A 57,671-nucleotide genomic window follows, 5' to 3' on the forward strand; every position below is an offset into this window, starting at 1 on the left:
GTCCGGCACCACCAGCGCCGCCGCGGCGCGCTCGATAAAGTGGGCCAGGTCGATGTCGCGCTGCGTGAGGCCGTTGGCGTCGTGGGTCGACAGCGTGATGTCGACGCGGTTGTAGACGTTGAACCACTCGGGATGGTGGTCGGCCTTGTCGGCCTGGATCGCCACGCGCGTCATGAAGCCGAAGGCGGCGTTGAAGTCGTGGAAGGTAAAGCGCTTGAAGATCGCGTCGCGGTCCTGGACGGTGGTCCAGCCGGGGAGTTCGGCGAGCAGCGTAGCTCGGGCTTGCGGGGACAGAGGGGTCATGGTGGGCTCGATCTGGGTCTTGGGAAATCGGCAGGCAGCGTCCGGGAACGCCGCCAAAGCGGACAGCCGGCCCGCCCGCGCCGTGGCGGCGGGCATGCCGGCATTGTTTCACAAAGCGGGAAGCGGGGCTGGCGCCCTCGGAATCAGATGTCGTCCGTGTCGGCCCAGCCTTCGCGGGTGCCGACGTTGATCACCTGGTCGCCCGGTGCCACGTCGCCCGCGCCCAGCGTGGGCTGCGCGCGCAGTTCCTGGTACAGCGGGGCGAAGTCCGGGCGGGTCGCGTCGAACAGCTGCTCGAAGCTGTCGATCACGAAGTAGGTCTTCTGGAAGGTGTCGATGCGGTAGCGCGTGCGCATGATGCGGCGCACGTCGAAGCCGATCCGGTTGGGGCTGGCCGAATCCAGGCTGTAGACCGATTCGCCCTGGCTCGACACGATGCCCGCGCCGTAGATGCGCAGCCCTTGCTCGGTGCGGATCAGGCCGAACTCCACCGTGTACCAGTACAGGCGTGACAGCATGTCGAGCGCGCCCATGCCGGCCGCCTTCAGGCCGCCCTTGCCGTAGGCCTCCATGTAGTCGGCGAACACCGGGTTGATCAGCAGTGGCACGTGGCCGAATACGTCGTGGAAGCAGTCCGGCTCCTGCAGGTAGTCCAGCTGCTCGGGCTTGCGCATCCACCAGCTGGCCGGGAAACGGCGGTTGGCCAGGTGCTCGAAGAACACCTCGTCCGGCACCAGGCCGGGCACGGCGACCACCTGCCAGCCGGTGGCGCGCATCAGGGTCTCGTTGAGCTGGCCGAAATCCGGCACGCGGTCCTTTTCCATGCCCAGCGTGGCCAGCCCTTGCAGGAATTCGTCGCTGACCCGCCCCTGCAACATCGACGCCTGGCGCTCGTACAGCTTGCGCCAGATGGCGTGGTCGGTGCTGGTGTAGCGGTGCACCGGCTGCTCGATGGTGAAGTCGGGGCGCAGCGACTGGCCGGACAGCAGGCCTGCGTCGAACTGTTCCCGCAGCTTGTCGGTGAGGGTGCCCTGGAAGGCGGCGGGGGCTTCAGTGGCGGCCATGGCGGGTGCGGACATGGGTTTGTGTCTCCTGTTATGCGTGGTCGCTGCGGCGCGGCAGCTCGGGATGCGGATTTACTGCGTAGTTTAGTGAGGGCATGCCGCATATACGCCGCAAAATCGGCTTGTCCTGGATTGATCGCGCATGTAACGTGCGTCATGCGATGACTCAATGCGGAATTTGTGTATGACTGCCCAAAGCGTCTCTCTCGATCCTTTCGACCTGGCCCTGCTGGCAGCGCTGCAGGCGGACGGCCGCTCCACCCATCAGCAACTGGCGGAACGCGTGCACCTGTCGCCCAGCCAGGTCGGGCGCCGCCTGGCGCGGCTGGAAGCCGACGGTGTCATCACCGGCTATCGCGTCAGCCTGTCGACCCAGGCCTTGGGGCTTGGCGTGCTGGTCTTTATCAGCGTCAAGCTGGCGCACCACGGCGACACCATCGTCGAGCGCTTCCGCGAGGAAATCCTGCTGCTGGAAGAGGTGCAGGAGTGCTATTCGGTGGCGGGCGAGGCCGATTACCTGATCCGCGTGGTCGTGCCGGACCTGCCCACGCTGGCGGAATTCACCATGAAGCGGCTGATGCGGGTGCCCGGCGTGGAGAGCGTGCGCTCCAATATCGTGCTGACCGCGATCAAGTGCGAGGGGGCGCTGCCGCTGTCGCACCTGCGCTGAGCCGGCATTCCGGGTCGGCACGGAATGCGGCATTGAATCCCCAGGGCGCCTTGCAGGACTGCGCGCCGGTCTTGCACTCCTGTGGCGTGCGTGTCACCCTCGCCGGGTGCCACAAAGTGGCGGAAAAGGGAGGATGGCAGGATGAAGGGAATCGTCGCCGGAGCCGATCGGGACCTTGGCAGGAAGCAGCCCGCGCGCGCGTCATGCGCCGCGGCATTGGCGCTGGGCGCCGCGCTCGCGCTGCTCGCCGGCGTCCAGCCCGCCGGGGCCGCCCAGGTCACCCGCTTTTCGCCGGAAGGCACGGTGGGGCAGGTCAGGCAGGTGGCGATCCGCTTCGACGAGGCCATGGTGCCGATGGGCGATGTGCAGGCCGCCGCGCCCGCCGCCGTGTCCTGCACCGGCGCCAGCACCAGCGGCCAGGCTCGCTGGGTGGATGCCAAAAACTGGGTCTACGATTTCACCAACGACCTGCCGCCCGGCGTGCGCTGCAGCGTGCGCATGCGCGCCGGGCTGAAAAGCGTCGCCGGCACCGCCTATGCCGGCAAGCCGGAATACCGCTTCGAGACCGGCGGCCCGACCGTGATCGCCAGCCGGCCGTCCGGCGGCGAGATCGGGGAAGACCAGGTCTTCGCGCTGCGCTTCAACGGCCCGGCCACGCCAGCATCGGTGCGCGAGCACGCCTGGTGCCAGGCGCAGGGGCTGGGCGAGCGTATCCCGGTGCGGCTGCTCGCCGGCAAGGAACGCGACGAACTGCTCGAAGCAATCCACTGGACCAAACTCGCCAAGCCGGTGCCAGACGCCGTGCATCTGCTTGCCTGCCAGCAGCGGCTGCCGGCCGCGGCGCGGGTGCAGCTGGTGCTGGGCGCGGGCATCGCCACGCCGTCGGGGATGGCCACGCGCGACGAGCGCCGCTTCGACTACACCGTGCGCGAACCCTTTACCGCCAGCTTCAGCTGCGAGCGCGAGCACGCGCAATCGCCGTGCACGCCGCTGCGGCCGATGTCGGTCACGTTCTCGGCCCCGGTGCCGCGCAAGCAGGCCGAGCAGGTGCTGCTGAAGACGCCGTCCGGCCGGCGCGCGCCGCAGTTCGATCCCGATATGGCGCCGGATGCCAGCGTCAGCGCGCTGACCTTTGCCGCGCCGTTCGCCGAGAAGGCAAGTTTCATCATCGAGGTACCAAAGGACCTGAAGGACGACAGCGGCCGCACGCTGTCCAATGCGGACCTGTTCCCGCTGAAGGTCGCTACCGCGTCCATGCCGCCGCTGGCCAAGTTCGCCGCCGCGCCGTTCGGCGTGGTGGAGCGTTTCGGCGAACTGCCGCGCGGCAAGTCGCCGGCCGACTACCCGCCGCTGTTGCCGGTGACGCTGCGCAACGTCGAGGCCGATCTCGCCGTGCGCGGCATCCAGGCGCGTGCGGGCACGGTGATGAAACTGCGCGTGGACGACGATGCCGCGGTGATGCAATGGCTGGGCCTGGTGCGCCGCATGCATGAGTCCAGCTATACCCGCGGCGAGCTCGACGCGGTGCTGGCGGGCCGCTCGCCTTACCGCGTCAACAACCCGCGCAATGCGGTGTCGATCGAAACGCGTTCGGTGTCGTTGCTCGAGCGCGCGCCCGGCGTGCAGAAGCTGGCCGTACCCAAACCATCGGGCGACGGCCCGCGGCCGTTCGAGGTGGTCGGCATCCCGCTGCCCGAGCCGGGCTTCCACGTGGTCGAGATCGCTTCGCCGATGCTGGGCGAGGCGCTGCTCGGCAAGCGCGCGCCGATGTACGTGCGCACCGCTGCGCTGGTGACCAACCTGGGCGTGCATTTCAAGCTGGGCCGCAGCCTGGGCAACGAGGACGACGGCAGCCGCAGCGGCCTGGCGTGGGTCACGGCGCTCGACGACGGCAAGCCGGTGGCCGACGCTGCCGTCGCGGTGCGCGACTGCGGCGGGCGCCTGCTGGGCGAGGGCCGCACCGACGCCAGCGGCGTGGTGCGCTTCGCCAGACTGGACGCCGTGCCGGAATCGAATTGCGACCAGAACGGCCTGTCCGGCTACTTCGTATCGGCGCGCATCGCCGCGGGACACCCGCAGGCGCGCGGCAAGGCCGACATGGCCTTCGTGATGTCGGACTGGAACCGCGGCATCGAGGCCTGGCGCTTCAATGTGCCCACCGACACCAGCACCGCGCCGACGGTGCGCGCGCATACCATCTTCGACCGTACCTTGCTGCGCGCCGGCGAGACCGTGTCGATGAAGCACCTGATCCGCGCCGAGACCGCGCAGGGCTTTGCCTTGCCGCCGGCCAGCCGCCCGCTGCCGACGCGCGTGGTGATCCGACACGACGGCAGCGGCCAGACCTACGAGCTGCCGCTGCAGTGGCGCCAGACCGCCACGGGCGGACGCAGCGCGGAAAGCACGTTCCAGGTGCCGCCCGCGGCCAAGCTTGGCGTCTATACCGTCGAGCTGGAAACACAACCATCGCAGCAGACGCAGCAGGGTGAGGGCGCGAATGGCCGCAACGAAGGCTCGCGTACCTATCCCAGCGGCAGCTTCCGCGTCGAAGCGTTCCGGCTGCCGGTGCTTGCCGGCACGCTGCAGCTGGCCGGCAAGGCCGGCGCCGCGATCGCGCCGGCCGAGCTGCCGGTCGGCGTGGAAATCCACTACCTGTCGGGCGGCGGCGCGGCCGGCCTGCCGGTGCGCGTATCGGCGCTGCTGCGCGACAAGAGCGTCAGCTTCCCCGGCTATGACGAGTTCTCGTTCGATCCCCCGCGCCCGCAGCGGGAAAGTGCCAGCGGCGATGAGGAGATGGACGACTCGGAGCAGCCTGATGACGGCCAGAAGCTGGTGGCCGACAAGCTGCCGCTGACACTCGACAAGAACGGCAACGGCACCGTCACGCTGCACAAGCTGCCCAAGACCGACGCGCCGCGCGACCTGGTGCTCGAAGCCGGCTTTGCCGACCCCAATGGCGAGATCCAGACGCTGCGCCAGACCGTGCCGCTGTGGCCGGCCGGCGTGGTGGTTGGCATCCGTTCCGAAGGCTGGGTCTCGGTGAAGCAGAAGCTGGCGGTGCACGGCGTGGTGCTGGACTTGGGTGGCAAGCCGGTCGCCGATGCCCCGGTCAAGCTCAATGCGCGCGCGCGGATCACCACCTCGGCGCGCAAGCGCGTGGTCGGCGGCTTCTATCGCTATGACAACCGTACCGAGACGCGCGAGCTCGGCACCGTTTGCGAGACCCGGACCGATGCGCACGGCCGCGCGCGCTGCGAGGTAGCGCTGGAGCATGCCGGCCAGGTCGAACTGGTGGCAAGCGCGCGCGACAAGGAGGGACGCACCGCGCAGGCCGCTTCGACGGTGTGGGTCACGCGCCAGGGCGAACTGTGGTTCGGCGGCGAAAACCATGACCGCATCGACCTGTTGCCGGAGAAGAAGTCCTACGCGCCGGGAGACACCGCGGTGTTCCAGGTGCGCATGCCGTTCCGCCACGCCACCGCGCTGGTGGCGCTGGAGCGCGAGGGCATCTACCAGACCCAGGTGGTCGAGCTGCATGGCAGCGATCCCACAGTGCGCGTGCAGGTCAGGCCGGAGTGGGGACCCAATGTCTACGTCTCGGTGCTGGCACTGCGCGGGCGATTGCATGAAGTGCCGTGGTATTCGTTTTTTACCTGGGGCTGGCGCCAGCCCGGCGAGTGGTGGCGCGCCTTCCGCAGCGAAGGCCGCGATTACGCCGCGCCCACGGCGCTGGTTGACCTGTCCAAGCCGGCGTTCCGGCTGGGGCTGGCCGAGATCAGGGTGGGCAATGCCGGACATCGGCTCGATGTGACGGTGACCCCCGACAAGACCACCTATCCCGTGCGCGGCAAGGCGCGCGTAGCGATCCAGGTCAGGTTGCCCGACGGCAAGCCGGCCGCCAATGGCGAAGTCGCGCTGGCCGCGGTCGACCAGGCACTGCTGGAGCTGATGCCCAACACCAGCTGGGACCTGCTTGATGCCATGCTGCAGCGGCGCGGCTATGGCGTGGAAACGTCGACCGCGCAGATGGAGATCATTGGCCGCCGGCACTACGGGCGCAAGGCGGTGCCCGCCGGCGGTGGCGGCGGCAAGAGCCCGACGCGCGAGCTGTTCGACACGCTGCTGCTGTGGAACCCGCGCGTGCAGCTCGATGCCGAAGGGCGCGCCAGCCTGGAAGTGCCGCTCAACGATTCGCTGACCAGCTTCCGCATCGTCGCCGTGGCAGACCTGGGCGTGGGCCGCTTCGGTACCGGCAGCGCCACCATTGCCGCTACGCAGGACCTGCAGGTGATCTCGGGCCTGCCGCTGCTGGTGCGCGAGGACGACCGCTACCGCGCCATGTTCACGCTGCGCAATACCACGAAGCGCGCCATGACGGTGCAGGCGAGCGCGCGCGCCACGCTGCTCGGTAACGATGGCACGCTGCCGGCGCAGACCGTGCAGATTCCGGCGGGTGAGGCGCGCGAGATCGGCTGGGACGTGACCGCGCCCACGCTGCTGGCGTATGCGCGCAGCGGCACCGTGATGTGGGAAGTGCAGGCGAGCGAGCAGGGCGGTGGCAATGCCGGCGACCGCATCAAGGTCTCGCAGCAGATCGTTCCCGCGGTGCCAGTGACGGTGCAGCAGGCCACGCTGGCGCAGGTGGCGCCGTCGCTGTCGGTGCCGGTCAAGGCGCCGCCGGGCGCGCTGGCGGATCCTGCCGGCAAGGTGCGCGGCGGGCTGCAGGTGAACTTCCAGTCGTCGCTGGCGGGCGGCATGCCGGGGGTGCGCGAATGGTTCCGCAACTATCCGTTCACGTGCCTGGAGCAGCGTGCGTCGAAGGCGATCGGCCTGAATGACACGGCCGCGTGGGAGGCGCTGATGGCGCAGTTGCCGTCGTACCTCGATGCCAACGGGCTGGTTGCGTATTTCCCTCTGGCTTCGGATAGCGACTACGGCAGCGAGGTGCTGACCGCCTACCTGCTGGCCGTGACCGACGAGGCCGCGCGCGCCGGGTTGGCGCTGCGCATTCCCGACGCGCAGCGCGCGCAGATGGAGCGCGGACTGACCGACTTCGTCGAAGGCCGCATCCGCCGCGACAGCTGGTCGCCCGCGGTCGGCACGCAGTACCTGGAGGTGCGCAAGCTGGCCGCGCTCGAAGCGCTGTCGCGCACCGGCCACGCACAGGCGCGCATGCTGGATGCGATCCAGATCCTGCCGGCGCAGTGGCCGACCTCGGCGCTGCTCGACTGGACGCTGCTGCTGACGCGCATGGCCGATATCCCGCAGCGCGAGCAGCGACTGGCCGAGGCGCAGCAACTGCTGCGCTCGCGCCTGACGGTGCAGGGCACGCGGCTGGCATTCTCCACCGAGCGCAACGACAACTGGTGGTGGATGATGGCCGGCGGCGATGCCAACGCCGCGCGGCTGCTGACGCTGGCCGCTGAACTGCCAGGCTGGAAAGAAGACGCGCCGCAGCTGGCCACCGGCCTGATCGGCCGGCAGGTCCGTGGCGCCTGGGGCACGACCACCGCCAACGCGTGGGGCATGCTGGCGGTGACGCGCTTTGCGCAGGTGTTCGAGAAGACGCCGGTGGCGGGCAGCACGCGCGTCTCCGTGAGCAACGCCGCCGATGCCACGCGCAGCTTCGACTGGGCGCGCGCGCAGCGCACCGACGGCGTGGCGCAGGGCAGTGTCGACCTGCCGTGGCCGGCAGGCGCGGACGGCGGCTCGCTGCAGGTCGAGCACACAGGCGCGGGCCATCCGTGGGCGACGGTACAGGCGCTCGCCGCAGTGCCGGTCACGGCGCCGCTGGCCGCGGGCTACCGCATCAAGCGCACCGTGACGCCGCAGGAGCAGGCGGTGCCCGGCAAGTGGTCGCGCGGCGACGTGTACCGCGTCAAGCTCGAGATCGATGCGCAGGCCGACATGACCTGGGTGGTGGTCAGCGACCCGGTGCCCGCCGGTGCCACCATCCTCGGCAGCGGCCTGGGCCGCGATTCGCAGATCGCCACGCGCGGCGAGCGGCGCAAGGGCGTGGCCTGGCCAGCCTACACCGAACGCACGCCGCAGGCGTATCGCGAGTACTTCGGCTACGTGCCCAAGGGCACGGTGTCGGTCGAGTACACGGTGCGCCTGAACAACGCCGGCGAGTTCTCGCTGCCGCCGTCGCGCGTCGAGGCGATGTACGCACCCGACGTGTTCGGCGTGGCGCCGAACGCGCGGCTGGTGGTCGGGGCGCGCCCATGAGCTGGATCGCGCTGACCATGCCGGCGCGGGTGCGCGAGTGGTGGCTCGCGGGCGCGCTGGCGGGCGTGATCTATGGCGCGTTGCTGGTGCAGGTGGCAATGGAGTTGCCCGAAGGCACGCCATTGACCGGGCAGATCGCCATGCAGCCGTTGTGGAAGACGGCGATGGCGCTGCTGCTGGCGCGTGCCGCGTGGTTCCACCGGCCGCTGCCGGAACGGCGCTGGCTGGTGACCGCGCTGGTATGTTCGGCCATCGGCGACTTTCTGCTGGCGGTGCCAGCGCTGTCGTATTCGTTCGTGGGCGGGCTGGGTGCCTTCCTGCTCGCGCACCTTGCGTACCTGCGGCTGCTGGTGCCGCTGGCCGGCGACCTGCGGCCGCACCGGCTGATCGCATGCGGCGCCATGCTCGGCGTGGCCGGGACCATGCTGGGCCGCTTCTGGCCCAATCTCGGCACGCTGGCGGTGCCGGTGTCGCTGTACGTGGGCGTGCTTGCGGCGATGGCGTGCAGCGCGCTGGTGGCGCGGCTGCCGACGCCGCTGGCGGCGCTGGGCGCGCTGTGCTTTGCCGCGTCGGACATGATGATCGGCATCGCGCGTTTCCTGGTGCCGTTCGAGACCTTCGCGCTGGGCATCTGGTGGACCTATGCCGCGGCGCAGGTGCTGCTGGTGGCGGGCATCGTGTCGGGACGGTCTGGGTCATGATACTCATGAAGCGGGGCGGCGCTCGACTGGCCCGGCTGGCGCTGTTGCCGCTGCTGCCGCTGCTGTGGAGCGGCCACGCCGCCGCGTTGCCGGCCTTCGCGCAGGTGCGCGACGACTGGCGCAGCGCAGACGTGGTCGTGCTGGACCGCCACGGCGAGGTGGTCGGTCGGGTACGCGACGACTTCCGCGCGCGCCGCGGCGACTGGGTCACGCTGGCGCAGACTTCGCCGGCATTGCGCACGGCCATCGTGCTGTCGGAAGACAGGCGCTTCTATGCGCATAGCGGCGTCGACTGGCAGGGTGTGGCCGCGGCGGCGTGGGCCAACCTGTGGAATACGCGCACGCGCGGTGCCTCGACGCTGACCATGCAGCTGGCCGGACTGCTGGACGACGACCTGCGCCGGCCCGGCGCCGCGGCGCAGGGGCGCAGCTTCACGCAGAAGGTCGGCCAGGCCGCGGGCGCGGCGATGCTGGAGCGCAGCTGGAGCAAGGATCAGATCCTCGAGGCGTACCTGAACCTGGTGCCGTTCCGCGGCGAACTGGTCGGGCTGTCGGCGATGTCCCAGGTGCTGTTCGGCAAGTACCCCGAAGGGCTCGATGCGCGCGAATCGGCGCTGGCGGTGGCGCTGGTGCGGGCGCCCAATGCGCCGGCCGTGCAGGTGGCGCGCCGGGCCTGCGGCATCCTGCGCGAAATGCGGCTGCCGCGCCAATGCGAAGGGCTGGAGGGCTACGCGCAACTGGCGCTGCTGCGCACCGGGCCGGTGGCGCAGCGTAACGCCACGGCGCTGGCGCCCGCGACGGCGCAGCCGCTTGCCTCGCTTCCAGCTCCGCACCTCGCGCGCCGGCTGGTCAGTGAGGCGCGCGCGCGGCTGGCGCCGGGTGCCCCCATGCCAGCGCGCATGGCATCCACGCTCGACGCACGCCTGCAGCGCGTGGCGGTGGCAAGCCTCGACCGGCACCTGCGCGAGCTGGCCGGGCGCCATGTCGAGGATGGCGCGGTGGTGGTGATCGACAACGCCAGCGGCGACGTGCTGGCCTATGTAGGATCGTCCGGCGCGCTGTCGTCGGCCGCGCAGGTCGACCACGCGGCCGCGCTGCGGCAGGCCGGCTCGACGCTCAAGCCCTTCCTGTACGCGCAGGCGCTGGAGGAACGGCGCTTGACCGCGGCGTCGCTGCTCGACGACCGGCCGGTGAACCTGCCGGTGGGCGGCGGACTTTATGTGCCGCAGAACTACGACCACCGCTACGCCGGCTGGGTCAGCACGCGGGCGGCGCTGGCGGCATCGCTGAACGTGCCGGCGGTGCGCACGCTGGTGATGGTGACTCCGCACCGCTTCCACAAGCGGCTGGTGGCGCTGGGCCTGCCGCTGACCGAGGCGGGCGACTACTATGGGTACAGCCTGGCGCTGGGCAGCGCCGACGTGTCGCTGCTGGCGTTGACCAATGCGTACCGTGCGCTCGCCAACGGCGGGCGCTATGCGCCGCCGCAACTGCGCGAAGGCGCACCTGTTGCTGCGCCCGTTGCGGTCATGCAGCCGGCTGCGAGCTACGTGATCGGCGATATCCTCGCCGACCGTCACGCCCGCGCCCGCACCTTCGGCCTGGACAGTCCGCTGACGACGCGCTTCTGGACAGCGGTCAAGACCGGCACCAGCAAGGACATGCGCGACAACTGGTGCATCGGCTGGTCGCAGCGCTATACCGTGGGTGTGTGGGTCGGCAACGCCAGCGGCGCGGCCATGCGCGACGTTTCCGGGGTTTCCGGCGCGGCGCCGGTGTGGCATGAAGTCATGGAAACGCTGCACCGCGCGCAAGGCAGCCGCGCGCCGGAGATGCCCGCGGGCGTGCAGCGCGTGGCCCTGAATTTCGATGATGGCCTCGAGCCCGCGCGGGAGGAGGTGTTTCTCGCCGGGACGGCCATCGCGCGCGTCAGCGTTGGCAAGCCCGCTGCGTCGGCCAGCGCCGCACCGGCGATCGCCAATCCGGCCAACGGCACCGTGTTCGCGCTTGATCCCGACATGCCGCCCGCGTCGCAGCGCGTGTGGTTCCAGGCCGAAGGCGTCGCCGGGCAATCCGCGCGTATGGTGAGCTGGCGCATGGATGGCAAGCCGCTCGGCCGTGGCGCCGAGGTGGCATGGCTGCCGTGGCCGGGGCGCCACCAGGTGGAATTGCTGGACGCCGCCGGCAAGGTGGTGGACCGCATCGGCATCGAAGTGCGCGGCGCAAGTGCGCGCGCGCCAGATGCCTCAGCGGGACGCCGACCCCGCTGACACAGGCCCATGCGCCTTGAGGAAATCGACGAACGCGCGCAGCTTGGGCGGCATCAGCGCGCGGCCCGGGTAGTACAGGTAGAAGCCGTCGAACGGCGCCAGCCAGTTGTCCAGTACGGTAACGAGCCGTCCGTCGTCGAGCGCGGCCTGGATGTGTTGCGGGAACTCATGGATCAGCCCCGCGCCGTCAAGCGCTGCCTGGTGCAGCAGCGTCTTGTCGTTGGCGATCAGCGCTGCGGGCGTGTCCACGGTGAAAGTGCGGCCGTCCTCCACGAATTCCCAGCGGTACACGCTGCCGTGCGGGCCAAAGCGGTATTTCAGGCAGGCATGCGCGTGCAGGTCTGACGGTGTCTGCGGCGTGCCGTGCTGCGCGAGATAGGCGGGCGCGGCGGCGACCACCATGCGCAGCGGGCCGGTGACCGGGATCGCCACCATGTCGCGCTGCAGGGCTTCGCCCAGGCGCAGCCCGGCGTCGAAGCCTTCGGCGACGAGGTCGGCAAAGCGGTCGTCGGTCACCACGTCGACGCAGATGCCCGGATACGCGCGCACGAAGGCCGCCAGCAGGGGCCGCAGCACGATGGCGCCGGCGGTGTTGGGCGTGGTCAGGCGCAGGGTGCCGACCGGGGTGTCGCGCTGTTGCCGGATGTCGTCGGTGGCCGCGCCGATTTCCTGCAGCGCTGGCTCGATGCGTGCCAGCAGTGCCGCGCCGGCTTCGGTCAGGCCGACGCTGCGCGTGGTGCGTTGCAGGAGGCCAGCCTGAAGCGGCTGGGCGTCGACCATATCGACCTGTACTACCAGCACCGCATCGATCCGCAGGTGCCTGTCGAAGAAACAGTCGGCGCCATGGCCGATCTGGTGAAGGCCGGCAAGGTGCGCTGGATCGGCCTGTCGGAGGCCGGTGCGCAGACCATCGAACGCGCGCACAAGGTGCATCCGGTCTCGGCGCTGCAGAGCGAATACTCGCTGTGGACGCGCGACGTGGATACCGACGGCATCCTTGCCACGTGCGAGCGGCTGGGTATCGGCCTGGTTCCGTACAGCCCGCTGGGGCGCGGTTTTCTGACTGGTGCTATCCGCAGCCCGGAGGATTTTGAGGCGGACGATTTCCGCCGCACCAACCCGCGTTTCATGGGCGAAAACTTCGCGCGCAATCTGGCGCTGGTCGACACGGTGCGCGCACTGGCCGCCGCCAGGGGCTGCACGCCGGCACAGCTTGCGCTGGCGTGGGTGCTGGCGCGCGGCCCGCAGGTGGTGCCGATTCCCGGGACCCGCCGCATTGAGAACCTCGACGAAAACCTTGGCGCGCTGGAGGTGCGGCTCGACGCAGCAGAACTCGCGGAAATCGATGCCATCTTCCCGGCTGGTGCAGCGTCGGGTACGCGCTACGCCGAGCATGTGATGCCGATGCTCGCGCGCTGAGGGGCACCGGCCGCCGCATAATGGCGGATCCTGAATTGCTTGCCGGAGTGCCCGCATGTCCCTGCTTCCCCTCGATGCCGCCAGCACGGCGGCCCGCCTGCCATATCCCGAACTGGCGCGCGCCATCGCCGACATGCTGGCCGAGCTGCGCGACGGCACGGCCATGGCGCCGCCGCGCATCGCGCTGCCGGTGGGCGATGCGGAACGCGGCGAGGGTACGTTGCTGGTGATGCCGGCGCGCAACCGCAACCTGGTGATGACCAAGAACATCACCGTGCACCCCGGCAATCCGGGGCGGGGGCTGCCCAGTATCCTTGGCGAAGTGGTGGTGGCCGACGCGCATACCGGCGCGCGTCTTGCCATGCTCGACGGACCCACGGTGACCGGCCGGCGCACCGCGGCGGTGTCGCTGCTGGCGGCGCAATGCTTCGCCGCGCGCACCGACGGCGAACTGCTGATCGTCGGCGCCGGCGTGCAGGCGCAGACGCACCTGGAGGCCTTCGTCGCCGGGCTGGGCGTGCGCAAAGTCTGGCTGCAGTCCCGCACGCGCGACAAGGCCGAGGCGCTGGCAGCGCAGGCGCGTGCGCTTGGGGTCGAGGCCGAAGTGGCCGACACCGTCGCCGCGGTGCTGCCGCGCGTGTCGATGGTGGTCACGGTCACGTCCAGCCGCAGCCCGGTGCTGCCGGACCTGGACAGTGGCCTCTGGCGCGACGACCACTTCATCGCCGCGGTCGGAGCCTTTCGCCCCGACATGTGCGAACTGCCGCCGCAGCTGTGCCATGCGGCCGCGGACCATCGGCGCCTGCTGGCCGATACGCTGTTCGGCATCGAGGACGAGGCGGGCGACCTGCTGCAGGCGGGTATCGACTGGACCGCCGTGCAGCCGTTCGAGACAGCGATCCTGCAGGCGGATGCCATCCGCGCACGCGGCGGCAGCCCGTTGGTGTTCAAGAGCGTGGGCTATGCGCTGTGGGACCTGGCGGCGTGTGTGCTGGCCAGCCGCGCCTGACTGGGTGGGCGCTGTTGCACAGCCAGCACCAGACCCTCGCACCATTCAGGGTTTTTTCCGGCGCGCGGCATAAAGCGTTGCGCCGACGCAGCGTTTACCCGGCATCGGCACGCTTGCAGTCGGGTTTTTTTAGTGGTTAACCCTTGCTTTAGGGGGCGTCCTCTACGAATCTGTATCGTCGGTGAAACAGTCCCGCCTCCACAGCCGGATAATGCATGTGGCGGTAAATGAATGTGGAGTAAGAGGACTATGAAATCGACCTACAAGAAGAAGATGCTGGCGGCCGGCGCTGTCATGGCGTTGGCAGGAGCCGCACAAGCACAGTCGGCCGGCAGCAATATCGTCAGCCTGGGCTGGTTCCGCGTGATGCCGAACAGCTCCGCCGACCCGATGACAGTCGACAGCATCAATGGCCGGCCGGTCAACATGACCCGTGCCAACACCGGCGCCGATATCGAGACCGCCGACACCCTTGGCCTGGCGTTCACGCACTTCTTCACGGACAACATCTCGGGCGAGTTGGTTGCAGGCATCCCGCCCAAGCATGACGTCACGGGCACCGGCGAGTATGCCAAGTACGGCAAGCTCGGCTCGGTCAAGCAATGGAGTCCGGCGCTGCTGGTCAAGTACCACTTCTTTGACGCCAAGACCAGGTTTCGCCCGTATGTTGGCATCGGTGTGAACTACACGTGGTTTACCGATGAAACCATCACCAACCAACAGTTCGTCGATGGTGCGTTCGGCCTCCCCGGCGCCAGGATGACCGCCAGCGCCAAGCCGTCGTGGAACCCGGTGTTTAACATCGGCGCCAACTATGCGATCAACGACAACTGGTTCGTCGGCCTGTCGGTGTCGTACCTGCCGCTGTCGACCACCGCCACGCTGAGTACGCAGGCCGGGCCGGTGACGATCATTTCGCACACCAAGATCAAGATCGACCCGGTGGTGACATTCCTGAGCGTGGGCTACCGCTTCTGAGCGCAGCGCCACGGCCAATGTAAAAAAAGGGACGCCCGGGGGCGTCCCTTTTTGCTGCAAGCCTGCCGCTTACGACACCGACGTGACCGGATAGCCGGCGTCTTCGATTGCGTGCCGCAGCACCTGGGTGTCGGCGCCGCTGTCCACGCGCACGGCCTGGGTCGGTACGTCGGCGCTGACCTTGGCGGCCGGGTCGACAGCCTGCACGGCACGCGTGATGGCGCCGACGCAATGGTTGCAGGACATGCCTTCGACCTGGAACTGGATCATGCTGGAAACCTCCTGGAGGGGATGACTAGCGGCACGGCGCCGCGACAGACGTAGTGTGAACCTTGCCATGGAGGGAAGCGCAAGACGATTTTCAGAAGTGTCGTTAAAGAATCACGGGTATACCCTTGACCTTCCCATGATGGTAAGGTCCATGATGCTGACATCGACACTGTGGATGATCCAGGACCATGACCAGTTCCAGCGCTGTGCTCGCTCCGCAACCCGACAGGACCTTTGACGACGCGCCCGAATGGCGCCTGCCGATCGAGGGCATGACCTGCGCCTCGTGCGTGCGCCGCGTGGAGAACGCGCTGGCGCGCGTACCGGGCGTACGCGACGTGGCCGTCAACCTTGCCACCGAGGCCGCCACGCTGCATGGCGAATCCGCCGCGGTGCTGCCGGCCGCCGCGCGCGCTGTGGCCGATGCCGGCTATGCGGTGCCGCAGGACACCATCGAACTGCAAGTCACCGACATGACCTGCGCGTCGTGCGTGGCGCGCGTGGAAAAGGCTCTGCGAGCCGTGCCGGGCGTGGTGGAGGCGCAGGTCAACCTGGCCACCGAACGCGCCACGGTCACGTTGCTGCGCGGCACCGCCGACGCCGCCGCTCTGGTGGCCGCCGTGGCCCGCGCGGGCTATGGCGCGACGCCGGCGGCCGGAGCCGAGGCCAGTGCAGTGGCTTCGGCGCAAGCCACACGCTCGCCTGCGTTCTGGGACGGCCCCTGGCCGGTGGCGATCTCTGCCGCGCTGTCGCTGCCGCTGGTCGCGCCGATGGTGCTGGAATGGTTCGGCGTGCACTGGATGCTGCCAGCCTGGGTGCAGTGGCTGCTGGCGACACCGGTGCAGTTCGTGTTCGGCTGGCGCTTCTACAAGGCTGGCTGGAAGGCGGTGCGCGCGGGCGCCGGGAATATGGACCTGCTGGTGGCGCTGGGCACGACCGCGGCCTACGGCCTGTCGCTGTGGCTGATGTGGCGCACGCCCGCCGATGCCATGCCGCACCTGTACTTCGAAAGCGCGGCGGTAGTGATCACGCTGGTGCGGCTCGGCAAGTGGCTGGAGACGCGCGCCAAGCACCAGACCGCCGAGGCCATCCGCGCGCTGGCGGCTCTGCGCCCCGATACCGCGCGCGTGCGCCGCGGCGGCCAGGAAGCCAGCGTGCCACTGGCGTCGGTGCGCGTCGGCGACGAGGTGGTGGTGCGCCCGGGCGAGCGCATCCCGGTCGACGCCGAGGTGATCGAAGGCAGCAGCCACGCGGACGAGTCGATGCTGACCGGAGAGAGCGTGCCGGTGCCCAAGAAGCCGGGGGACCGGCTGACCGGCGGCGCGATCAACTTCGAAGGGCTGCTGGTGGCGCGCACCGTTGCCGTCGGCGCCGAGACGGTGCTGGCGCGCATCATCCGCATGGTCGAGCATGCGCAGGCGGCCAAGGCGCCGATCCAGCGCATGGTGGACCAGGTCAGCGCGGTGTTCGTGCCGGTGGTGCTGGTCATCGCGCTGGTGACGGTGCTGGGCTGGGGCCTGCTGGGCGGAGACTGGGAAGCGGCGCTGCTAAACGCGGTGGCGGTGCTGGTGATCGCCTGCCCGTGCGCGTTGGGACTGGCCACGCCGACGGCGATCATGGCTGGCACCGGCGCCGGGGCGCGTGCCGGCATCCTGATCAAGGACGCCGAGGCGCTGGAAGTGGCGCATCGCGTCAGCGTGGTGGCGTTCGACAAGACTGGCACGCTGACGGTCGGCAAGCCCGAAGTGGTGGCGCTGCATGCCGCCAGTCCTGCCGATGCCGACGGCGGCGTGCTGCTGGCGCGTCTGGCCGCGCTGCAGGCCGGCAGCGAACACCCGCTGGCCCGCGCGGTGCTGGCTGCGGCGCGGGCGCGCGGCATCGCCGTGCCCAGGGCCGAGGACGTCCAGGCGCTGCCGGGCCGCGGCATTGCCGGCGTGGTCGACGGCAAGCCGCTGCAGCTCGGCAGCGAACGGTTGCGTGAATCGCTGGGCGCGGAAGCGGGTACGCTGGCGCCGGTGGCGCAGCGGCTGCGCGACGAAGGCCGCACCGTGTCGTGGCTGATCGAGACCACGCCGCCGCGCGTCGTCGGGCTGGTTGCGTTCGGCGATTCGATCAAGCCGGGCGCACCCGAGGCGATTGCCCGGCTGCGCGCGGCGGGCGTGCGCACCGTGATGCTGACCGGCGACAACGCCGGCGCGGCGGCGCGGGTGGCGCGCGAGCTTGGTCTCGACGACGTGCAGGCCGAGGTATTGCCCGAGGACAAGGCCGCGCGCGTGCAGGCACTGGGGCAGGGCGGCGCGGTGGTGGCGATGGTGGGCGACGGCATCAATGACGCGCCGGCGCTGGCGGCGGCGGATGTCGGCATCGCCATGTCCACCGGCACCGACGTGGCCATGCACGCCGCCGGCATTACGCTGATGCGCGGCGACCCGGCGCTGGTGGCCGATGCGCTGGCGGTTTCGCACCGCACCGTGCGCAAGATCCGGCAGAACCTGTTCTGGGCATTCTTCTACAACGTGGTAGGCATTCCGCTGGCGGCGGCGGGGCTGCTGAACCCGGTGGTGGCGGGCGCGGCAATGGCGTTCTCCAGCGTCAGCGTGGTCAGCAACGCCTTGCTGCTGCGGCGCTGGCATCCTCAATCCGGCGCCACGGCCACGGCACCGGGAGGCGAGCGATGAATATCGGCGAAGCGGCGCAGGCGTCGGGCGTGTCGGCCAAGATGATCCGGCACTACGAATCGATCGGGCTGGTGGAGGCACCGCCGCGCACCGAGGGCGGCTATCGGCGCTATGACGAACGCGCGGTGCATACCTTGCGCTTCGTGCGGCGCGCCCGTAATCTGGGCTTCTCGCTGGACGAAATCCGCAACCTGCTGTCGCTGTGGCGCGACCGCGGCCGCGCCAGCGCCGATGTCAAGGCGCTGACGCTGAAGCACCTGGCCGATCTGGAGCAGCGCATCGCCGAACTGGCCGCGATGCGCGATACATTGCGGCAGCTGGCGCAGCATTGCAGCGGGGACGAGCGGCCGGATTGCCCGATCCTGGCCGATATCGCGGACGTGCCTGACATCGGCGGGACGCGCCACGCGGAGCGGGAAGGACACGGCTGTTACTGATTGTCTTTTGGCCTGCAGCAATGCCGGCGCACACGCAGGCCTGGCCGCAGAGGAGACCGTAGCGCATGGCACAACCGATGACGGACGATCACGCTTCCGCTGGTTCTACGGGCGCTGCCGAGGCCGCAGGCACCACCACAGCCCCTGGCCCCGCCATTGCGCACGCACCCGTGCAAAGCCGCCAGCGCATGCGCGACGGCACCGAACTGCTGCTGCGCACCTGGCTGCCCGATCCCGGCCGCTTTGTCGAACCGCTTGGCTCGGTGCTGCTGGTGCACGGGCTCGCTGAACACGCCGGCCGCTACCAGCACGTCGCCGACCTGCTGTGCGGATTGGGATTGCGCGTGCGCGCGTTCGACCTGCGCGGCCACGGCGCCAGCGGCGGCGCGCGCATGGTGGCCGATCATCCCGACATCTATCTCGAGGACCTGGCCGAGGTCTACGACGCCGCGCTGCATGGCTGGAACGAGCTGCCGATCCTGCTCGGCCACAGCATGGGCGGGCTGATCGCTGCGCGCTTTGCTACGGCGCGCGTGCGCCCGGTGCGCGCGCTGGTGCTGTCATCGCCCGCGCTGGCGTTGCGGCTGTCGCGGCCGATGCTGGCGCTGCACCGCGTGCTGCTGGCGCTGGCGCCGCGGCTGCGCGTGCCCAACCCGATCGACGCGCGGCACCTCTCGCACGACCCGGCCGTGGTGGCGGCCTACCGCGCCGACCCGCTGGTGCAGACCACCATCACCGCCAGCGTGCTGGAGAGCTTTATCGGCGGCATGGCGCAGGCACAGGCCGATGCCGCGCGGCTGGAGGCACCGATGCTGATGCTGGTCGGCGGCGCCGACCGCGTGGTCGATCCGGCGGGCAGCCGCAGCTTCTTCGACAATGCGCCGCCCGACCTGCGTGACGAGGTCTGGTATCCGCACGGCTACCACGAGATCTTCAATGAAGCGCAGCCATTGCGTAGCGAAGTGTTCGCGGCGCTGAGCGACTGGCTGCAGCGGCACCTGCAACCTTCCGCGACCGCCAGGCCGCCACCGGCCTAAGTCCGGAACACCGACTCCGCCACACCGAACACCGCGGCCACCACCGGGTCGTCGCGGCGCGTCGCCAGGCATACCAGGGTCAGCTCGGTCCGCACAGACATGCCCTCGACGATCGCCAGTCCATGCGCATGCGACTCGCGCAGCGCAATCGAATCGCGTACCAGCGAAAGTCCCACGCCGGAACGGACCAGGTCCAGCATCGACGCTTCCTGGTCCACGTGCGCCACCTTGGGTACGCCGGCTGGGTCGACACCCGCCTGCGCGAAGCGCTCGCACAGCAGGCGGTTATGCGCCGACTCGGGCGGCGTCCAGATCCACGGCAGTGTTGCCAGCTGCGCCCATGAGCGCAGCGCGGTGCGCTCCTTCCAGCCCTTGGGCGCGACCACGTAATACGAAAAGGGCGTCAGCGTGAGCGCATGGAAGCTCGCATCGGACGGCTGGCCCAGGTAGAAGCCGACGTCGAGCGCGCCGCTGCGTACCTGTTGCAGCACCCAGCCCGACATGCCGTGGCGCAGCTCGGTACTGATCTGCGGATGGCGCTCGACCAGTGTGCGCAGCATTGGTCCCAGCCGCGTGAATTCCGGGTCGAGGATGGTGCCGATCGCCAGGCGCCCGCGCACCGTGTGATGCATGGCATTGACGGTGTGCTGCAGGTCGCCGACGCCGTCGAGGATGCGTTCGGCCAGCGGCAGCAGCGCAGCGCCGTCCGCGGTCAGCGTCAGGCCGGCGGCGGTGCGTTCGAACAGCTTGATGTGCCACGCCGACTGCAGCGCCTTGAGCTGGAGGCTGACCGCGGGCTGGGTCAGGTGCAGCCGCTGCGCGGCGCGGGTGAGGTTGCCTTCGCGGGCGATGGCGACGAATGCGCGCAGGTGGTGGAGGTCCAAGGCAATGGGGGCGGTTCGATTGCGCGAGTGGTGCGGCGCAATATTTAGCACAGCTTATATTGCGTTTGACGATAAATCATTGGACGAGGCGGTGCAACTGCACCAAGCTTGCGCTCAACACGGCCCGCCGCGCCAGGTGCGGCAGACGACGTTGCGGCGATGTTATTACCGCGCGCAATGAAGCGGCCGATCCTCGATATCCCGTTTCAAGCAGGAGTGGAAGTGGAAGACATCCTTGCAGAAGCCAGCGCTGTGCAAACTACCGTTGGACATTTCATCGGAGGCCGGCACACGCGTGGTGCGTCGCAGCGCCTGGCCGATATCTTCAACCCGGCGATCGGCGAAGTTGCCGCGCGCGTGGCGCTTGCCACCGCGCAGGACGTTGCCGACGCCGTGGCCGCCGCCAAGGCCGCGTTTCCCGCATGGTCCGAGACCCCGCCGCTGCGCCGGGCGCGCATCCTGTTCAAGTTCAAGGAACTGCTCGACCAGCACCATGACGACCTGGCCGCGCTGATCACGCGCGAGCACGGCAAGGTGTTCTCCGATGCCAAGGGCGAAGTCACGCGCGGCATCGAGGTGGTGGAGTTTGCCTGCGGCATTCCCAACCTGCTCAAGACGGATTTCACCGACAACGTCGGCGGCGGCATCGACAACTGGAACCTGCGCCAGCCGCTGGGCGTGGTGGCGGGGATCACGCCGTTCAACTTCCCGGTGATGGTGCCGATGTGGATGTTCCCGGTGGCGCTGGCCTGCGGCAATACGTTCGTGCTGAAGCCGTCGGAGCGGGATCCGTCGCCGAGCTTGCTGATTGCGGATCTGCTGCGCCAGGCCGGCTTGCCCGATGGCGTGTTCAATGTCGTGCAGGGCGACAAGGAAGCGGTCGATGCGCTGCTGGCGCATCCGGATGTGCAGGCGTTGTCGTTTGTCGGGTCGACGCCGATTGCCGAGTACATCTATACGGAAGGGACCAGGCATGGCAAGCGGGTGCAGGCGTTGGGCGGGGCCAAGAACCACCTGGTGGTGATGCCGGATGCGGATCTGGACCAGGCAGTCGATGCGCTGATTGGTGCGGCCTATGGCTCGGCGGGCGAGCGCTGCATGGCGATCTCTGTGGCCGTGGCCGTGGGTGACGTTGCCGACAAGCTGGTGCCGCGGCTGGCGGAGCGGGCGCGTGCGCTGAAGATCCGCAACGGCATGGAGTCGGACGCCGAAATGGGTCCGCTGGTGACGGGGGCGCACAAGGCCAAGGTCGAGGGGTATATCGCCAGGGGTGTGGAAGAGGGGGCGACGCTGGTGGCCGATGGCCGGGGGCACAAGGTCGAGGGGCATGAGAACGGGTTCTATGTCGGCGGCACGCTGTTCGATCACGTCACGCCCGACATGACCATCTACAAGGAAGAGATCTTCGGGCCGGTGCTGTCGGTGGTGCGGGTGCATGACTTTGCCGAGGCGGTGGCGCTGATCAATGCGCATGAGTTCGGCAATGGGGTGTCCTGCTATACCAGCGACGGTGGGATTGCGCGGGCCTTTGCGCGGCAGATCCAGATAGGTATGGTTGGGATTAATGTTCCTATCCCTGTGCCGATGGCATGGCATTCGTTTGGTGGATGGAAGCGGTCGTTGTTTGGGGACCACCATGCGTATGGGGAGGAGGGGGTGCGGTTCTATACGCGTTATAAGAGTGTGATGCAGCGGTGGCCGGATTCCATTGCCAAGGGGGCGGAATTTACGATGCCGGTGGCTAAGTGATGTTTTTTGTGTAGGGCTGCGGCTGGGAATCTGGTGGTTGTTTCTATGCCCGGTTCCGCCCTTCAGGGCGGAATCGGGCGCATCAAATATCCGCCAGATGCCTGGCCGTCAGCACAAAAGACCAAAATGCAAACCAAACCCGCCATGGAGACATTCGACTACATCATCGTGGGCGCCGGCTCAGCCGGCTGTGTCCTGGCCAACCGCCTGACCCAGGACCCTGACATCAACGTCCTTCTACTGGAAGCAGGCGGCAAAGACGACTACCACTGGATCCACATCCCGGTAGGCTACCTGTATTGCATCGGCAACCCCCGCACGGACTGGCTCTACCGCACCGAAGCCGAAGCCGGCCTGAACGGCCGCTCGCTGGGCTACCCCCGCGGCCGCGTGCTGGGCGGATGCTCGTCAATCAACGGCATGATCTACATGCGCGGCCAGCGTGAAGACTACGACGAATGGGCCCGCCTGTCCGGCGACGACGGCTGGAAATGGGACAACGTGCTTCCGCTGTTCAAACGCTGCGAAGACCACCACCGCGGCCCAAGCGAATTCCATGGCGCCCACGGCGAGTGGCGCGTCGAAGCGCAGCGGCTGCGCTGGGACATCCTCGAGCGCTTTGCCGATGCAGCAGAACAAGCCGGCATCCCGCGTACCGACGACTTCAACCGGGGCGATAACTTTGGCGTCGGCTATTTCGAAGTCAACCAGCGCCGCGGCATCCGCTGGAACACCGCCAAGGCCTTCCTGCGCCGCGCGTCGGAGCGCCCGAACCTGACCATCGTCACCGGCGTGCAAGTCAGCGCGCTCACCTTCGACGGGCGCCGCTGCACTGGCGTGCAATACATCGGCGGCGGGCAGCCGCATGCCGCGGCTGCGCGGCATGAAGTCATCCTCTCTGCCGGCGCGGTCAATACGCCGCAGTTGCTGGAGCTGTCCGGCATCGGCCAGCCGGAACGGCTGCGCGCACTGGGCATCGACGTACGCCACGCCTTGGCCGGCGTGGGCGAAAACCTGCAGGACCACCTGCAGCTGCGCACCGTGGTCAAGGTCAACGGCGTGCGTACGCTCAACACGCGCGCCTCCAGCCTGTGGGGCAAGCTGTGCATCGGTGTCGAGTACGCCTTCAACCAGAGCGGGCCGATGAGCATGGCGCCGTCGCAGCTGGGGGCATTCGCGCGCTCGGATCCGTCGCAGGCACGGCCGAACGTGGAGTACCACGTGCAGCCGCTGTCGCTGGACAAGTTCGGCGATCCGCTGCACGCGTTCAATGCCTTCACCGCCAGTGCCTGCAACCTGCGGCCGACGTCGCGCGGCAGCGTGCATGCGCGCAGCGCCGATTACCACGATGCGCCGGTAATCGCGCCCAACTACCTGTCGACCGACGAAGACCGGCGTGTCGCCGCCGATTCGCTGCGCCTGACGCGCCGCATCGTGGCATCGCCGGCGCTGGCGCCGTACCAGCCCGAGGAATACCTGCCGGGTGCCGCATTCCAGACCGACGAAGAACTGGCCGAAGCCGCCGGCAGCATCGGCACCACCATCTTCCATCCCGTCGGCACCTGCAAGATGGGTCGCAGCGACGACGGCATGGCGGTGGTCGACAACCGGCTGCGGGTGTTCGGCATAGAGGGACTGCGCGTGGTCGATGCCTCGGTGATGCCGCTGATCACCTCGGGCAATACCAATTCCCCCACCATCATGATTGCCGAACGTGCCAGCGACATGATCCGCGAAGACCGCCGGCGCGGCGCGGGGGCGGCGGGAGCGATGGCGCCGGCGCCACTCGCCGCGGCGGAAAGCGCCTGAAGGTGGCAGGCGCAGGGTGCGCAGCATGGGAAATCGGGGCGCGAAAGCGCGCGGGCGCCAGGTGGCGTTTGCTGACCATGTGCGCCTGCAAAAAAACTGACACTTGGTTCATGTTTCATAGTGCAAACCCCGATGTTTTGCGATGCAACAGGCGCACACAATAGACGCCTCGGAGGGTGGGGGGCAGCACATTGTGCTGGTCTCGTTCTCCGGCGGGAGCCGCCCCGCACAGCCATAACAAAGACACCGCAGCACGCCGCGACCACGGACGTGCCTGACGGACGCGGCACAGGGCCTACAGGCCGGTTCGGACCATCAGTCAGTGCCGGGCATCACCCGGCGTACAACGAAGGGCGGGCAGGAGACATGAACCAGCAGGAAACCATCCTGGAAACGCGGAACCTCACCAAGGAGTTCAAGGGGTTCACCGCGGTGAGCGACGTCAACCTCCGGGTGCGTCGCGGCTCGATCCATGCATTGATCGGCCCCAACGGCGCAGGCAAGACCACTTGCTTCAACCTGCTCACCAAGTTCCTGGAGCCGACCACCGGCACCATCGTATTCAACGGCATCGACATCACCCGCGAAAAGCCCGCGCAGATCGCGCGCCGCGGCGTGATTCGCTCGTTCCAGATCTCGGCGGTGTTCCCGCACCTGACGGTGATGGAGAACGTGCGCATCGGGCTGCAGCGCCAGCTCGGCACCGCTTACCAGTTCTGGCGCAGCGAGCGCTCGCTCGATGTGCTCAACGACCGCGCCATGGAGCTGCTCGAGCAGGTGGGGCTGACCGAGTTCGCGCAGACGCTGACGGTGAACCTGCCGTACGGTCGCAAGCGCGCGCTGGAGATTGCCACCACGCTGGCGATGGAGCCCGAGCTGATGCTGCTCGACGAGCCCACCCAGGGCATGGGCCATGAGGACGTCGACCGCGTCACGCAGCTGATCAAGAAGGTCTCCGCCGGCCGCACCATCCTGATGGTCGAGCACAACATGAGCGTGGTCTCGTCGATCGCCGACAAGATCACCGTGCTGCAGCGGGGCGCGATCCTGGCCGAGGGGCCTTACGCCGAGGTGTCGAAGGACCCGCGCGTGATGGAGGCCTACATGGGCACGGCCGATGCCGAGCTGCAGGGCGCGCACTGAAGCGGGGACGATACGATGAGCACGAACAACACTCCCGCACTCGAAATCAAGGGCCTGCAGGCCTGGTACGGCGAATCGCACATCCTGCACGGCGTCGACCTCACCGTGAACCGCGGCGAAGTGGTGACGCTGCTGGGCCGCAACGGCGCCGGCCGCACCACTACGCTGCGCGCCATCATGGGCCTGACCGGCGCGCGCAAGGGCTCGATCAAGGTCAACGGCCACGAGACCATCGGCCTGCCGACGCACAAGATCGCGCACTACGGCATCGGCTATTGCCCCGAAGAGCGCGCGATCTTCTCCAGCCTGTCATGCGAGGAGAACCTGCTGCTGCCGCCGCAGCTCAAGGGTACGGACTCGGGCATGAGCGAGGCCGAGATCTATGACATGTTCCCCAACCTGAAGGAGCGCCGCCAGAGCCAGGGCACGCGTCTGTCGGGCGGCGAGCAGCAGATGTTGGCGGTGGCGCGCATCCTGCGCACCGGCGCCAACCTGCTGCTGCTCGACGAGATCTCGGAAGGGCTGGCGCCGGTGATCGTGCAGGCGCTGGCGCGCATGATCCGGATGCTCAAGCAGAAGGGGTACACGGTGGTGATGGTGGAGCAGAACTTCCGCTTCGCCGCGCCGCTGGCCGACCGCTTCTACGTGATGGAGCACGGCAGCATCGTCGAACGCTTCGATGCCAGCGAACTGCAGGCAAAGATGCCGGTGCTGCATGAATTGCTCGGGGTCTGATTCCGGGATCTGACCGATACCCGGATCGTTGATGTTTGGCAGGAACGGGTGGCGCATCGCCGCCGCAAATCAGGAGACATAGAGATGAAAAAGACTCGGCTCGCGGCCGCGATGGCGGCTATTGCCATGGGTGCGGTTTCGTTCGGCGCTGCCGCGCAGGTATCCGGCGACACCGTGAAGATCGGCTATATCACCGACATGTCGGGCCTGTATGCCGACATCGACGGCCCCGGCGGCCTGGAAGCCATCAAGATGGCGATCGAGGACCGCGGCGGCAAAGTGCTGGGCAAGCCCATCGAGATCGTTTCCGCCGACCACCAGAACAAGGCCGACATCGCCGCCTCCAAGGCGCGCGAATGGATGGACCAGCAGGGCCTGGACATGCTGCTGGGCGGCACCAACTCGGGCACCGCGCTGGCGATGAACAAGGTCGCGTCGGAGAAGAAGCGCGTCTATATCAACATCGGCGCCGGCACCGCGCGCCTGACCAACGAAGAGTGCTCGCCGTACACGGTGCACTACGCCTATGACACGGTGGCGCTGGCCAAGGGCACCGGCAGCGCGGTGGTCAAGCAGGGCGGCAAGTCGTGGTTCTTCCTGACCGCCGACTACGCCTTTGGCCACTCGCTGGAAAGCGACACCGCCGCAGTGGTGAAGGCCAGTGGCGGCACGGTGGCGGGGCAGGTGCGCCATCCGCTGTCTGCGTCGGACTTCTCGTCGTTCCTGCTGCAGGCGCAGTCGTCCAAGGCGCAGATCCTGGGCCTGGCCAACGCCGGCGGCGACACCATCAACGCGATCAAGGCGGCCAAGGAATTCGGCATCACCAAGACGATGAAGATCGCCGGCCTGCTGATGTTCATCAACGACATCCACAGCCTGGGTCTGAAGAACACCGAAGGCCTGCTGATGACCGACAGCTGGTACTGGGACATGAACGACGACACCCGCAAGTTCGCCAACCGCTTCTTCGGCAAGATGAAGAAGATGCCGAGCAGCCTGCAGGCGGCGGATTATTCGGCGGCCAGTACCTACCTGAAGGCGGTGGAAGCAGCCAAGACCGACGATCCGGACAAGGTCATGGCCGAGCTGAAGAAGATGAAGATCAACGACTTCTATACCAAGGGCTATATCCGCCAGGACGGCCGTGGCATCCACGACATGTACCTGATGCAGGTGAAGACCGCGGCCGAGTCGAAGAAGCCGTGGGATTACCTGAAGGTGGTGGCAACCATCCCGGGCGACCAGGCATTTACGACGGTGGCCGAGTCGAAGTGCGCGATGTTGAAGAAGTAAGATCCGTCGACACTGCGACGGTTTGCTCCCCTCTCCCGCTTGCGGGAGAGGGGCAGGGGGAGAGGGCCGGCGCTAGCAGGCGCGTGGCACAACCAAACTTCCGGCAGCGGTCCTGAGGCCCGCATGCGCCGGTTTTGAAGTCGGCAGCCTCTTGTGCGGTGGCCCTCTCTCCCAACCCTTCTCCCCCACGCGGGAGAGGGGAGACACAACCAGCAACGGATGCCCATGGACATCTTCGGAATTCCCCTGCCTGCCATGCTTTCCCAGCTGTTGCTGGGGCTGGTGAATGGCGCCTTCTATGCGATGCTGAGCCTGGGCCTGGCGGTCATCTTCGGCCTGCTCAACGTCATCAATTTCGCGCACGGCGCGCTCTTCATGCTGGGTGCGGTGCTGGCCTGGATGGGCATGGAGTACGCCGGGCTCAACTATTGGATCATGCTGCTGCTGTCGCCGCTGGTCGTCGCCGCCATCGGGGTGGTGATCGAGAAGACCATGCTGCGCTGGATCTACAAGCTCGACCACATCTACGGCTTGCTGCTGACGCTGGGCATCACGCTGGTGATCGAGGGCATCTTCCGCTCGGTCTACGGCGTTTCGGGCCTGCCGTACCAGACGCCCGACGCGCTGCAGGGGGCGACCGACCTCGGCTTCATGATCTTGCCGAACTATCGCGCCTGGGTCGTGGTGGCGTCGCTGGTGGTGTGCTTTGCCACCTGGTACGTGATCGAGAAGACCAAGCTGGGCGCCTACCTGCGCGCCGGCACCGAAAATCCCAAGATGGTCGAGGCCTTCGGCGTCAACGTGCCGCTGATGGTGACGCTGACCTACGGCTTCGGCGTAGCACTGGCTGCGTTTGCCGGGGTGCTGGCCGCGCCGGTGATCCAGATCTCGCCGCTGATGGGCCAGAACCTGATCATCATCGTGTTCGCGGTGGTGGTGATCGGCGGCATGGGTTCGATCATGGGTTCGATCCTCACCGGCCTGGGGCTGGGCGTGGTCGAGGGCCTGACCAAGGTGTTCTATCCTGAAGCATCGTCGACCGTGGTGTTCTTCATCATGGTGATCGTGCTGCTGCTGCGCCCGGCCGGGCTGTTCGGGAAGGAGAAGTGATGAGCGCACCAACCACATCATCGACGCAGCCGGTGGCTGCCAACGCGGGCCAGGCAGGAAAGGGACAGGGCGTGCAGAAGAAACTGTTATATGGATTGCTGCTGCTGGCGCTGATCGCCGCGCCGCTGGCGGGTGCCTATCCGGTATTCGTGCTCAAGGTGCTGTGCTTCGCGCTGTTTGCGTGCGCGTTCAACCTGCTGATCGGCTATACCGGGCTGCTGTCGTTCGGCCATGCCGCCTTCTTCGGCGGTGCCGGCTACGCGGCCGGCCATGCCATGAAGGCCTGGGGTGTGACGCCAGAGATCGGGCTGCTGCTGGGCACGGCCACCGGCGCGCTGATCGGCTATGTGGTCGGCTCGCTGGCGATCCGCCGCCAGGGCATCTACTTCTCGATGATCACGCTGGCGCTGGCGCAGATGCTGTTTTTTATCTGCCTGCAGGCGCCGTTCACCGGCGGCGAGGACGGGCTGCAGGGTATCCCGCGCGGCAAGCTGTTCGGCGTGCTGCCGCTGTCCGACGACCTGACGCTGTACTACGTGGCGCTGGTGATCATCGTCGCGGCCTTTGCGCTGATCGTGCGCACGGTGCATTCGCCGTTCGGCCAGATCCTGAAGGCAATCAAGGAGAACGAGCCGCGGGCGATCTCGCTGGGCTACGATGTCGACCGCTTCAAGCTGACCGCCTTCGTGCTGTCGGCGGCGCTGTCGGGGCTGGCCGGGTCGATCAAGGCGCTGGTGCTGGGCTTCGAGACGCTGACCGACGTGCACTGGTCGATGTCCGGCTCGGTGATCCTGATGACGCTGGTGGGCGGCCTGGGCACCTTGTCGGGCCCGATCGTCGGCGCCTTCGTCATCGTGGCGCTGGAGAACAAGCTGGGCGACATCGGCAGCTTCCTGGCCTCGGCCACCGGCCTGCAATGGTTCAACACGCTGGGCGAGTCGGTAACGATGGTGACCGGCGTGATCTTCGTGATCTGCGTGCTGACCTTCCGCCGTGGCATCATGGGCGAACTGCAGGCCCTGTTCAGCCGCAAACACGAGTGATCGTGGGGCGACATGCCCGATTCTGGGGCTAGGGTTTTTTCTAGCTTGTCCTCGGTGCACCGCTTCGTTACATTCCATATACGGTTTTCGCAGGTTAAATGGAGGCGGAAGCGAGGAGACGACAGGCGCGCACCCGGTGTCGGGTAGCAGCGTTATAAAATAAAGGGCGTTGCCGGGTGATCCTCGGCAACGCTTTTTTCATTGGTGCTTCGCCTCTCGGCAGCGAGTCTCAATGCCTCGTCTATGCCGTACTCGCCTCATTTCGGGGCATCCATGCCGGATCGGCATCACCCCGGTCCCCGCCACATGCGACAATGCAGGCGCTTTCCGTTGCCCGCCATGCCTGCTTATCCCCCTGATTCCCAAGACCCGCCGCTTCCGGACGGCCCGGCTTGTCCTGACGCCGCACCGCGGCGGCCCATGCCGCAGTTGTGGGTACGCGCGGGCCAAAGTGCCGATGGCGCCATGCTGGAGGCGTGGCTGGCAGGCGTGCAGCCGTTGCCTGTGCCAGCGGCCAGGGCGCGGCGGCTGATGCTGGACGAGCTGCTGGCGCAGTCAGGACGCGGGATCTGCCTGCTGGCCCATGGCGCCGCGCCGGACGATGTGCTGGCCTGCCTGCCGGTGGCACTGGTGCCAAGCCTGGAACTGGCCGGTCTCGCCGCCCTGGCCACGGAATGGTGGGTACGCCCCGGCCTTGATGCAGGCATGGCACGCGCCTGCCTGGACGCCAGCTGCGAGACGCTGGCCGAGTGGGGGCGCGCCCATGGCATCCGCCATGCGCTGCTCGCCCCGGCGCTGGCCGGCTCGCAAGGCGGCGCGCCGCCCGGCTTTGCCCCGCATGCCGGCGGCATGTGGCTGCGCAATCTTGTGCCGGCGGCCAAGGTGCTCGGCTGAGCCGGCGCTGGCTCACCCGTCTTTTTCCTCCGCTTTCCTTTCCCCGTTCCTGCAATGATGGAGTTCGCATTCCTGGCGGTTGCCGCCTTTCTCGCCGGCACGATCGACGCGGTCGCCGGCGGCGGCGGCCTGGTCCAGATCCCGGCACTGTTCTCCGCCTATCCCGGCATGGCGCCGGCAACGCTGCTGGGGACCAACAAGGTAGGCTCGATCGCCGGCACCGCCAACGCCGCGCTGCGCTACGGCCGCAGCGTGCGCATCTACTGGGGCGCGACCGCGCCAGCGGTGGTGGCGGCCTTTGTCTTCTCGATGGCCGGCGCGTGGGCGCTGACCATGATCCCGGCCGAGCCGATGCGCAAGGCGTTGCCGTTCATCCTGGTGACGCTGCTGGTGTATACGCTGGCCAAGAAGAACCTGGGTGCGGAGCATGCGCCGACGCTGAAAGGCGGCCGGGAACGGTTCGCGGCGTTGCTTGCCGGCGCGGTGCTCGGCTTCTACGACGGCGTGTTTGGTCCCGGCACCGGCAGCTTCCTGATGATCGTATTCGTGCGCGTGTTCGGCTACGATTTCCTGCATGCCGCGGCGTCGACCAAGCTGGTCAACCTTGCCACCAACCTGGCGGCGTTGCTGCTGCTCGCCAGCAAGGGCCATATCTGGTGGCAGCTGGGGCTGGTGATGGCAGTGGCCAATGTCGCCGGCAGCCAGGTCGGCAGCCGGCTGGCGCTGCGCCATGGCAGCGCGTTCGTGCGCAAGGTGTTTATCGTGGTGGTAAGCGCGCTGATCCTGAAGACGGCATGGGATGCCTTTGCGCGCTGAGCAACTGAGCACAGTCTTGATGCGGGTTAATCCTGCTTTTCGCGTCAAGTCGCTGTGATAGACTCGATTCGCATTCCCGACCGCACGGTCGGCGAATGACAGAAGCGCCAGGTCCGGGGGAAATGGGCCGGTTCGCCAGCGGCGAGCGGTTCTCGGCGTGGACGGGAAATGGGGAACGGTGTGTCATCGTTCCTGGCAGTAGCGCAGGTGCCGGCGATGTGCCTGCGCAGACCCGAGGGGTCGGCACAGGTCCACTGAACCGGATGAGATACGCACCCGCGGGGCTGCGCCTCAAGGCCGTATGCGTCGTTGCAAATGCTCGCAATAGCTTTGCTATTGCTGCGCTTTGCGCCTAGCCTACGACCTTGCTGCGCAGCGCCCTCGGGCGCGATTCATCCGGTTCAGTGAACCCGGGCATCCGCCGGTGGACGCCGGACGGATGCCTTTTCGTTTCAGGAACCGAAGGAGACAAGATGGATTTCAAGCGCGCCAGCCTGCTGGCAATCGCGGCGGCCTGCCTGGCTGCCGGCGCCGCCCAGGCACAGGTCAAGGTCGGGGTCACGGTGTCGGCAACCGGGCCGGCGGCTTCGCTGGGTATTCCGGAGAAGAACACCTTCACGCTGATGCCGAAGGAAGTCGCGGGCAAGAAGATCGAGTACATCGTCCTGGACGACGCTTCCGACACCACCACCGCGGTCAAGAACACCCGCAAGCTGATCAGCGAAGACAAGGTCGACGTGGTGGTCGGGTCCACCGTGACGCCGAATTCGCTGGCCATGGTCGACGTGGTCGCCGAGAACGATACGCCGATGATCACCATGGCTGCCTCGGCCCGCATCATCGAGCCGATGGATGCCAAGCGCGCCTGGATCTTCAAGACGCCGCAGAATGACTCGCACATGGCCACCGCGATTGCCGAGCACATGGGCAACAACAACGTGAAGACGGTGGCCTTCATCGGCTTCGCGGACGCCTATGGCGACAGCTGGGCGCAGGAATTCGCCAAGGTGGCGGAGATGCGCAAGATCAAGGTGGTCGCCAACGAGCGCTTTGCCCGCACCGACACCTCGGTGACCGGCCAGGTGCTGAAGATGATGAGCGCCAACGCCGACGCCGTGCTGATCGCAGGCTCGGGTACGCCCGCGGCGCTGCCCGCCAAGACGCTGAAGGAGCGTGGGTACAAGGGCAAGGTCTACCAGACTCACGGCGTTGCCAACGCCGACTTCCTGCGTGTGTGCGGCAAGGATTGCGAAGGCACGTTCCTGCCGGCCGGCCCGCTGCTGGTGGCGGAACAACTGCCCGACAGCAACCCGGTGAAGAAGCCGGCCATGGCCTACAAGACCGCCTACGAGAAGGCCTTCGGCGGCCAGGTTTCGACCTTCGGCGGCCATGCCTGGGATGCGGGCCTGATCCTGCAGCACGCCATCCCCGAGGCGCTCAAGAAGGGGCAGCCCGGCACCAAGGAATTCCGCAAGGCGCTGCGCGACGCCATGGAGCAGACCAGGAACCTGCCGGTGTCGCACGGCATCATGAACATGAGCACCACCGACCACCTCGGCTTTGACCAGCGCGCACGCGTGATGGTGCAGATCGTCGACGGCAAGTGGAAGCTGCTGAAATAAGCCGCCGCACTCACTTTCCCGAGTGACAGTGAAGCTGGGGTGAAGCAGGGCGCATGGGTGATGCCATGCGCTTTTTTTCTGCCTCACCGCCATACCTAGGGTTGCCGAGTATTTCCGCAATGGGCAACCCGTTTACCATTTCGTAAATCCCACCGCGCGCAGCACCCTGTCGGCCCCCTTCGAAGCAGGCAGGTATTTCAACGATACGGGGAGACAATGGACCTATCTATCGCCGCCATCCTGGCGCAGGACGGCATCACCTCGGGCGCGATCTACGCGCTGCTGGCACTGGCCCTGGTGCTGGTGTTCTCGGTGACGCGCGTCATCTTCATCCCGCAAGGGGAGTTCGTTGCCTACGGCGCGCTGACGCTGGCCGCGATGCAGGCCGGGCATGCGCCGCAGACCACCTGGCTGCTGCTGGCCATGGGCGCGCTGACGTTCGTCTATGAAACCGTGACCGTGCTGCGCAGCGCCGAGCTGCGGCGCACGCTGGGCCAGCGGCTGGCGGTGCTGGCCGGCAAGTACCTGGTGTTCCCGCTGGCGGTGCATTGGGTGGTCCAGCAATACGGCGCGCAGCCGCTGCCGATGCTGGCACAGATCGCGCTGACGCTGCTGGTCATCATCCCGCTCGGGCCGATGCTGTACCGCCTCGCTTACCAGCCGCTGGCCGAGGCCAGCACGCTGGTGCTGCTGATCGTATCGGTCGGGGTGCACTTTGCGCTGGTGGGACTGGGGCTGGTGATGTTCGGCGCCGAGGGCTCGCGCACCACGGCGTTCTCGGATGCGCGCTTCGAAGTGGGCGCGCTCAGCGTCTCGGGCCAAAGCCTTTGGGTGGTGGGCGTGTCGGCGCTGCTGATCGGCGCGCTGTACTTCTACTTCGAGCGCACGCTGCAGGGCAAGGCGCTGCGCGCGACCGCGGTGAACCGGCTGGGCGCGCGCCTGGTCGGGATCGGCACCACGCAGGCGGGGCGGCTGTCGTTCACGCTGGCTGCGGCACTGGGCGCGCTGTGCGGCGTCCTGATCGCGCCGCTGACCACGGTGTACTACGAGTCGGGCTTCCTGGTGGGCCTGAAGGGCTTTGTCGGCGCCATCGTCGGCGGGCTGGTGAGCTATCCGGTCGCAGCATTGGGTGCGCTGCTGGTGGGCCTGCTCGAATCCTATTCGTCCTTCTGGGCCAGTGCGTTCAAGGAGGTCATCGTCTTCACACTGATCATTCCGGTGCTGCTGTGGCGCTCGCTGACGAGCAAGCATGTCGAGGAGGAGGAATAAGCCATGACCATGCTGACCGACAAGCAAGCGGCGGCCGTGACCGGCGCCGAGGCCGGCAGCCGCGCGCGGCTGAACCGCAACCGGCTGCTGGTGCTCGCCTTCATCGTCGTGCTGGCGTTGCTGCCAGTGCTGCCGACACCTGAATTCTGGATCACGCTGGGCAACTACATCGGCCTGTACAGCATCGTCGCGATCGGGCTGGTGCTGCTGACCGGCGTGGGCGGCATGACATCGTTCGGACAGGCCGCGTTCGTGGGGCTGGGCGCGTACAGCACCGCATACCTGACCACGCAGTTCGGGCTGTCGCCGTGGTTCGGGCTGCTGGTGGGACTGGTGATCACGGTGGCCTCGGCCTATGTGATCGGGCTGATCACCATGCGCATGTCCGGCCATTACCTGCCGCTGGCGACCATCGCGTGGGGCCTGTCGCTGTTCTTCCTGTTCGGCAACCTGGAGTTCCTGGGCAAGTACGACGGCATCAACGGCATCCCGGTGCTGTCGTTCTTCGGCATCGAACTGCAGTCGGGCCGCTCGATGTTCTACCTGATCTGGGCGGTGGTGCTGCTGGCCGTGCTGGCGATGCAGAACCTGCTGAATTCGCGCCCGGGCCGCGCCATCCGCGCGCTCAAGGGCGGCGGCGTGATGGCCGAGGCGATGGGCGTCAATACCGCGTGGATGAAAGTGGTGATCTTCGTCGTGGCGGCAATCCTGGCGTGTGTGTCGGGTTTCCTCTACGCGCACCTGCAGCGCGCGGTGAACCCGACGCCGTTCGGCCTGAACTACGGCATCGAGTACCTGTTCATGGCAGTGGTCGGCGGCGTTGGCCACGTATGGGGCGCGGTATTGGGTGCCGGCATCCTGACCATCCTGAAGGACGTGCTGCAGGGCGTGCTGCCGAAGCTGCTCGGCGCCAATGGCAACTTCGAGATCATCGTCTTCGGCGTGCTGCTGGTGCTGTTGCTGCAGTATGCGCGCGATGGCATCTGGCCGTTCCTGCGCCGGCTGTTCCCGTCAGGCCCCGCGGTGCTCGCGCCGGCGCAGGCCGAAGCGCTGGCCGTGCGACGCAAGCCCGAGGCGGGCGAGCTGATCCTCGACGTGCGCGCCGCGCGCAAGGAGTTCGGGGGGCTGGTCGCGGTCAACGATGTCAGCTTCCAAGTGCGTGCCGGCGAAATCATCGGCCTGATCGGCCCCAACGGTGCCGGCAAGTCCACCACCTTCAACCTGGTGACGGGCGTGCTGCCGGTCACGCGTGGCGAGGTGCGCTATCGGGGCGAGGTAATCTCCGGGCTGCCGTCGCGCGAGATCGTCAAGCGCGGCATTGGCCGCACCTTCCAGCATGTGCACCTGCTGCCAACCATGACGGTGCTGGAGAACGTTGCCATCGGCGCGCACCTGCGCGGCGACTTCCGCGCGCAGGGCGGTGTCTCGGCGGCGATCCTGCGCATGAACAAGGCCGAGGAAGAGAAGCTGCTGTTCGAAGCGAAGCGGCAACTCGAACGCGTAGGCCTGGCCGACTGCATGTACATGGAAGCGGGCAGCCTGGCGCTGGGCCAGCAGCGCATCCTGGAGATCGCGCGCGCCCTCTGCTGCGACCCCGCGCTGCTGCTGCTCGACGAGCCGGCCGCTGGGCTGCGCTACAAGGAGAAGCAGGCGCTGGCGGACCTGCTGCGCAAGCTCAAGGGCGAAGGCATGAGCGTGCTGCTGGTCGAGCACGACATGGACTTCGTGATGAACCTGACCGACCGGCTGGTGGTGATGGAGTTCGGCACGCGCATCGCCGAGGGCGTGCCCGAGGAAGTGCAGAAGAACCCGGCGGTGCTGGAAGCCTACCTCGGTGGCGTGGAGTAACGGAGCGACAGAGAAAGCGACATGAGCCTGATTCTGGAAGTGAAGGACCTCCACGTCCGCTACGGCAAGGTGGAAGCGGTGCACGGCGCCAACCTGAAGGTGGAAGCCGGCAAGATCGTGACGGTGATCGGCCCGAATGGCGCCGGCAAGTCCACGATGCTCAATGCGATCATGGGGGCGCTGCCGGTCAATGGCTCGGCGAGCGGCGCGGTCAGCTATCTTGGCCACGACATGGCGGGCATCCCGGTGGAGGGCCGCGTCGCGCGCGGCATGTGCCTGGTGCCGGAGAAGCGCGAGCTGTTCGCATCGATGACGGTGGAGGACAACCTGTTGCTCGGCGCGTTCCGCCGCAAGCGTGCCGGCGAGAAGAACTACCTGGACCAGATGGATGTGGTCTACGACTTGTTCCCGCGCCTGCGCGAGCGTGCGCGCCAGGATGCCGGGACGCTGTCAGGCGGCGAGCGCCAGATGCTGGCGGTGGGCCGGGCATTGATGGCCAAGCCGCAACTGCTGATGCTGGACGAGCCCAGCCTCGGGCTGGCGCCGCTGATCGTCAGGGAGATCTTCCACATCATCAGCAACCTGCGCCAGACCGGCGTGGCCACGCTGCTGATCGAGCAGAACGCGCGGGCGGCGCTGCAGGTGGCGGACTACGGCTATGTGATCGAGACCGGGGATATGTCGATGGAGGGGCCGGCAGGCGATCTGGCGGCCAACCCAAAAGTGATTGAAACGTATCTTGGATTGGCGAAAAAGGCCGCTTAATCCATAAGGATGATAGCCAGACGAATGAGGGCTCGCCTAGGCGAGCCCTTTTTCATTTCTCGTGTGAATAACTTTGGGGATAAGTGGTTTTGGAGGCCTGTTTTTGGGTGCCCGGTGGAGCAGCGCTGGATTGGGTACGTTTGAATTCAAGTGATGAATAAAAGAATTTAAAAATTTTGCATTGATATTCACCTGAAAGATGTCGCTGCTAAATTTATTCGTTGAATGAATTTACTACCATCTGTCGACCTGTATTCAGTTCTCAGGTGAATGTTTTTGAGTGTCCTGGATAGCTTCTTGCTGCGCGGTCTCCAACAGCCAATCGCGAAACCGGTTTAACGCCGGATGGTCACGGCGCTCACGCGGTGCGCACAAGAAATAGCCCCGTTGCAGCGAAATCGGCAAATCAAACGGCGCAAAAACACGTCCCGCAGCAATTTCGTCTCTGACGAGGCATCGCTGCAACACCGCGACCCCCATGTCGGCGCGAACAGCCTGGATCAGGATCGACACCTGGTCGAACGCTGTGGATAACATCGGCGCAGCGGTGGGTACGCCGGCCGCTCGCAGCCAGTTCTGCCAGTTGGCCGGCGCTGAGGTGTGATAGAGCAGGGGCTCCTGCAACAACTCCGCCGGCGTCTGCCAGCGGCCGGCCTCGCGGCGAGCGCGGGCGCGGTCCGGATGGCAGACCGGCACCATTTCACGCCCGATCACGTAGTCGGCCTGCAGGCCCGGCCACTTGTCCGCCTCGCCCGCCAGGATGGCGGCGTCGGGTGTGGCGCCGGAGAGATCCTCATCTCGCTGGTAGGGAACGAAGTCGAGATGGATTTCCGGATGGCGCCGATGAAAGTCCGGCAGGCGCGGCACCAGCCATACGCTGGCCAGCGTCGGCACGACCGACAGCGTCAGGCGGTGGCGGCGGTCGCCAGCGAGCAGGGCCGCGCTGGCGTTCTCGATCGCGGCCAGCGGTTCGGCCACGGCATCGAGCAATTTCCGGCCGGCATCGGTCAACACGAGCCGATGTGCATTGCGCTGGAGGAGCGGCTGGCCGAAGTGTTCCTCCAGCCGGGCGATCGCCCGACTGATCGCACCCTGGGTGACGCACAGCGTGTCCGCGGCACGGGTGAAGCTGCCCAGCTTTGCCGCGGCGGCAAAGGCATGCAACTCGGACATCGACGGGGAACGCAGCCGCATGGCGCAGGTACAGCGTAGAAGAGGGGAAGGGGCAGAACCTGCGGCGCGCCACAGTGCTTTGACCGGGCGCGGACAGGATGATCTTTGGTAATGCAAACGTGCAATATAGTCGTTTGTGGGCAACCGGTAAACGCCCGACACTCGCTCGGTTCCTTCGCATAAAACAACAGGAGAAAGCCTCATGAACCGAGCCACGATGACGCGCCGCCAACTGATGCTGTCGGGCGCCGCAGCCGCCACGCTGGTGTTCGCCGGCAGCGCCTTCGCGCAGGCCAACTATCCGACCCGCCCGATCCGTTTGATCGTGCCCTTTGCCGCAGGCGGTTCGACGGACCTGTCGGCGCGCCTGGTGGCCGAATTCGCCGGCCGCGAGCTGGGCCAGTCCATCGTGGTCGAGAACAAGGGCGGCGCCGGCGGTTCGCTTGGCATGGAGCAGGTGGCCGGCTCGGCGCCGGACGGCTACACCATCGGCATGGCCACGGTCAGCACGCACGGCTCCAACCCGGCTGTGTACCCGAGGCTGAAGTACGACCCGATCAAGGACTTCGCGCCGGTGACCAATGTGGTCGCCATTCCCAGCGTGTTTGCCGTGCACCCGAGCGTGCCGGCCAAGACCATGCAGGAGTTCATCGCGCTGGCCAGGGCCAACCCGGGCAAGTACAGCTTTGCCTCGCCGGGTGCCGGCTCGCTCGGCCACGTCAACATCGAGAACTTCATGATGCTGGCCAAGATCGACCTGCTGCACGTGCCGTACAAGGGTGCGGGCCTGGCGCTGAATGACGCCGTGGCAGGGCAGGTCAATGCCATCACCGACAACCTGTCGTCGACGCTGCCCCACGTGAAATCGGGCAAGCTGCGCGCGCTGGCAGTGCTGGGCGCGTCGCGCTCGGCACAGCTGCCGAACGTGCCGACGTATGCCGAGCTGGGCTTCAAGGACATGGGCGAAGGGGGCTGGTTCGGCATCGTTGCTCCGGCCGGGACGCCGCCGGCGATCATCGCCAAGCTGAACCAGGCCATCCACAAGGCGATGCAGAGCCCCGAGTTCAGGCGCAAGGTGGACGAGTCCGGCGGCACGCTGGTGCCGACCACGCCGGAGCAGTTCAAGGCGCAGATCCAGCAAGCGATGGCGCGCTATGCTCGCGTGGCCAAGGCCGCCGAGATCAAGCTGGACTGAAGCATGGCTGAAGCGAATAACCAGGGCGCGCTGCCGCCGGTCATCGTGCGGCTGCCGGAAGGGGAGGCGCTGCCGCTGGTCTGCGACTCGCCGCATAGCGGCACCGCGTACCCGGAGGATTTCGGCGCGGCGATCCCGACTGCGCGGCTGCGCGGCGGCGAAGACACGCACGTCGATGCGCTGTGGGCCGCGGTGCCGGCCGTCGGCGGCACGCTGTTGGCAGCGACGTTTCCACGGGTCTATATCGACCCGAACCGGATGGCCGACGATATCGATCCGGACCAGCTGGACGGCCCATGGCCCACGGCGCTGGCGCCGGGGCCGAAGACCAGGCTGGGCTTCGGCCTGGTCTGGAGCCGGGTCGACGCGAACACGCCGATCTACGATCGGCGCCTGCCGGTGGCGGAAGTGCAGGGGCGGCTGGACCGCTACTACCATCCGTACCACGCGGCGCTCGCCGAGGCCGTGGAGGGCGCATACCGACGCTTTGGAGCGGTCTGGCATCTGAACCTGCACTCGATGCCGAACAACGCTTACGAGCGCCTGAAGATCGACAGCGAGCACCCGCTGGCGGACTTCGTGCTGGGAGACCGGGACGGTACCACCTGCGAGCCGGGACTGGTCGACTTGGTGGAACGCGAATTGCGCGGCATGGGCTACACGGTGGCGCGCAACGACCCGTACAAGGGCGTCCAGTTGATCGCCCAGATCGGGCGGCCAACCGAGCGGCGCAGCAGCCTGCAGATCGAGATCCGCCGGCCGCTCTATATGGACGAGGCGACGCGGGAGCGGAATGCCGGGTTCGATACCTTGCAGCGCGACCTTGGCAAGGTGACGGGGCAGGTGGCCGCGTATATCCGCGCCAGCCTTTGAGCAGTTCGTTCCACGTGAAACATTGGCCGGGCCTTGTGCCCGGCCTTTTTGTTTCACGTGGAACATTGCGGCAGACGTCGCTTGCCGGCCACGGCCAGGTAGCGTCCGCGCCATGTTTCACGTGAAACATGTTGGCAGCCGAAAAGCCACCAGTCGAATGCCGCTATAATTTCGCATTCCCGTATTTTCCCGCCAGCCTCCCGGAGGAGGTGTCCCATGCTTTACCCAAAAGAATTCGATGTCATTGTCGTCGGTGGTGGTAACGCCGGCACTGAAGCAGCACTCGCCGCCGCCCGCATGGGCTGCCAGACGCTGCTGCTGACCCACAACATCGAGACGCTGGGCCAGATGAGCTGCAATCCATCCATCGGCGGTATCGGCAAGGGGCACCTGGTCAAGGAAGTGGATGCGATGGGCGGCGCCATGGCGGCCGCCACGGATGAGGCCGGCATCCAGTTCCGCATCCTCAACTCCAGCAAGGGGCCGGCGGTGCGCGCCACGCGCGCGCAAGCGGATCGGGTGCTGTACCGTAAGGCGATTCGTACCCGCCTGGAAAACCAGCCCAACCTGATGCTGTTCCAGCAGGCAGTGGATGACCTGATGGTCGAGGGCGATCGCGTCGTTGGCGCCATGACGCAGGTAGGCATTGCCTTCCGTGGGCGGGCGGTGGTGTTGACTGCGGGCACCTTTCTGGACGGCAAGATCCACGTCGGCCTCGACAACTACACCGGCGGCCGCGCTGGCGATCCGGCGGCGGTATCGCTGTCGGCTCGCCTGAAGGAACTGAAGCTGCCGCAGGGCCGCCTGAAGACCGGTACGCCGCCGCGCATCGACGGCCGTACCATCGACTTCTCGGTGATGGAAGAACAGCCAGGCGACCTGGATCCGGTGCCGGTATTCTCGTTCCTGGGCCATCCGGAGCAGCATCCGCAGCAGTTGCCTTGCTGGATCACCCATACCAACAGCCGTACCCACGACATTATCCGTGGCGGTCTCGACCGTTCGCCGATGTACACCGGTGTGATCGAAGGGGTAGGGCCGCGCTACTGCCCGAGCATCGAGGACAAGATCCATCGCTTTGCCAGCAAGGAAAGCCACCAGATTTTCCTGGAGCCGGAAGGGCTGACCACCAACGAGTTCTACCCGAACGGGATCTCGACCAGCCTGCCGTTCGACGTGCAGCTGGAGCTGGTGCATTCGATCCGCGGTCTGGAGAACGCGCATATCCTGCGCCCCGGTTACGCCATCGAATACGACTACTTCGATCCGCGCGGCCTGAAATCATCCCTCGAGAGCAAGGCGATCCGCGGCCTGTTTTTTGCTGGCCAAATCAATGGCACCACCGGCTATGAAGAAGCCGCCGCGCAAGGCCTGCTGGCCGGCATCAACGCTGGTTGCTATGTGCGGGAACGCGATGCCTGGACGCCTCGCCGCGACCAGGCCTACCTGGGCGTGCTGGTCGATGACCTGATCACGCGCGGCGTGACCGAGCCGTACCGCATGTTCACCAGCCGGGCGGAATTCCGCCTAAGCCTGCGCGAGGACAACGCCGACATGCGGCTGACGGAGGTTGGCCGTGAGCTGGGTGTCGTCGACGATGCGCGCTGGGATGCCTTCAACCGCAAGCGCGACACTGTTTCACGTGAAACAGAGCGCCTGAAGAGCACGTGGGTCAACCCGGCCATGTTGCCCCCGGAAGACGCCGTGCCGCTACTGGGCAAGCCGATCGAGCGTGAGTACAGCCTGGCCGACTTGCTGCGTCGGCCGGAAGTCCGCTATGAGTCGCTGATGGCGCTGCAGGGTGGCCGCCATGCGCCCGAAACACCGCTCGACGCCGATGCGATGTTGGCCGACCAGATCCGTGAGCAGATCGAGATCGGCATCAAATACCACGGCTATATCGCTCGCCAGGCAGCCGAAGTCGACAAGCTGGAGGCCAATGAATCGACGCGCCTGCCTGAGAACCTGGATTACACCGAGGTACGCGGGTTGGGCTTCGAAGTCAGCCAGAAGCTGAACCAGCACCGTCCGGAAACGCTGGGCCAGGCTTCCCGCATCTCGGGCGTGACACCGGCGGCCATCTCGCTGCTGCTGGTACACCTGAAGAAGAAGGGGCTCGGACGTGCGCGCGCCGAGTCGGCTGCCGCCGGCGGCACCTCGGAAGAGGCGGCCTGAGTGGCGGGCGCTCGACACACCGTGACTGACGACGCTACGCAGCGTCGTCGCCTCGAAGCCGGTCTCGCCGAGATCGGGCTGGTACTGGCACCGGCACAGATCAACAAGCTGTTCGACTACCTCGCACTGCTGCGCAAGTGGAACGGCGTCTATAACCTGACCGCGATCCGCCATCCCGATGAGATGCTTACGCATCACATGCTGGATTCGCTCGCGGCAGTGCCCGCTTTGGCCGCAGCCGCGCGTTCTGCAGAGGTAGGTACGCCCGCGCGGGGCAGGGTGTTGGATGTTGGCTCGGGCGGCGGCATGCCCGGGCTGCCGCTGGCAATCGCGTGTCCCGACGTATCGGTGCTGATGGTCGATATCGTGCAGAAGAAGACCGCCTTCCTGACCCAGTGCCGCGCCCAGCTTGGACTGGCCAATGCCGCGGCGCACTGGGGCCCGGTGGAAAAGCTGGAAGACACGGATGGCTTTGCCGTGATTACGTCGCGTGCCTTTGCCGAACTGACCGACTTCGTGAACCTGTCGGGGCAGCTGCTCGCGCCGCACGGCAAGCTGATCGCCATGAAGGGCGTTTATCCACAGGCCGAGCTGGACCGGCTGGAAGCGGCAGGACTGATGGCCCAGTGGCAAGTCGACGAAGTGCCGCGCCTTAGTGTGCCGGGACTGGACGCTGAGCGCCACCTGGTGGTGCTGTCGCGGCGCGCAGGCGCGCACGCATGATTTACGCCGTGGCGCTGCAAACAGCGCCGCGAACTGCCGGCCACGAGGCTGGCCGGATGATTTGAAGCAGGAGCCTCAGGAGCATATGGCCAAGGTATTCGTGATTGCAAACCAGAAGGGCGGGGTGGGCAAGACCACCACCACGGTGAACCTCGCCGCCGGCCTGGCCGCGCAGGACCAGCGCGTGCTGCTGGTCGACCTGGATCCGCAGGGCAATGCCTCGATGGGTTCGGGCATCGACAAGCAGGCGCTGGAACATAGCGTGTACCAGGTGCTGGTTGGCCTGGCCAGCATCCCGCAGGCGCGCCAGAAATCCGAGACCGGCAGGTACGACGTACTGCCGGCCAACCGCGAGCTGGCCGGTGCCGAAGTCGAACTGGTCGAGCTCGAGCATCGCGAGCGCAGGCTCAGGCAGGCCATCGATGAAGTCGAGGATGAGTACGACTTTGTGCTGATCGATTGCCCGCCGTCGCTGTCGCTGCTGACGCTGAACGGGCTGTGCGCGGCGCACGGGGTGATCGTGCCGATGCAGTGCGAATACTTCGCGCTCGAAGGACTGTCCGACCTCGTCAACACCATCAAGCAGGTGCACGCCAACCTGAACCGCGAGCTCAAGGTGATCGGCCTGCTGCGCGTGATGTTCGACCCGCGCGTCACGCTGCAGCAGCAGGTGTCGGCGCAGCTCGAATCGCACTTCGGTGACAAGGTGTTCAAGACCATGATTCCGCGCAACGTGCGCCTCGCCGAGGCACCGTCCTATGGCATGCCGGGCGTTGCATTCGATCCGTCATCCAAGGGCGCCAAGGCGTACCTGGACTTTGGCGCCGAGATGATCGCGCGCGTCAGGCAGCTGGGCTGAAGCTGAAGGAGGCATCGACCATGAGTACCGCAAAGACGCCGGCAAAGAAGAAAGGCCTGGGCCGTGGCCTGGAAGCGTTGCTGGGCGGTCCCGCCGAGATCGTCGAGACCGCGAAGCAGGAGGGCGCGCCCAGCGTGTTGCACGTGGACCAGTTGCAGCCGGGCAAGTACCAGCCGCGTACGCGCATGGACGAAGGCGCGCTGCAGGAGCTGGCGGCGAGCATCCGCGCGCAGGGCCTGATGCAGCCGATCCTGGTGCGGCGCGTGGCCGAGCCCGATCGCTACGAGATCATTGCGGGCGAACGCCGTTACCGCGCGTCGAAGATCGCTGGCCTCGATAAGGTGCCGGTGCTGGTCAAGGACGTGGCCGACGAAGCCGCGGCCGCGATGGCGCTGATCGAGAACATCCAGCGTGAAGACCTGAATCCGCTGGAAGAAGCGCAGGGCATCATGCGCCTGATCCGCGAGTTCAAATTTACGCACGAGCAGGCCGCCGAGTCGGTGGGCCGCTCGCGCAGTGCGGTGTCCAACCTGCTGCGCCTGCTGAACCTCGCGGCGCCGGTGCAGACCATGCTGATGGCGGGCGATCTCGACATGGGTCACGCGCGCGCGCTGCTCGCCGTCGACGGTGCCAACCAGATCACGCTGGCGAACCAGGTCGTCAACAAGCGGCTGTCGGTGCGCGAGACCGAAAAGCTGGTGGCGTCCACCCTCAAGCCGTTCGACCTGAAGTCGCTCAAGCAAAAGGGCGTCAACAATATCCGCGACGTGGCGCGGCTGGAAGAAGAGTTGTCCGATGCGCTGGGACTATCGGTGCAGATCAAGCTGGGAGCGCGCGGCAAGGGCCAGCTCACCATCCACTTCAGCAACAACGATGCGCTCGAGGGCGTGCTCGTGCGCCTGCGCGAGTCCCGCGAAGGGCAACAGGCAGCCTGAAATAGCGGGCGATAACCGGCCATTGCAAGGGTAACTGTTGCATCGATGCAGCAGTGGCCGGTCCGATTATCGGTATACGTGTGGCGTACCCGGTAATCAACCATCATGCGTGGGGTCCGCTGCGCAATCCAATTACGTCAGACATCATTGCCGCGCAATTTTTGGAAAGCCATCATGCACTCGTGATGGCAACCGTTGTGCGCAACGCACTGCAAGCTAACTGTAAGCAGATTGACGCGAATCAGTAGTTCCCCTTAAAATCGTGCGGTTTGAATTCTGGTCTGGCCGAAAAGTTCCGGCCTGGAATGAGGCAGCAGGTAGTGGTTCGAGAACGTCAGCAGCGCAGCGCTGGTTCCCGTCAGGAAGATGACTGGGACGACTGGAAAGAAGGCGCAGGCCGCGAAGAGGAAGCTGTCGATCCGCTATCGCACGCCGATGCGGTGAAGCTGTTTGGCGAACGCGCGCTGCGTCCTTCGCGCATGACCCCGGGCAAGGTTGTCCTGGCGCAGGTGATCGTTTCCCTGCTGTCGGCATTGTGCTGGGCGTTGTTCGGGGAAGAGGCGGGGCCGTACGGCTGGTCAGCGTTGTTCGGCGGCATGGTGTGCTTCGTGCCGAGCGGATTCTTCGCATTCCGGCTGTGGGTAGCGCGGGATCGTGCATCGGTCGGCGGGCTGGTCCTCGGCGAGGCGATCAAGGTGTTCGCCACCGTGGCCATGCTGGTGCTGGTGGTGGTGCTGTACCGGGATCTGCGTTGGGTACCGATGCTGGTCACGTTCCTGCTGGCGCTAAAGACTTACTGGGTGGTGGCCCTCGCGATGCGCTAGGCCGCTGCACAAAACAGGTGCTTCATCCGGAGGTGGGGCACCGAAACGGAATATCAAGATGTTTCCGTGGCGGTTTCACCGTGATTTCACAGCGGTGACACCGGACACGGTCAAGGTTGGAAACCCGCTTGCATCGCGGTGACCGGCGAATCCGCCGAAGGCAATGCAAGACGCGTACCGGGTGCCGCACAGGAGTAGCGGCGCGCGGCCCGAAGATTTCGCAATATACCGTTCGATTCGACAATGGCAGAAGCTACCCAAAGCGCGGAACACGTGCTGACACCCTCCGGCTATATCGCCGAACACTTGCAGAACTTGAACTCGGTCGGCGGCAAGCAGGCGTCGGTGGTCGATTTCTCCGTGATCAACTATGACACGGTGTTCTGGTCGGTCCTGTGCGGCGCCATCGCCGTGCTGTTCCTGTATGCCGCCGCGCGCCGCGTCACCTCGGGCGTGCCGGGCCGCTTCCAGGCCTTCGTTGAAATGATCGTCGAGATGGTCGACGACCAGGCCAAGGGCATCATCCACGGCGATCGCTCGTGGATCGCTCCGCTGGCACTGATGGTGTTCTGCTGGATCACCATGATGAACGCGATCGACTTGATCCCGGTGGACTGGGTCACCGGCCTGAATCATGTCCTGGGCATCTTCCACATCCATCTGCCGCACCACCGCGCGGTGGCCACGGCTGACCTGAACGGCACGCTGGGCATGTCCTCCGCCGTGCTGTTGCTGATGATCTACTACAGCTTCAAGATCAAGGGCGCGGGCGGCTTCATGCACGAACTGTTCTCGGCCCCGTTCGGCGCCAAGTGGTACCTGGCCCCGTTCAATCTGGTCCTGAACATCATCGAATTCCTGGCCAAGGCCGTTTCGCTCGGCATGCGGTTGTTCGGCAACATGTACGCCGGCGAACTCGTGTTCCTGCTGATCGCGCTGCTGGGCTCCATCTGGACGTTCAGTGCCGACCTGTCGGCGCTGGGCTTTGTCGGCCACGTCGTTGCCGGCGCAGTCTGGGCGATCTTCCACATCCTGATCGTGCTGCTGCAGGCGTTCATTTTCATGATGCTGACGCTGGTGTATATCGGCCAGGCTCACGATCACCACTGATCGCCATCGATCAGCGCAGGTTCAAGGTTCTAGGTTTTTAGTTTTTTGGTTTTTTGGTTCTAAGTCTCTCTAAATTAAAGGAGTCATCATGCAAGCATTTCTCGCCAACATCCAGGGTCTGACCGCCATCGGTATCGGCATCATCATCGGCCTGGGCGCTATCGGCGCCTGCCTGGGTATCGCACTGATGGGTGGCAAGTACATCGAAGCCTGCGCACGTCAGCCCGAGCTGATGAACCCGCTGCAGACCAAGATGTTCCTGCTGGCCGGCCTGATCGACGCTGCATTCCTGATCGGCGTGGGCGTGGCAATGCTGTTCGCCTTCGCCAACCCGCTGCTGGCTGTCATTCAGTAATTCTTTTCGGTCTGCATGATGCTGACGGGCGGCGCGGGCCACCAGCCTGGCCGCCTTTTGTGCATTTATCTGTAGTTTGATTACCGAAAGGAACACACCATGAATCTGAACGCAACGTTTTTTGCGCAGATGGTCGTGTTCTTCATCCTGTGGTGGGTTGTTGCCAAATTCATTTGGCCGCCGCTGGTGAAGGCGCTCGACGAACGCGCAACGAAGATCGCCGATGGCCTCGCCGCTGCCGAGAAGGGCAAGGCCGAGCTCGAACTCGCCAACAAGCGTGTGGACCAGGCCATGGCCGAAGCCCGCACCGAAGGCGCTCAACGCGTCGCTGACGCCGAGAAGCGCGCTCAGCTGACGGCCGACGAGATCAAGCAGAACGCCCAGGCAGAAGCCGCACGCATCATTGCCCAGGCCAAGGCCGACGCCGAACAGCAGGTTACCCGCGCGCGCGAAGAACTGCGCGACCAGGTCGCCGTGCTGGCCGTCAAGGGTGCCGAGCAGATCCTCAAGCGTGAAGTGAACGCGCAGGTCCACAGCGATCTGCTCAATCAACTCAAGGCTGAGCTCTAATCATGGCTGAAACCGCAACCATTGCCCGTCCCTACGCTGAGGCGCTGTTCCGCGTCGCCAGTGAATCGAGCGCAGGCAACCTGGGTGCATGGTCCGAGCTGGTGTCGGAAATGGGGCAAGTTGCCGCCAATGCCGACATGAAGGCGGTCGCCGACGATCCGAACGTTCCCGGCGACAAGCTGGCCGAACTGTTCCTGTCGGTGCTGAAGTCCCCGGTCAGCGACGAGGCACGCCGCTTCGTCAAGCTGCTGGTGGAGAACGGCCGCCTGACGGTGATGCCTGACATCGCCGAACAGTTCCATGCGCTCAAGAACGCCCGCGAAGGGTCGTCCGACGTTGAGATCACCAGCGCATTCCCGCTGGAAGATGGTCAGCTGAATGACCTGGTCGCCGCACTCGAACGCAAGTTCGGCCGCAAGCTGTACGCGCAGGTGGCGGTGGACCCGTCCCTGATCGGCGGCGTCAGCGTCAAGGTTGGCGACGAAGTGCTCGACACCTCCGTGCGTGCGCGCCTGGCAGCCATGCAAACCGCGCTGACCGCCGCCTGAGCGGCCGTCCGACGGATTGAAGAATTAGGAGCATTGTGATGCAACTGAACCCCTCAGAAATCAGCGAGCTGATCAAGACCCGCATCTCGGGTCTTGGCGCCGAAGCTGAAGTGCGCAACACCGGCACGGTGATTTCCGTGACCGATGGTATCTGCCGCGTGCATGGCCTGTCTGGCGTGATGCAGGGCGAGATGCTGGAATTCCCCGGCAACACCTTCGGCCTCGCGCTGAACCTCGAGCGCGACTCGGTCGGCGCCGTGGTGCTGGGCGACTACGAGCACATTTCCGAAGGCGACACGGTCAAGTGCACCGGCCGCATTCTGGAAGTGCCCGTTGGCAAGGAACTGCTGGGCCGCGTGGTCAACACGCTGGGCCAGCCGATCGACGGCAAGGGCCCGATCAACGCGAAGGAAACCGACGTGATCGAGAAGGTCGCGCCGGGCGTGATCGCGCGTCAGTCGGTGAGCCAGCCGGTGCAGACCGGCCTGAAGTCGATCGACTCGATGGTGCCGATCGGCCGTGGCCAGCGCGAGCTGATCATCGGCGACCGCCAGACCGGCAAGACCGCCGTGGCCGTCGACGCGATCATCAACCAGAAGGGCAAGGGCATGTACTGCGTGTACGTCGCCATTGGCCAGAAGGCTTCGACCATCGCCAACGTGGTGCGCAAGCTGGAAGAGCACGGCGCGATGGAATACACCGTCGTCGTGGCCGCCGCCGCTTCGGACTCGGCCGCCATGCAGTACCTGGCTGCCTACGCCGGCTGCACGATGGGCGAATACTTCCGCGACCGCGGTGAAGACGCGCTGATCGTTTATGACGACCTGACCAAGCAAGCCTGGGCCTACCGCCAGGTGTCGCTGCTGCTGCGCCGCCCGCCGGGCCGCGAAGCTTACCCGGGCGACGTGTTCTACCTGCACTCGCGCCTGCTGGAGCGTGCTGCCCGCGTGAACGAAGACTATGTCGAGAAGTTCACCAACGGCGCCGTCAAGGGCAAGACCGGTTCGCTGACCGCGCTGCCGATTATCGAAACGCAGGCCGGCGACGTGTCCGCGTTCGTGCCGACCAACGTGATCTCGATCACGGACGGCCAGATCTTCCTGGAAACCGACCTGTTCAACGCCGGTATCCGTCCCGCCATCAACGCCGGTATCTCGGTGTCGCGCGTGGGTGGTGCTGCACAGACCAAGGTGGTGAAGAACCTGTCCGGCGGTATCCGTACCGACCTGGCGCAGTACCGTGAACTGGCTGCGTTTGCGCAGTTTGCCTCGGACCTGGACGATGCGACCCGCAAGCAGCTCGAGCGCGGCCGCCGCGTGACCGAACTGCTGAAGCAGGCGCAATACCAGCCGCAGCAAGTGTGGCAGCTGGCCGCTTCGCTGTTCGCCGCCAACAACGGCTTCCTCGACAACGTGGAAGTGAAGGACATCCTGTCGTTCGAGAAGGGCCTGCACGACCACCTGAAGACCAAGTACGCTGACCTCGTCAACCGCATCGAAGAGACCAAGCAGCTCTCGAAGGAAGATGAACCCGCCCTGCGTGCCGCTGTCGAGGATTTCAAGAAGTCCGCCGCGTTCTAACCACCGCGTGATTCCACGATATCCCTGCTGTGCCTGAGCATTCAGGCGCGGCAGGGATTCGGACGGAGAGGAAGATATGGCCGGAACGAAAGAAATTCGAACCAAGATCAAGAGCGTGCAAAACACGCGCAAGATCACCAAGGCGATGGAAATGGTCGCCGCATCCAAGATGCGCAAGGCGCAGGAACGGATGCGCAATGCCCGCCCGTATGCCGAAAAAGTGCGCAACATCGCGGCGCACCTGGCTTCGGCCAACCCCGAGTTCAAGCACCCGTTCCTGCAGGAGCGTGAAGTCAAGCGCGTCGGCATGATCGTGGTCACGACCGACAAGGGGCTGTGCGGCGGCCTGAACACGAACGTGCTGCGTGCGGTGACCAACGAGCTGAAGAGCCTGCAGGGTCGCGGCGTGGGTGTGCAAGCCACTGCCATCGGCAGCAAGGGCATGCAATTCCTGAACCGCATCGGCGCCAAGGTGGCCTCGAACGTGGTGCAGCTCGGCGACACTCCGCACCTGGAAAAGCTGATCGGCGCGATCAAGGTCCAGCTCGACGCATTCACCAACGGTGAAGTCGACGCGGTGTACCTGGCGTACACCAAGTTCATCAACACGATGAAGCAGGAACCGATGGTTGAGCAGCTTCTGCCGCTCGCCGCCGACAAGCTGTCGCAGACGGAAGAAGAGAAGCGCGCCTACTCGTGGGACTACATCTACGAGCCTGACGCGCAGACCGTGGTGGAAGAGCTGTTGGTCCGCTACGTCGAGGCGCTGGTGTACCAGGCCGTGGCCGAGAACATGGCGTCCGAGCAGTCGGCGCGCATGGTGGCGATGAAGGCAGCATCCGACAACGCGAAGAACGTGATCGGCGAACTGCAGCTGGACTACAACAAGACCCGGCAGGCAGCGATCACCAAGGAACTGTCGGAGATCGTCAGCGGCGCGGCAGCGGTCTGAGGCGTCAAGAATTCAAGCTATCGGAGATACGAAATGAGTATCGGAAATATTGTGCAGTGCATCGGCGCCGTGGTGGACATCGAGTTCCCGCGCGACGCGATGCCGAAGGTGTACGACGCGCTGGTGCTGGAAGACAGCGGCGAAACGTCGTTCGCCGAAAAGGGCCTGACGTTCGAAGTCCAGCAGCAGCTGGGCGACGGCGTGGTGCGTACCATTGCCCTCGGTTCGTCGGACGGCCTGCGCCGCGGCATGCCGGTGAAGAACACCGAAGCGCCGATCTCGGTGCCGGTGGGTCAGGGCACGCTGGGCCGCATCATGGACGTGCTGGGTCGCCCCATTGACGAAGCTGGCCCGATCGCTTCCGACGAACGGCGCGCGATTCACCAGAAGGCCCCGAAGTTCGACGAACTGTCGCCTTCGACCGACCTGCTCGAAACCGGCATCAAGGTGATCGACCTGATCTGCCCGTTCGCCAAGGGCGGCAAGGTGGGCCTGTTCGGTGGTGCTGGCGTGGGCAAGACCGTCAACATGATGGAGCTCATCAACAACATCGCCAAGCAGCACAGCGGTCTGTCGGTGTTCGCCGGCGTGGGCGAGCGTACCCGTGAAGGGAACGACTTCTACCACGAAATGAAGGAATCCAACGTGCTCGACAAGGTGGCCATGGTGTTCGGCCAGATGAACGAGCCGCCGGGCAACCGTCTGCGCGTGGCACTTTCCGGCCTGACCATGGCCGAGAAGTTCCGCGACGAAGGCCGCGACATCCTGTTCTTCGTCGACAACATCTACCGCTACACGCTGGCTGGTACCGAAGTGTCGGCACTGCTGGGCCGTATGCCTTCCGCCGTGGGCTACCAGCCGACGCTGGCTGAAGAAATGGGCAAGCTGCAGGAACGCATCACCTCGACCAAGACCGGCTCGATCACCTCGATCCAGGCCGTGTACGTGCCCGCGGATGACTTGACCGACCCGTCGCCGGCAACCACCTTCCTGCACCTGGACTCGACCCTGGTGCTGTCGCGTGACATTGCCGCTCTCGGTATCTACCCCGCAGTGGACCCGCTCGACTCGACCTCGCGCCAGATGGACCCGCAGGTTGTGGGCCAGGAGCACTACAACGTCGCGCGCGCCGTTCAGCAGACCCTGCAGCGCTACAAGGAACTGCGCGACATCATCGCGATCCTGGGCATGGACGAACTGTCGCCGGAAGACAAGATGGCCGTGAACCGCGCGCGTAAGATCCAGCGATTCCTGTCGCAGCCGTTCCACGTGGCTGAAGTGTTCACGGGTTCGCCGGGCAAGTACGTGCCGCTGAAGGAAACCATCCGTGGTTTCAAGATGCTGGTGGATGGCGAGTGCGATCACCTGCCCGAGCAGGCGTTCTACATGGTCGGCTCGATCGACGAAGCCTTCGAGAAGGCCAAGAAGCTCCAGTAAGCCTTGTTTCGATGCCCCCGCGCCCGCGGGGGCGGCGGGGCATCGCGCGAAGCGGTGTACCTGCCAGAAGCGAAGCGATTGGAGAAAGGATCAGATATGGCAACCATTCTTGTAGACGTCGTCAGCGCGGAAGCGTCGATCTTCTCCGGCCAGGCGAAGTTCGTGGCGCTGCCGGGCGAGTCGGGTGAGCTGGGCATCCTGCCGGGCCACACGCCGCTGATCACGCGCATCCAGCCGGGTGCGGTGCGCATCGAGAAGGAAGACGGCAGCGAAGAGTTCGTGTTCGTTGCCGGCGGCATTCTCGAAGTGCAGCCCAAGCACGTCACGGTGCTGGCCGACACCGCTATCCGCGGTGGCGACCTGGACGAAGCCAAGGCCCAGGAAGCCAAGCGTGCGGCCGAAGAGCTGATGCAGAACCAGAACAGTGACCTCGACCTGGCACGTGCCCAGAGCGAGCTCGCCGTGGCGGCTGCGCAGCTGGCTGCCATTGCCCGCCTGCGTCGTAAGAAGTAACTGCTTCGGCAGTGCTGTCGCGTTGTTGTTTTTTCGATGCGACATTTAAAAAAGGCAGCCGCAAGGCTGCCTTTTTTGTGGGCACAGCGATATGCTTTCGTCCTGCCTGGACAAAAAAAAGCGCGCGGGCCGGGGAGGCTCCGCGCGGACGGGAAAATCCCTTCGAGGGGTCAATTCGAAGGAACGGGTTCGGTCCAGGTGACAATCAAGGCGCATCGGATACCTGATATCCGCTACAGGCTGCAAAGGCCACGCGCTAAAACGGTCTGCCTGGTGTTCCGGTCCAGCAGCATTTTTCGCTGGATCGGAAAAACGGGTTACTGCAAGAAACGCTACAAAAAGGCTTTCTTCACCACGCCCCTTTAGGTCTGCACAGCATTCTTTGCTGGGGCGCCGCACCCCGAACAGCGGGTGTGTCAATGCATTGTGGGGGAAACTCCCCGGCATGGCAGTAACAAAATGTATCGTTTTGCAAGAAGTTGAAAGCCTCAGGCTCCGATAGCCATCGCGCGCGGCACTTCTGTGAACGTTGAGCTCACGTTCGCCGCAGTAACGTGCCTATAACGTATCATTTCCGGGTGGTTTTCCGTGTTCGCTCGCGCACCATGTCCGTGTGGCGAATCGCAGTTACGATTCGATACGTCTGCCGCGCTGGCCGGCCTCCGGCCGACGGAAGCGGCAAGGTTATCCCCGGTTATCCTGCAGTTGTTCAGCCCTTATCCCAAGACTTGTCCCGCAGTTATTCACAGCCGGAGCCGCAATGCACCCAGAGATGCAGCCAGCGATACATGCCATGCTGGCGATGAAGACCGTGGCCGTGGTCGGCCTGTCAGACCGGCCGGAGCGCGCCAGCCATGAGGTGGCGGAATTCCTGCAGGGCCACGGCTTTCGTATCGTGCCGGTGAATCCACGCCACGCTGGCGAGCGTATCCTTGGCGAGACCTGTTATGCCAGCCTGCAGCAAGCCGCCGAGACGATGGCGGCCAACGGAGCCACCATTGAATGGGTGGACATCTTCCGCCGCGCCGAGGACACGCCCGGGGTGGTTGATGACGCCATCGCCATCGGTGCGCGCGGGGTCTGGCTGCAGCTCGGCATAGTCAATGACGAAGCCATGCGCCGCGCCGCTGCCGCGGGATTGCTGGCGGTTCAGGACTGCTGCAGCAAGATCGAGCTGACGCGCGCATTGGCGCCGCGCTGAGCCGCGCCAGCACCGGTCCGTTTTCGTTTTTACAAGCCAACGCGCTCGCCAACCATGGCCATCGATCCCGAACTGACCGCCTACTATCGCCGCCTGGCCGAGCGCTATGCCGGCATGCCCGTGCCTGCCGACGCCGCCGCGCGCCGCACCCGCTTCGCCGAGATCGCCGCGGCTTCGCTGCTGCCGGATCCCGAGGGCATCACCGTGCAGGACCTCCAGATCCCGCTGGCGGGCAGCACCCTTGGCTCGCGACTGTTCCGGCCGCAGGGCGAAGCCCGGCCGCGGCTGATCGTGTACTTCCATGGGGGCGGCTGGGTCATCGGCTCGCCGCAGACCCACCATGCCGTGGCGGCATTGCTCGCCGCGGATACTGGTTGCGTGGTGGTCAGCGTCGACTACCGGCTGGCGCCCGAGCACCCATTCCCCGCGCCTTGTGACGACGCCGTGGAAGCGGTGGCGTGGCTGGCGGGCCAGCGGCGGGCGCTGGGCCTGGCACCGGACTTCCTGGCGCTGGCCGGCGATAGCGCGGGTGGCCACCTGGCCGCGCAGGCCGCGCAGCAGCTCAACGGCGGCGACGCGGCGCGGGTCGACGCCCAACTGCTGATCTACCCAGTCACGGCGCCGGTGCTAGCCACGGAAAGCTACCGTGCCTTTGCCGACGGTCCCGGGCTGACGCGCGACGAAATGGCCTGGTTCTGGCGCCAGTTCATTGGCGCCGAGGCCCTCGCACAAGGCGCGGCGCACGCCGACCCGCGCGTACACCTGATGGCCGCGGCGCCCGTTCGGCCGCCGGCGACGGTAATCGTGGTCGCGGCCCACGACGTGCTGCGCGACGATGGGCTGGCCTATGCCGACTTCCTGGTGCGCCACGACGCACCGGTGATTACCATCGAGGCCAGCGGCATGTCCCACGGCTTCGCGCGGCTGCAGCCTGAAGCCCAGCGTGCGCGCGAATGGATGCGGCGTGCCGCCGGTGCCTTCCGCGACCTGCTCGACGACGCCTGAGCGTGGCCACGGCGCATCGGACGCGCATCGGGAGCGCATCCTGAAGCGCCGGCGCGCGCCGCCCATCCCTTAGAATGGCGGTCTTACGAGGATGACCATGACCGCACTGCAGAACGATACCTTCCTGCGCGCGCTGCGCCGCCAGCCCACCGAATACACGCCGCTGTGGCTGATGCGCCAGGCAGGCCGCTACCTGCCCGAGTATAACGCGACGCGCGCGCGCGCCGGCAGCTTCCTCGGGCTGGCCAAGAACCCGGCCTACGCCACCGAGGTGACCCTGCAGCCACTGGATCGCTATTCGCTGGATGCGGCCATCCTGTTCTCCGACATCCTGACCGTGCCCGACGCGATGGGCCTGGGCCTGTCGTTCGCGCAGGGTGAGGGCCCGCGCTTCGCGCGTCCGCTGCGTACCGAAGCCGACGTGCAGAAGCTGGCCGTGCCCGACATGTCCTCGCTGCAGTACGTGTTCGACGCCGTCAGCGAGATCCGCCGGGCGCTGGTGCAGGACGGTCGCCAGCGCGTGCCGCTGATCGGTTTCTCGGGCAGCCCGTGGACGCTGGCGTGCTACATGGTCGAGGGCGGCGGCTCGGACGACTTCCGTACGGTCAAGGCGATGATGTACGGCCGCCCAGACCTGATGCACCGCATCCTGGAAATCAACGCCGAAGCAGTGTCGGCCTACCTGAACGCCCAGATCGAGGCGGGCGCGCAGGCGGTGATGATCTTCGACACCTGGGGCGGCGCGCTTGCCGACGGCATGTACCAGACGTTCTCGCTGGCCTATATGCGCCGCGTGCTCGCCGGACTGAAGCGCGAGCACGCCGGTGAGCAGGTGCCGGCGATCGTCTTTACCAAGGGCGGTGGCCTGTGGCTCGAGGCGCTGGCCGATACCGGCGCCGACGCAATCGGGCTGGACTGGACCGTCAACCTGGCCGAGGCGCGCCGCCGCACCGGCGGGCGCGTGGCCCTGCAGGGCAATATCGACCCCACCGTGCTGTTCGCGCCCGAGGCGGCGATCCGCGAGCAGGTGCGCGGCGTGCTGGACAGCTTCGCGGCGGGCGGTGGCAGCGACGGGCACGTGTTCAACCTTGGCCACGGCATCTCGCAGTTCACCCCGCCCGAGCATGTCACGGTGCTGGTCGATGAAGTGCACGCCTACAGCCGCAAGCTGCGCGCCGCGCAGAAGTGACCCGGGGGTTATGCGCCGCAGCGCTCGGGCGGGCGGCGCCCCGCGCTGCAGCGCAACGCGCCGGCACGCACCCGGTGATGCGGGGGCCGCGCCGGTTACGCCTGTCAAGTTAACTTTTTTGCCACCATTCGCCAAAAAGGTGCCCGGAGTTGAGCCTCGGGGCTTGACTTATGCACACCGATAGGTTTGCCGCAGTGCAAGAGCGGGTTAGTCCTTAACCTATCTGGGGGATGTTTGCAAGGTCTTGATTTTTAAGGCTTTGGAAGATTTGCAAAGCGTGGGCTGATGCCAGTGGATCCCTTGATTTGCCGGGCTTCCGAGCCCTCCAGCGCGACTTTTCAACAAAGTTATCCACAGGGGCGGTGGAATTAGTGGAAAACCAGTCATCTATCATCAACTTAGGGCCATATTTGAAGTTTTACTTTAAGTTGATGTTGCGCCGCACACAAAAACACTCGCGCCCGCCGTACAGCCGCCCCATGCACAGCGATTGCGCAATTGGCATGCACCAAGTCAGATCCGATGGCGGACGATAGCAGCGCCGCCACCAAACTGAGTGACGACCAGGCCATCGCGCCGCCGATCGTCCGTGTGGCCCTGGACACACCCGCCGACGACTGCTTCGACTATCTGGCGATGCCCGAGGTGGCGCCCGGCGACCTGGTGGTGGTGCCGTTTGGCCGCCGCAGCCTTGTTGGCGTGGCCGTGGAGCGCGCCGCCACTTCCGATGTGCCCAACGGCCGGCTGCGCCCGGTGGTCCAGCGCCTGGACTGGATGCCGCCGCTCTCGCCCGACTGGATCGCGCTGGCGGCGTTTGCCGCAGGCTACTACCACCGCCGCCTCGGCGAAGTCATGCTGCCGGCGCTGCCCCCGGCGTTGCGTGAAGCCGACAGCTGGCCGGGCCTGGCACAGCGTGCCCGCACCGACGAATACCGCCTGTTGGCCGCACATGTGGATAACTTGCTGGCCGCCGTGCCAGCGCGCGCGCGGAGCGTGCGAGCGCTGGCGCAGGCGCTCGCCGAATGCGCGGCCGTCGGCAAACCACTGGCGCTGGCCGATGCGCGCGCGCTGTGCGCAGCGGCACCGGCTCGACTGGCCGAATGGCAGGCTGCCGGCTGGGTCGAGGCCGATCGCACCGCCCGGCCGCTGCTGCGGACGGCGCCGATGCAAGCGCCGTCCGCGGCCCCCGCTTTGCACGAGGAGCAGCGCGCCGCGGTGCAGGCGATCGCCGAAGCGCAGGGTTTCGCGCCGTTCCTGCTGCACGGGGTCACCGGCAGCGGCAAGACCGAGGTCTACCTGCACGCCATGCAGGCCGTGCTGGAGCGCGACCCGCATTCCCAGGTGCTGATGCTGGTCCCCGAAATCAACCTGACGCCACAGTTGCAGACGCGCATCGCCGCGCGCTTCCCGCACCTGCCGCTGGCTGTGCTGCACAGCGGGCTGGCGGACCAGGAGCGCAGCCTTCAGTGGCTGGCCGCGCACCGCGGCGAAGCCCGCATCGTGCTCGGCACGCGCATGGCGGTGATGGCGTCGCTGCCTGCGCTGGCACTGATCGTGGTCGATGAGGAGCACGATACCTCCTACAAACAGCAGGAAGGACTGCGCTATTCGGCGCGCGACCTGGCGGTGTGGCGCGCCAAGCAGCGTGGCATCGCGGTCGTGCTGGGTTCGGCCACGCCGTCGATGGAAACCTGGTGGCGGGCAGGGCAGGGCACGTACCGCAAGCTGGTGCTGCGCGAGCGGGCCCAGGCCGATGCCGCGCTGCCCACCGTGCGGCTGGTCGACCTGAACCATGAGCGGCAACGCCAGCGCCCATTGTTCGAAGGGCTGTCGGTGCCGCTGCTGGAAGCCATCGACACCCGGCTGGCGCGCGGCGAGCAGAGCCTGCTGTTCCTGAACCGCCGCGGCTACGCGCCGGTGATTGCCTGCGACAGCTGCGGCTGGCTGTCCGGCTGCCCCCGCTGCTCGGCGTACCTGGTGCTGCACCGGCCCGAGCGGCGCCTGCGCTGCCACCACTGCGGTCTGGAAGCCCCGGTGCCGCACCACTGCCCGGACTGCGGCAATGTCGATATCGCGCCGCTCGGCCGCGGCACCCAACGTATCGAGGAAGCGCTGGCGGCACGCTTCCCGCAGGCCCGTATCGCCCGCATCGACGCCGACTCCACCCGGCGCAAGGGCAGCGCGCAGGCGATGTTCGACGAAGTTCATGCCGGCGAAGTCGACATCCTGGTGGGCACCCAGATGGTCGCGAAGGGCCATGACTTCCAGCGCGTGACGCTGGTCGGGATCGTGCACCCGGACGCGGCCATGTTCAGCCACGATTTCCGCGCCGCCGAGCACCTGTTCGCCTCGCTGATGCAGGTGGCGGGGCGCGCCGGCCGCGCCGGGCTGCCGGGCGAGGTGCTGATCC

Annotated in this window: 47 protein-coding genes and 1 pseudogene (2 of these 48 running past the window's edge); 42 read left to right on the top strand and 6 right to left on the bottom strand. The window is 66.5% G+C overall.

Translation table 11 applies throughout. The features are described from left to right. Nucleotides 1-303, bottom strand: partial view of a 4a-hydroxytetrahydrobiopterin dehydratase gene (locus tag K309_RS0111165; protein WP_029046489.1) — the 5' portion only. Its footprint begins 3 nt before the window's first position; only the first 303 of its 306 coding nucleotides appear in the window; the start codon lies at nt 301-303; its stop codon lies beyond the left edge, outside the window. 143 nt (nt 304-446) lie between these two features. Continuing rightward, nucleotides 447-1,382 carry a phenylalanine 4-monooxygenase gene (gene phhA, locus K309_RS0111170; protein WP_029046490.1) on the bottom strand — a complete coding sequence of 312 codons (936 nt, stop codon included), beginning with the start codon at nt 1,380-1,382 and terminating at the stop codon, nt 447-449. Between the two features lie 169 nt (nt 1,383-1,551). Here phhA and K309_RS0111175 point away from each other — a divergent pair, with 169 nt between their 5' ends. The 4 genes from K309_RS0111175 to pbpC all read left to right on the top strand — a co-directional run bounded on the left by K309_RS0111175 (nt 1,552) and on the right by pbpC (nt 11,236). Beyond that, nucleotides 1,552-2,037: an Lrp/AsnC family transcriptional regulator gene (locus tag K309_RS0111175; RefSeq protein WP_029046491.1), complete on the top strand. Its 486-nt coding sequence runs from the start codon at nt 1,552-1,554 to the stop codon at nt 2,035-2,037. Between the two features lie 141 nt (nt 2,038-2,178). Continuing rightward, complete coding sequence (locus K309_RS0111180; RefSeq protein WP_029046492.1) at nt 2,179-8,265, top strand: alpha-2-macroglobulin family protein; 6,087 nt, start codon at nt 2,179-2,181, stop codon at nt 8,263-8,265. After that, nucleotides 8,262-8,966, top strand: coding sequence for a lysoplasmalogenase (locus tag K309_RS0111185; protein WP_029046493.1), 705 nt, complete (start codon nt 8,262-8,264; stop codon nt 8,964-8,966). Before K309_RS0111180 ends, K309_RS0111185 begins: the two co-directional genes overlap by 4 nt. A 5-nt stretch (nt 8,967-8,971) precedes the next feature. Next, a complete protein-coding gene (gene pbpC, locus K309_RS0111190) occupies nt 8,972-11,236 on the top strand; it encodes a penicillin-binding protein 1C (RefSeq protein ID WP_029046494.1) in 2,265 nt (754 codons plus the stop codon). On the opposite strand, the gene K309_RS36380 is transcribed toward pbpC, so the two are convergent. Next, nucleotides 11,213-12,016 carry a LysR family transcriptional regulator gene (locus K309_RS36380; protein WP_156914343.1) on the bottom strand — a complete coding sequence of 268 codons (804 nt, stop codon included), beginning with the start codon at nt 12,014-12,016 and terminating at the stop codon, nt 11,213-11,215. The two genes, pbpC and K309_RS36380, sit on opposite strands and share 24 nt — an antisense overlap. On the opposite strand from K309_RS36380, the pseudogene K309_RS36385 reads away from it, so the two are divergent. From K309_RS36385 to K309_RS0111210, 3 genes and pseudogenes are all read left to right on the top strand, one after another. Then, nucleotides 11,984-12,655 (top strand): annotated as a pseudogene (locus K309_RS36385) (aldo/keto reductase); the annotation flags it as partial. The gene K309_RS36380 and the pseudogene K309_RS36385 overlap by 33 nt on opposite strands. A 55-nt stretch (nt 12,656-12,710) precedes the next feature. Continuing rightward, nucleotides 12,711-13,664, top strand: coding sequence for a delta(1)-pyrroline-2-carboxylate reductase family protein (locus K309_RS0111205; RefSeq protein ID WP_029046495.1), 954 nt, complete (start codon nt 12,711-12,713; stop codon nt 13,662-13,664). Nucleotides 13,665-13,913: 249 nt separating this feature from the next. Further along, entirely contained in the window at nt 13,914-14,642 is a 729-nt protein-coding gene (locus K309_RS0111210; RefSeq protein WP_029046496.1) for an OmpW/AlkL family protein, read from the top strand. Between the two features lie 69 nt (nt 14,643-14,711). Here K309_RS0111210 and K309_RS0111215 read toward each other — a convergent pair whose 3' ends face one another. Beyond that, nucleotides 14,712-14,912: a heavy-metal-associated domain-containing protein gene (locus K309_RS0111215; protein ID WP_029046497.1), complete on the bottom strand. Its 201-nt coding sequence runs from the start codon at nt 14,910-14,912 to the stop codon at nt 14,712-14,714. A gap of 188 nt (nt 14,913-15,100) precedes the next feature. Between K309_RS0111215 and K309_RS0111220 the strand changes: the two genes are divergently transcribed. From K309_RS0111220 to K309_RS0111230, 3 genes are all read left to right on the top strand, one after another. After that, nucleotides 15,101-17,590 (top strand): heavy metal translocating P-type ATPase, encoded by a 2,490-nt coding sequence (locus K309_RS0111220; protein ID WP_029046498.1) that lies wholly within the window; start codon nt 15,101-15,103, stop codon nt 17,588-17,590. Then, entirely contained in the window at nt 17,587-18,027 is a 441-nt protein-coding gene (cueR, locus tag K309_RS36390; protein WP_051320417.1) for a Cu(I)-responsive transcriptional regulator, read from the top strand. The genes K309_RS0111220 and cueR overlap by 4 nt, the downstream gene beginning before the upstream one ends. A gap of 65 nt (nt 18,028-18,092) precedes the next feature. Beyond that, nucleotides 18,093-19,064, top strand: coding sequence for an alpha/beta hydrolase (locus K309_RS0111230; protein WP_029046499.1), 972 nt, complete (start codon nt 18,093-18,095; stop codon nt 19,062-19,064). Here the strand turns inward: K309_RS0111230 and K309_RS0111235 are convergent. Then, the gene (locus K309_RS0111235; protein WP_029046500.1) at nt 19,061-19,948 is read right to left on the bottom strand and encodes a LysR family transcriptional regulator; all 888 of its coding nucleotides are present in this window, start codon (nt 19,946-19,948) and stop codon (nt 19,061-19,063) included. The genes K309_RS0111230 and K309_RS0111235 overlap by 4 nt on opposite strands. A 177-nt stretch (nt 19,949-20,125) precedes the next feature. On the opposite strand from K309_RS0111235, the gene K309_RS0111240 reads away from it, so the two are divergent. From K309_RS0111240 to K309_RS0111300, 13 genes are all read left to right on the top strand, one after another. After that, nucleotides 20,126-21,697 carry a CoA-acylating methylmalonate-semialdehyde dehydrogenase gene (locus tag K309_RS0111240; protein ID WP_369796412.1) on the top strand — a complete coding sequence of 524 codons (1,572 nt, stop codon included), beginning with the start codon at nt 20,126-20,128 and terminating at the stop codon, nt 21,695-21,697. Between the two features lie 144 nt (nt 21,698-21,841). Continuing rightward, complete coding sequence (locus tag K309_RS0111245) at nt 21,842-23,506, top strand: GMC family oxidoreductase (protein ID WP_029046502.1); 1,665 nt, start codon at nt 21,842-21,844, stop codon at nt 23,504-23,506. Between the two features lie 366 nt (nt 23,507-23,872). Continuing rightward, entirely contained in the window at nt 23,873-24,649 is a 777-nt protein-coding gene (locus K309_RS0111250; protein WP_029046503.1) for an ABC transporter ATP-binding protein, read from the top strand. Between the two features lie 15 nt (nt 24,650-24,664). Further along, nucleotides 24,665-25,384 (top strand): ABC transporter ATP-binding protein, encoded by a 720-nt coding sequence (locus K309_RS0111255; RefSeq protein ID WP_029046504.1) that lies wholly within the window; start codon nt 24,665-24,667, stop codon nt 25,382-25,384. An 84-nt stretch (nt 25,385-25,468) separates the two neighbouring features. After that, a complete protein-coding gene (locus K309_RS0111260; protein ID WP_029046505.1) occupies nt 25,469-26,677 on the top strand; it encodes an ABC transporter substrate-binding protein in 1,209 nt (402 codons plus the stop codon). Nucleotides 26,678-26,902: 225 nt separating this feature from the next. Further along, entirely contained in the window at nt 26,903-27,787 is an 885-nt protein-coding gene (locus K309_RS0111265; protein ID WP_029046506.1) for a branched-chain amino acid ABC transporter permease, read from the top strand. Beyond that, entirely contained in the window at nt 27,787-28,830 is a 1,044-nt protein-coding gene (locus K309_RS0111270; RefSeq protein ID WP_029046507.1) for a branched-chain amino acid ABC transporter permease, read from the top strand. Before K309_RS0111265 ends, K309_RS0111270 begins: the two co-directional genes overlap by 1 nt. 420 nt (nt 28,831-29,250) lie before the next feature. Then, on the top strand, nt 29,251-29,724 hold the full coding sequence (locus K309_RS36395; protein WP_051320418.1) for a hypothetical protein: 474 nt from the start codon (nt 29,251-29,253) through the stop codon (nt 29,722-29,724). Nucleotides 29,725-29,781: 57 nt separating this feature from the next. Beyond that, nucleotides 29,782-30,540 (top strand): sulfite exporter TauE/SafE family protein, encoded by a 759-nt coding sequence (locus K309_RS0111280; RefSeq protein ID WP_029046509.1) that lies wholly within the window; start codon nt 29,782-29,784, stop codon nt 30,538-30,540. A gap of 473 nt (nt 30,541-31,013) precedes the next feature. Beyond that, on the top strand, nt 31,014-32,162 hold the full coding sequence (locus K309_RS0111285) for an ABC transporter substrate-binding protein (protein ID WP_029046510.1): 1,149 nt from the start codon (nt 31,014-31,016) through the stop codon (nt 32,160-32,162). 216 nt (nt 32,163-32,378) lie between these two features. Next, the gene (locus K309_RS0111290) at nt 32,379-33,431 is read left to right on the top strand and encodes a branched-chain amino acid ABC transporter permease (protein WP_029046511.1); all 1,053 of its coding nucleotides are present in this window, start codon (nt 32,379-32,381) and stop codon (nt 33,429-33,431) included. Between the two features lie 3 nt (nt 33,432-33,434). Further along, on the top strand, nt 33,435-35,279 hold the full coding sequence (locus K309_RS0111295) for a branched-chain amino acid ABC transporter ATP-binding protein/permease (protein ID WP_051320419.1): 1,845 nt from the start codon (nt 33,435-33,437) through the stop codon (nt 35,277-35,279). Between the two features lie 21 nt (nt 35,280-35,300). Next, entirely contained in the window at nt 35,301-36,044 is a 744-nt protein-coding gene (locus K309_RS0111300) for an ABC transporter ATP-binding protein (protein WP_029046513.1), read from the top strand. Between the two features lie 255 nt (nt 36,045-36,299). Here K309_RS0111300 and K309_RS0111305 read toward each other — a convergent pair whose 3' ends face one another. Continuing rightward, the gene (locus K309_RS0111305) at nt 36,300-37,238 is read right to left on the bottom strand and encodes a LysR substrate-binding domain-containing protein (RefSeq protein WP_029046514.1); all 939 of its coding nucleotides are present in this window, start codon (nt 37,236-37,238) and stop codon (nt 36,300-36,302) included. A 181-nt stretch (nt 37,239-37,419) separates the two neighbouring features. Here K309_RS0111305 and K309_RS0111310 point away from each other — a divergent pair, with 181 nt between their 5' ends. From K309_RS0111310 to K309_RS0111400, 19 genes are all read left to right on the top strand, one after another. Continuing rightward, nucleotides 37,420-38,412 carry a Bug family tripartite tricarboxylate transporter substrate binding protein gene (locus K309_RS0111310; protein ID WP_029046515.1) on the top strand — a complete coding sequence of 331 codons (993 nt, stop codon included), beginning with the start codon at nt 37,420-37,422 and terminating at the stop codon, nt 38,410-38,412. A 3-nt stretch (nt 38,413-38,415) separates the two neighbouring features. Next, nucleotides 38,416-39,285: an N-formylglutamate amidohydrolase gene (locus K309_RS0111315; RefSeq protein ID WP_029046516.1), complete on the top strand. Its 870-nt coding sequence runs from the start codon at nt 38,416-38,418 to the stop codon at nt 39,283-39,285. A 216-nt stretch (nt 39,286-39,501) separates the two neighbouring features. Next, nucleotides 39,502-41,460, top strand: a complete 1,959-nt coding sequence (gene mnmG / locus K309_RS0111320; protein ID WP_029046517.1) for a tRNA uridine-5-carboxymethylaminomethyl(34) synthesis enzyme MnmG — start codon at nt 39,502-39,504, stop codon at nt 41,458-41,460. Nucleotides 41,461-41,481: 21 nt separating this feature from the next. Beyond that, nucleotides 41,482-42,183, top strand: coding sequence for a 16S rRNA (guanine(527)-N(7))-methyltransferase RsmG (gene rsmG, locus K309_RS0111325; protein WP_232232361.1), 702 nt, complete (start codon nt 41,482-41,484; stop codon nt 42,181-42,183). Between the two features lie 85 nt (nt 42,184-42,268). Beyond that, entirely contained in the window at nt 42,269-43,042 is a 774-nt protein-coding gene (locus tag K309_RS0111330) for a ParA family protein (protein WP_029046519.1), read from the top strand. 20 nt (nt 43,043-43,062) lie between these two features. After that, nucleotides 43,063-43,977 (top strand): ParB/RepB/Spo0J family partition protein, encoded by a 915-nt coding sequence (locus tag K309_RS0111335; protein ID WP_029046520.1) that lies wholly within the window; start codon nt 43,063-43,065, stop codon nt 43,975-43,977. A 305-nt stretch (nt 43,978-44,282) separates the two neighbouring features. Beyond that, entirely contained in the window at nt 44,283-44,801 is a 519-nt protein-coding gene (locus K309_RS0111340; RefSeq protein WP_035877242.1) for an ATP synthase subunit I, read from the top strand. 243 nt (nt 44,802-45,044) lie between these two features. Continuing rightward, nucleotides 45,045-45,911: a F0F1 ATP synthase subunit A gene (gene atpB, locus K309_RS0111345; RefSeq protein WP_029046522.1), complete on the top strand. Its 867-nt coding sequence runs from the start codon at nt 45,045-45,047 to the stop codon at nt 45,909-45,911. An 88-nt stretch (nt 45,912-45,999) separates the two neighbouring features. Beyond that, nucleotides 46,000-46,266: a F0F1 ATP synthase subunit C gene (gene atpE / locus K309_RS0111350; RefSeq protein ID WP_011299478.1), complete on the top strand. Its 267-nt coding sequence runs from the start codon at nt 46,000-46,002 to the stop codon at nt 46,264-46,266. Nucleotides 46,267-46,365: 99 nt separating this feature from the next. Beyond that, the gene (locus K309_RS0111355) at nt 46,366-46,836 is read left to right on the top strand and encodes a F0F1 ATP synthase subunit B (protein WP_029046523.1); all 471 of its coding nucleotides are present in this window, start codon (nt 46,366-46,368) and stop codon (nt 46,834-46,836) included. Between the two features lie 2 nt (nt 46,837-46,838). Next, complete coding sequence (locus K309_RS0111360; RefSeq protein ID WP_029046524.1) at nt 46,839-47,384, top strand: F0F1 ATP synthase subunit delta; 546 nt, start codon at nt 46,839-46,841, stop codon at nt 47,382-47,384. A 38-nt stretch (nt 47,385-47,422) separates the two neighbouring features. After that, nucleotides 47,423-48,964, top strand: coding sequence for a F0F1 ATP synthase subunit alpha (gene atpA / locus K309_RS0111365; protein ID WP_029046525.1), 1,542 nt, complete (start codon nt 47,423-47,425; stop codon nt 48,962-48,964). A 76-nt stretch (nt 48,965-49,040) separates the two neighbouring features. After that, on the top strand, nt 49,041-49,916 hold the full coding sequence (gene atpG, locus K309_RS0111370) for a F0F1 ATP synthase subunit gamma (protein ID WP_029046526.1): 876 nt from the start codon (nt 49,041-49,043) through the stop codon (nt 49,914-49,916). Nucleotides 49,917-49,949: 33 nt separating this feature from the next. Next, nucleotides 49,950-51,353 carry a F0F1 ATP synthase subunit beta gene (gene atpD / locus K309_RS0111375; RefSeq protein ID WP_029046527.1) on the top strand — a complete coding sequence of 468 codons (1,404 nt, stop codon included), beginning with the start codon at nt 49,950-49,952 and terminating at the stop codon, nt 51,351-51,353. A gap of 96 nt (nt 51,354-51,449) precedes the next feature. Beyond that, nucleotides 51,450-51,866: a F0F1 ATP synthase subunit epsilon gene (locus K309_RS0111380; protein ID WP_029046528.1), complete on the top strand. Its 417-nt coding sequence runs from the start codon at nt 51,450-51,452 to the stop codon at nt 51,864-51,866. 760 nt (nt 51,867-52,626) lie between these two features. Beyond that, nucleotides 52,627-53,067 carry a CoA-binding protein gene (locus tag K309_RS0111385; protein WP_029046529.1) on the top strand — a complete coding sequence of 147 codons (441 nt, stop codon included), beginning with the start codon at nt 52,627-52,629 and terminating at the stop codon, nt 53,065-53,067. Between the two features lie 54 nt (nt 53,068-53,121). Next, the gene (locus K309_RS0111390) at nt 53,122-54,072 is read left to right on the top strand and encodes an alpha/beta hydrolase (RefSeq protein WP_029046530.1); all 951 of its coding nucleotides are present in this window, start codon (nt 53,122-53,124) and stop codon (nt 54,070-54,072) included. A gap of 97 nt (nt 54,073-54,169) precedes the next feature. Next, complete coding sequence (gene hemE / locus K309_RS0111395) at nt 54,170-55,261, top strand: uroporphyrinogen decarboxylase (protein ID WP_064737438.1); 1,092 nt, start codon at nt 54,170-54,172, stop codon at nt 55,259-55,261. A gap of 522 nt (nt 55,262-55,783) precedes the next feature. Then, nucleotides 55,784-57,671 carry the 5' portion of a primosomal protein N' gene (locus K309_RS0111400; RefSeq protein WP_051320420.1) on the top strand. Its footprint extends 410 nt past the window's final position, so only the first 1,888 of its 2,298 coding nucleotides appear in the window; it begins with the start codon at nt 55,784-55,786; its stop codon lies off the right edge, out of view.

Source organism: Cupriavidus phytohabitans (genome assembly GCF_000426345.1).
Taxonomy (GTDB): Bacteria; Pseudomonadota; Gammaproteobacteria; order Burkholderiales; family Burkholderiaceae; genus Cupriavidus.

What these genes read in the sequence shown, in the direction of transcription:
- atpE (WP_011299478.1), top strand. Translation starts at nt 46,000, where the DNA reads ATGCAAGCATTTCTCGCCAACATCCAGGGTCTGACCGCCATCGGTATC.
- K309_RS0111360 (WP_029046524.1), top strand. Translation starts at nt 46,839, where the DNA reads ATGGCTGAAACCGCAACCATTGCCCGTCCCTACGCTGAGGCGCTGTTC.
- K309_RS0111290 (WP_029046511.1), top strand. Translation starts at nt 32,379, where the DNA reads ATGGACCTATCTATCGCCGCCATCCTGGCGCAGGACGGCATCACCTCG.
- K309_RS0111280 (WP_029046509.1), top strand. Translation starts at nt 29,782, where the DNA reads ATGGAGTTCGCATTCCTGGCGGTTGCCGCCTTTCTCGCCGGCACGATC.
- K309_RS0111355 (WP_029046523.1), top strand. Translation starts at nt 46,366, where the DNA reads ATGAATCTGAACGCAACGTTTTTTGCGCAGATGGTCGTGTTCTTCATC.
- K309_RS0111215 (WP_029046497.1), bottom strand. Translation starts at nt 14,912, where the DNA reads ATGATCCAGTTCCAGGTCGAAGGCATGTCCTGCAACCATTGCGTCGGC.
- atpG (WP_029046526.1), top strand. Translation starts at nt 49,041, where the DNA reads ATGGCCGGAACGAAAGAAATTCGAACCAAGATCAAGAGCGTGCAAAAC.
- phhA (WP_029046490.1), bottom strand. Translation starts at nt 1,382, where the DNA reads ATGTCCGCACCCGCCATGGCCGCCACTGAAGCCCCCGCCGCCTTCCAG.
- K309_RS0111300 (WP_029046513.1), top strand. Translation starts at nt 35,301, where the DNA reads ATGAGCCTGATTCTGGAAGTGAAGGACCTCCACGTCCGCTACGGCAAG.
- K309_RS0111310 (WP_029046515.1), top strand. Translation starts at nt 37,420, where the DNA reads ATGAACCGAGCCACGATGACGCGCCGCCAACTGATGCTGTCGGGCGCC.
- K309_RS0111175 (WP_029046491.1), top strand. Translation starts at nt 1,552, where the DNA reads ATGACTGCCCAAAGCGTCTCTCTCGATCCTTTCGACCTGGCCCTGCTG.
- atpD (WP_029046527.1), top strand. Translation starts at nt 49,950, where the DNA reads ATGAGTATCGGAAATATTGTGCAGTGCATCGGCGCCGTGGTGGACATC.
- cueR (WP_051320417.1), top strand. Translation starts at nt 17,587, where the DNA reads ATGAATATCGGCGAAGCGGCGCAGGCGTCGGGCGTGTCGGCCAAGATG.
- K309_RS0111380 (WP_029046528.1), top strand. Translation starts at nt 51,450, where the DNA reads ATGGCAACCATTCTTGTAGACGTCGTCAGCGCGGAAGCGTCGATCTTC.
- K309_RS0111385 (WP_029046529.1), top strand. Translation starts at nt 52,627, where the DNA reads ATGCACCCAGAGATGCAGCCAGCGATACATGCCATGCTGGCGATGAAG.
- hemE (WP_064737438.1), top strand. Translation starts at nt 54,170, where the DNA reads ATGACCGCACTGCAGAACGATACCTTCCTGCGCGCGCTGCGCCGCCAG.
- K309_RS0111390 (WP_029046530.1), top strand. Translation starts at nt 53,122, where the DNA reads ATGGCCATCGATCCCGAACTGACCGCCTACTATCGCCGCCTGGCCGAG.
- K309_RS0111205 (WP_029046495.1), top strand. Translation starts at nt 12,711, where the DNA reads ATGTCCCTGCTTCCCCTCGATGCCGCCAGCACGGCGGCCCGCCTGCCA.
- atpA (WP_029046525.1), top strand. Translation starts at nt 47,423, where the DNA reads ATGCAACTGAACCCCTCAGAAATCAGCGAGCTGATCAAGACCCGCATC.
- K309_RS0111240 (WP_369796412.1), top strand. Translation starts at nt 20,126, where the DNA reads ATGAAGCGGCCGATCCTCGATATCCCGTTTCAAGCAGGAGTGGAAGTG.
- K309_RS0111340 (WP_035877242.1), top strand. Translation starts at nt 44,283, where the DNA reads ATGAGGCAGCAGGTAGTGGTTCGAGAACGTCAGCAGCGCAGCGCTGGT.
- K309_RS0111270 (WP_029046507.1), top strand. Translation starts at nt 27,787, where the DNA reads ATGAGCGCACCAACCACATCATCGACGCAGCCGGTGGCTGCCAACGCG.
- atpB (WP_029046522.1), top strand. Translation starts at nt 45,045, where the DNA reads ATGGCAGAAGCTACCCAAAGCGCGGAACACGTGCTGACACCCTCCGGC.
- K309_RS0111315 (WP_029046516.1), top strand. Translation starts at nt 38,416, where the DNA reads ATGGCTGAAGCGAATAACCAGGGCGCGCTGCCGCCGGTCATCGTGCGG.
- K309_RS0111335 (WP_029046520.1), top strand. Translation starts at nt 43,063, where the DNA reads ATGAGTACCGCAAAGACGCCGGCAAAGAAGAAAGGCCTGGGCCGTGGC.
- K309_RS0111260 (WP_029046505.1), top strand. Translation starts at nt 25,469, where the DNA reads ATGAAAAAGACTCGGCTCGCGGCCGCGATGGCGGCTATTGCCATGGGT.
- K309_RS0111230 (WP_029046499.1), top strand. Translation starts at nt 18,093, where the DNA reads ATGGCACAACCGATGACGGACGATCACGCTTCCGCTGGTTCTACGGGC.
- K309_RS0111255 (WP_029046504.1), top strand. Translation starts at nt 24,665, where the DNA reads ATGAGCACGAACAACACTCCCGCACTCGAAATCAAGGGCCTGCAGGCC.
- K309_RS0111210 (WP_029046496.1), top strand. Translation starts at nt 13,914, where the DNA reads ATGAAATCGACCTACAAGAAGAAGATGCTGGCGGCCGGCGCTGTCATG.
- K309_RS0111285 (WP_029046510.1), top strand. Translation starts at nt 31,014, where the DNA reads ATGGATTTCAAGCGCGCCAGCCTGCTGGCAATCGCGGCGGCCTGCCTG.
- K309_RS0111295 (WP_051320419.1), top strand. Translation starts at nt 33,435, where the DNA reads ATGACCATGCTGACCGACAAGCAAGCGGCGGCCGTGACCGGCGCCGAG.
- K309_RS0111180 (WP_029046492.1), top strand. Translation starts at nt 2,179, where the DNA reads ATGAAGGGAATCGTCGCCGGAGCCGATCGGGACCTTGGCAGGAAGCAG.
- K309_RS0111305 (WP_029046514.1), bottom strand. Translation starts at nt 37,238, where the DNA reads ATGCGGCTGCGTTCCCCGTCGATGTCCGAGTTGCATGCCTTTGCCGCC.
- K309_RS0111185 (WP_029046493.1), top strand. Translation starts at nt 8,262, where the DNA reads ATGAGCTGGATCGCGCTGACCATGCCGGCGCGGGTGCGCGAGTGGTGG.
- mnmG (WP_029046517.1), top strand. Translation starts at nt 39,502, where the DNA reads ATGCTTTACCCAAAAGAATTCGATGTCATTGTCGTCGGTGGTGGTAAC.
- K309_RS0111330 (WP_029046519.1), top strand. Translation starts at nt 42,269, where the DNA reads ATGGCCAAGGTATTCGTGATTGCAAACCAGAAGGGCGGGGTGGGCAAG.
- K309_RS36380 (WP_156914343.1), bottom strand. Translation starts at nt 12,016, where the DNA reads ATGGTCGACGCCCAGCCGCTTCAGGCTGGCCTCCTGCAACGCACCACG.
- K309_RS0111265 (WP_029046506.1), top strand. Translation starts at nt 26,903, where the DNA reads ATGGACATCTTCGGAATTCCCCTGCCTGCCATGCTTTCCCAGCTGTTG.
- K309_RS0111220 (WP_029046498.1), top strand. Translation starts at nt 15,101, where the DNA reads ATGACCAGTTCCAGCGCTGTGCTCGCTCCGCAACCCGACAGGACCTTT.
- K309_RS0111245 (WP_029046502.1), top strand. Translation starts at nt 21,842, where the DNA reads ATGGAGACATTCGACTACATCATCGTGGGCGCCGGCTCAGCCGGCTGT.
- pbpC (WP_029046494.1), top strand. Translation starts at nt 8,972, where the DNA reads ATGAAGCGGGGCGGCGCTCGACTGGCCCGGCTGGCGCTGTTGCCGCTG.
- K309_RS0111250 (WP_029046503.1), top strand. Translation starts at nt 23,873, where the DNA reads ATGAACCAGCAGGAAACCATCCTGGAAACGCGGAACCTCACCAAGGAG.
- K309_RS36395 (WP_051320418.1), top strand. Translation starts at nt 29,251, where the DNA reads ATGCCGCAGTTGTGGGTACGCGCGGGCCAAAGTGCCGATGGCGCCATG.